Source organism: Meinhardsimonia xiamenensis, from assembly GCF_900102905.1.
GTDB classification, from domain to species: domain Bacteria; phylum Pseudomonadota; class Alphaproteobacteria; order Rhodobacterales; family Rhodobacteraceae; genus Meinhardsimonia; species Meinhardsimonia xiamenensis.
Genome location: NZ_FNFV01000007.1, coordinates 1 through 55237, shown reverse-complemented (window position 1 = coordinate 55237; position 55237 = coordinate 1). Strand labels below are relative to the sequence as shown.

The window sequence follows — 55237 nt, the reverse complement described above, 5'->3', positions numbered from 1 at the left end:
GATCCTCCGGCCCCATGCCGGGCAGCCGGCCGCGGGCGAGATCGGGGGCGATCGCGGCCTTCAGGCTCATGTCCACCGACAGGTCGGCAAAGCGGGTGAGTGCGTGCGTCACCTCCTCCAGCCGCCATGCCCCGCCGAGATCGGCGAGCGCCACCAGAAGCGCCACGCGCCGCTTGGCCTGCCTGAGTCCCGAGGGCAGCTCGCCGTCACCGAGCCCCGCCGCCTCGGCCATCACCGTCTCGAAGGCATCCTCGGGACTCTGCTCGAGCGCCGCCGCGGCCCAGTCGCGCTCCCGATGCAGAAGCGCGGCGAGATAGGGGCTGCACCCCGCGGTGCCGGCGACGAGTTCGGCAAGCTCCGGTACAAGTCCAGGAAACAGCGCCACCGCCTCGCGCCCGCGCTCGGGCTCGAAGGGGCGGGGCGCGCGGGTGAGGCGGGCGGCAAGGGGAGCGTGCGTCACCGTCGTCATGGCGCGAGACTGAAGAGCGCCGGCGGCAAGGTCAACGCCCCGCATCGCATCGGCGTCGCACTTCCGGCGCCGCGGGCTCAGCGGGGCGTCCGCTCCGCCCGCAGAAGATCGGCAAGCGCCAGCGCCATCACCTGCGCGGCTTCCACCATGTCCTCGACGCCCACCCACTCGTCAGGCTGGTGCGCGAGGTCGAGAATGCCGGGGCCATAGGCGATGCAGTTCTTCAGCCGGCCGATGCGGTCGATGTGCTTCTGGTCATAGGTGCCGGGCGAGACGACATATTCGGGCGCCCGGCCCAGCACCGTCTGCACCGCCCGCGCCACCCCCTGCACGACCGGCGCGTCCCGGTCGGTCATCGTCGGGATCACCTCGTGCAGGTCGCGCAGCTCGAAGGAAAAGCCCGGCCGCTCGCGCGCCAGCCGCTCCAGCATCGACAGCACCTCGTGCTTCACCTCCGAAAGGCTCTCCTCGATGAGGAAGCGCCGGTCGATGACGATCCGGCAGCGGTCGGCCACGCAGGGCGCGGGAAAGCCGGTGAACCCTTCCTCGGGCTCGGGCTCGCCGCCGTGGATGGAGTTGATGTTGAGGGTTGAGCGGCGCGCGCCCTCGGGCACCACCGGCATCGCGGTGTGGCGCGTCTCGAGAAGCGGGTAGAGCCATGTCTCGATCTCGTGCAGCACCGCGCCCATGTGCCTGATCGCGCTGTCGCCGAGAAAGGGCATTGAGCCGTGGGCGATGCGCCCCTTCGTCTCGATCTCGGCCCACCACACGCCGCGATGGCCAAGGCAGATGCGATCCTTGTTGAGCGGCTCGGGGATGATGACGTGTTGCACGCGTTCGGGGCTGAAATAGCCGCGCTCGGCGAGATGGGCGACGCCGCCATAGCCGCCCGATTCCTCATCGGCCGTGCCGGAGATCTCGATGGCGCCGGCGAAATCGGGGCAGACGGCCAGAAACGCCTCCGCTGCGACGATGGAAGCGGCGAGCCCGCCCTTCATGTCGGCCGCGCCGCGCCCGTAGAGGCGCCCGTCGATCACCTCGCCGCCGAAGGGATCCACGCTCCAGCCGTGGCCGACCTCGACGACATCGGTGTGGCTGTTGAAATGCACGCAGTCGCCCGGCCCCGCACCTTCGCGGCGCGCGACGATGTTCCAGCGCGGCCAGCGGTCGGAATCGCCCGGCGCGCCCTCCGCGCGGATGAATTCGCAGACAAAACCCGAAGGCTCGAGGCGGGCGGCGATGAATTCGCAGATGTCGCGGTAGTGCCGACCCGGCGGGTTCAGCGTGGGGATGGCGATGAGCGCGCGCGCAAGTTCGACAAGCGCCTCGCGCCGCGCCGCAACCTCGGCCATGAGCCGGGCCTCAAGCGCCTCGCTGTGCCGCGCCGTCTCCATCGCGCGCTCCCTCTTGCCTCCCGCACCGGAGTTGTGCCGGGCCGGCGAAGAGATGACAACCCCGCTCCGGAGGAGCGCCGCGAGGGACAGCGGCCGGGGGCATGGTGGGCGGTGACGGACTCGAACCGCCGACATCCTCGGTGTAAACGAGGCGCTCTACCAACTGAGCTAACCGCCCATGCCGCCGCTGCCATAGCCCGGCCTGCGGGCCGAAGGCAAGGGCGCGGGCGCAGAGTGCGCCGCGCACCCTTGGCCAATGGCGCCGCCCGCTCAGCCGCCGAGTACCCTCGGTAGCCAGAGCACGACCACCGGGAAGGCGACGAGCAGCGCGACGCGCACGAGTTCAGCAAGGAAGAAGGGCATCACCCCCTTGAACGTCTCGCTCATGGGCGTGTCGGTCGCCAGCGCCGAGATGACGAAGACGTTCATCCCCACCGGCGGCGTGATCAGCCCGAGCTCCACCACGATGAGCGCGAGGATGCCGAACCATATCTTCAGATCCTCGGTGCTCATGCCGAAGCCCGCGCCCTCGGCCGGCATGTAGAGCCCGCCGTTGAGATCGACGAGCACCGGCCAGAAGAACGGGATGACCAGAAGGATCATCGACAGGCTGTCCATGAAGCAGCCGAGAAAGATCAGCGCCAAGAGAAGGAGCAGCATCACCGTCATCGGTGCGACGCCCGACTCGATGATCCAAGCGGCAGTGGCCTGCGGCAGGCCGATGCGGCTCATGTAGATCTTCATCAACTCCGCTCCGAGCAGGATCAGATAGATCATGCCCGTGGTCGCCGCCGTCTCCTTGAGCGCACCGATGAAGCTCTTCCAGCCGATGTTGCCCGTGGCCACCCCGTAGATCGCCACCAGCGCCACACCCACCGCAGCCGCCGGCGTGGGGTTGTAGAAGCCGCCGTAGATGCCGCCCAGCACGATGCCGAAGATGGTCAGCACCGGCAAAAGCCCCAGCGTGGCGGAGATGAACTCCTCCCGCCCCACGCCGCCGTGGGAGGGGCCCGCCTCGGGGCGCACCCAGACATAGATCGCGATGGTGAGAATGAAGAGGATCACCGCGAGGATGCCCGGCAGCAGTGCCGCCGCGAACATGGTGACGATGTTGGCCTCGACGATGATGGCGTAGATGATCAGCACCACCGAGGGCGGGATGAGAATGCCCAGAACGCCGCCCGCGGCAAGCGAGCCCGTGGCGAGCGCGCCGGAATAATTGTAGCGCTTGAGCTCGGGCAGCGCCACGCGCCCCATGGTCGAGGCGGTGGCCAGAGACGAGCCGCAGACCGCGCCGAAGCCTGCGCAGCCGGCGATGGCGGCCATGGCGGTGCCGCCGCGCATCCAGCCAAGCCAGGCGTTCGCGCCCCGGAACAGCGAACGGCTCAGCCCGGCCTTGGAGGCGAGCGCCCCCATCAGCACGAACATCGGCACCACCGACAGATCGAAGATGGAGAACTGCCCCCAGGCGAGCGTCTTGAGCTGGTTGAACACCGGCGCCACGCCATTGACGATCGTGATGCCGATGCCGCCCACGAGGATCATGGCATAGGCGATGGGCATGCGGATGGCGATCAGCCCCACCAGCACCGCCAGTGACACGAGCCCCAAGGTCACCGAATCCATCATGCCGAGCCTCCCGAGAGTCGACGGCCAAAGGCGCCGCGGATGTCCTCGCTCAGGGTGATGAGCGATGCCACGGCAAGCAGCGCCAGCGAGATCAGGATCGGCACAAAGGCCCACCAGATCGGCAGCTGAACGATCGCCGTGGTGTAGTCATATTCCTTCTGGTCGAGCATGCCGGCATACATCCGCCAGAGCAGCAGAAGGCTGAACAGCAGCGCCACCACCGAGCCCAGCAGGCTGAAGAAGGAGACAAGCCGCGGGCTTGCATTGGCGGTGAAGATGTCGGCGGTGACATTGGCCCGGTGCAGCTGGCAGTAGGGCAGAAAGGCGAAGGCCGCCACCGCCACGCCGACCTCGGTCAGCTCGAAATCGCCTGGAAACGGCACCCAGACGACGCCGCCGATCACCGACAGCACGTTCATCACCACCACGGCAATGAGCAGCATCCCCCCGCCGATCGCCCAGAGGTCGATCAGACGGGCAGCCGCCCCGACGATGCCGGGGCGGCCCTTTTCCGTGCTTGCAGCGCTCATCAGGCGGCGGTGTTGGCCGAGACGAGTTCGCGCGCCTTGGCCACGAGGCCGGCACCGTCGATGCCCTTGCCCGTGACCTCATCGACCCAGCGCGCCACCACCGGCTGCATCGCGTCGCGGAAGGCCTGCGTCTCTTCCTCGGTCAGCACGATGTGCTCGTTGCCGGCATCGACGGCGACCTTGATGCCGAAGTCGTCGGAGGCGCGCCAGATGCGGCCCACCTCGGCCCACCAGTCGCGGTTCGAGGCGTCGCGGAAGGCCTGCTTGATGTCGTCGGGCAGGCTGTTCCAGCGACCCTTGTTCATCGACACCTGGAAGGTGGTGGTGCCGAAGCGCTCCTGCTTGTAGCCCTCGATCTGATACTTGGTCTGCTCGTGAATCTTGAGCGGCGGGATGATCTCCCAGGGGATGAAGGCGCCGTCCACCACGCCCTTCTGCAGCGCCGAGGGCAGCTCGGGCACGGGCATGGCCACCGGAACCGCGCCGAGCGACTCGATGATCCAGGCGCCGGTGCGGGTCGGAATGCGCATCTTCATGCCCTGCAGGTCCTCGGGGCGCCGCACGAGCTTGTCGCGCATGTGAATGCCCTGCCCCGCATGCACATGCAGGAACATCACCTCAAGGCCCTTGTATTCGTCCCGCAGCTCCTCCTCGAACATGTCGTGAAGGGCGAGGTTCGCCGCCACCGGGTCGTTGACATAGACGGTGGGCAGCTCCATCACCTCGGTGCGCGGGAACTGACCGGGGGTGTAGCCGTTGACCGTCCAGATGATGTCGACCACCCCGTCGCGGGCCTGCTGGACGAGCTCCGGCGGCCGGCCGCCGAGGGTCATTGCCGGGTAGATGTCGATCTTCACGCGGCCGCCGGAATTCTCCTCGACCTGCCGCGCCCAGGGTTCGAGCATCTTGGTCTGGGCCGGCGCCTTGGCGCCGAGAAGATGGTGCAGCCGGAACACATGCTCGGCCTGTCCGAAGGCGCGCGTCGCCCCCGAGATGACTGCGGGCATGGCCACCGCCCCGGCGATGAAGCTTCTGCGTTTCATGGGTATCCTCCCCTTTGGCTTCCGACCTCGTCCAGACCGGCGGGCCAAATCCTCTTTCCGGCCCTGAGAGCGCGCGATGGTCGGGCAGCGCGCGCAACCGGTCATTTACCCATCTTGCCTCACCCTGCAAGCATCTCTTTGATCTCTCGCGGTATCGGGCAGGCCTCGATGCCCGATCCGTCCGCCGCGCGCCGCACCAGAACGCGCTTCTCGAATCCCTCCACCGCCAGCTTCTCGCCCCGCATCAGCCGATGCTCCACCTCGAAGCTCGAGCGGCCAAGCCGCGCGATCCGCGTCTCGATCTCCACCGTCTCGCCGAAGCGCGAGGGGATGTGGAAGACGGCGCGCGTGTCCACCATCGGAAAGCCGACGACCCCGAAGCGCGCGATGAGCTCGGGCTTGGGCAGGCCGGCGGCGGCGAAGAGATGCGCCGTGGAGGCGTCGAACCACTCGAAATAGCGGGGATAGAAGACGATTCCCGCCGGGTCGCAGTGCCCCCACTCGATTTCGACGCGGCGCGTGTTACTGAACATGAACGGTCTCCGCTCTGAGCTTCGGGGGAGCGGCGCGGGCCTCACACTCACCGGCAAGAAAGGCGTCCAGCGCGCGATGTTCCTCATCGGCAAGGGCCGCGGCAATCGCCCCGCGCAGCCGCGCGGCATGCGCCTCGGGATCGGCATAGGCAAGCGCGGGGCGCACCACCTCGGTGAAGATGCGCTCATAGGCGCGGCACCCGCGCTCAAGCGTGTCGGAGTAGCCCTTTCTCAGCCGCGGCAGAGCCGCCAGCGCCTCGGCGAGGCCCGGTGCGGCCGGCAGCGTCGCGTGCATCGCATCGAGCCATTCCTCGATGGCCGATGTCTCGCGCGCGAACCGCAGCGAGCGCCGCCGCAGACGGCGCATGGCGGCAAGGCTGCGCAGCAGCCAGAAGCCGAGTACGCCGGAGGAGCGCAGCCTTACCCCGCGGCCCAGGAAAGGCAGGCCACGCCCCCGCTCCACCCGCGCCATGATCCGCCGGCCAAGCGCGGCGGGCAGCATGTCCGCAAGCTCCTCGGCGCGGGGGCGGAGATATTCGGTGACATGCAGGATGTCGCCCCGCCCCATGCGGGCCTCCTCGCGGATGCGGGCGAAGCGCTCGGGCCGCGTCTTGAGCTGGGCGACGCGGGGGATGTCCTCGTAGGCCATCCACAGCGCCAGCCGCCGCGCCGCCTCGGTGACGGCGTTGAGGTGGCGATGATCTCCCCCCGCGGCCGCCGCCGCGAGCCGCCCCACCCGCTCGAGATAGAGCGCGGCATAGGCGGCGTCCTGATACTCGACGAGCCGGGCATGGCCGAGCGCGGCGACCTCGCGCAAGGGCTCGGGCCAGTCCGCCGTGCCGGCGGGAGGCTCTGCCACAACGGGCGCGGAGGGCTCGGAGGCCCGCGCGGTCTCGCCCGCCTTGTCCTCGCCGGCGACGGCCGACCAGCCCGCGGCAAAGCCGCGCCGGTTCGCCTCCGCCGCCCGGCCGTCGCCAAGCACCGCCTCGCAGGCCTCGCGCGACAAGGGAAGAGCCCCGCTTGCCGCCAGCGCCCCGAACAGCGTGGCGCTGATGAAGGTGCCCTCGCGCTCGGCGATTGCGGCCAGATCGTGCAGATGTGCGGTGCGCGCCATCGCTTGCGCCGCCTCGGTGAGCCGGGCGCTGTCGAACCGCCCCTCGCCCAGCGCGGCCTTCTCGGCCGTGGTCAGCACCCGGTTGGTGGAGGCGATGAGCGTGGTCAGCCGGGGCGAGACGAAACCCGCTTCCATCGCCCGCCCCGCCTCGGAAAGCTCGGATGCCACAACAACATCGACCCGGCCCGCCATGGGCACCAGGCTCATCACCGCGCGGCTCTCGGGCGGGGCGATCTCGATGTAGTAGCTCGTCGAGCCCGTGCGCTGGGCCACGCCCGGCACCGAGGTGGCCTGCACGGTGAAGCCTTGCGCACGGGCGGCGGCGACGATCCAGTTCATCAGCACGCCGCCCCCCTCGCCGCCCATGGCGCAAATGAGCAGGCGCAAGGGCGTGTCCTCGGCCGCGCTCATGCCACCGCTCCGAGCGTGAAGAAGCGCCTCATGGCTGCACGCAGCCGCTCGAAGGGGCTTGGGTTCGTCACGATGTCCGCCTGCCAGAAGGAGGGGCAGAGCGTGGCGGCATGGGCGTTCTCGCCGCACAGCCCGCAGCCGAGGCAGCCGTTGGTGACATGGGCCACCGGGTCGGTCTTGAGCGGGTCGCTGGCGGTCTTCACCGTCAGCGTCGGGCAGCCCGAGAGGCGGATGCAGGAGTGATCGCCGGTGCAGGTGTCCTCGTCAACGCCGTAGCGGGTGCGCACGACCCGCTCACCTGCGGCAAGCGCCCTGGCGCGCAAGGGGCGCACGCGGCGCTGGCGCTCAAGCTGGCATTCGCCTTCGGCAACGATCACCTTGAGCCCCTTGAACGGCGCGCGGAACGCCTCGATCAGCGTCTTGCGCATCTCGTCCACCCGGTATGTGTGAACTGTGCGCAGCCATTGCACACCCACCCCCTTCAGCGCGTCCTCGATGGTGTGATCTTCGGCCGTGGCGCTCGCCGCGCCCGCGCGCGCCTTCTCCCGCCGGTCGGGGGAGGAGATCAGTTCCTGCGTGCCGGTGGCCGAGGTGTAGCCGTTCTTCATGATCAGAAGCACGCCGTCGCCGCCGTTCTTGAGCCGCGAAGTGACGCCGGAGAGAAGCCCGTTGTGCCAGAAGCCGCCGTCTCCCATCACCGCCAGCGGCGGCTTGGCCTGAAAGCTCGCCACCGCGGCGTTGGAGGCAAGGCTCATCCCGTAGCCGAGGATCGAGTTGCCGAAATGGAAGGGAGCGAAGGTGGCGAAGGCGTGACAGCCGATGTCGGCGGAATAATGCACCTCGCCGATTTCGCGCGTGGCCAGCTTCAGTGCCGCGAACACCGGCCGCTCGGGGCATCCGGTGCAGAAGGTGGGCGGGCGCGGCGGCAAGGGCGCCTGCAGGTGCCGCCGCGCCTCTTCCTTCAGCATGGCGATCTCGTCGGCATAGGCGCGGGCCGGCACGCGGTTGCCAAGCGCGGGCTTGTGGCGGGCGAGAAAGCCGGCCACCCCTTCCACCAGCACCTCGGCGCGGTATTCGCCCGCCATGGGCAGCACGTCCTTGCCCGAAAGCGCCACGTCGATGCCTGCGCGCCGCAGGATCGAGCCGATCTCGTGCTCGATGTATTCGGGCTGGCCCTCCTCCACCACCAGAAGCGCGCGCTTGCCCTCGGCGAAGGCGGCGATCTCCTCGGGCACCAGAGGATAGACGACGTTGAGGGTGAGAATCGGTATCTCCGAGACCCCCGCCGCATCGGCAAGCCCGAGTTCCATCAGCGCGCGGATGAGCGCATTGTGCACGCCCCCCTGCACGATGATGCCGATGTCGCTCTCCCGCCCCTCGTGCAGCTCGTTGAGCCCTTGCTCGCGGATGAAGCGGCGGGCGGCCGGCATGCGCTCGGAATACTTGCGCTTTTCCTGGGCAAAGGTGGCGGGCGGGTGCGCGAGATGGTCGTAGAGATGTGGCGCGGGCTTCTCGAGGATCTCGCGCATCGACACGCGCGGGGCGCGGTTGTCCTGGGCGGTGAAGCTGCCGACGAGATGGCAGGCGCGGATGCGCAGCTCCATCATCACCGGGGTGTTGGAAGCTTCCGAAAGCTCGAAGGCCTTGCGCGTGCAATGGGCGATGCAGGCAAGGTCGGGGCGCGGATCCATCAGCCAGAGCGCCGATTTCATGGCAAAGCCATGGGTGCGCTCCTGAATGACGCTCGCTCCCTCGCCATAATCCTCGCCCACAACGATGAGCGCGCCCCCCGTCACGCCGGGCGAGGCAAGGTTGGAGAGCGCATCGGCCGCGACATTGGTGCCGACAATCGACTTCCAGGTGACCGCACCGCGCACGGGATACATGATCGACGCGCCCAGGAGCGCCGCGGCCGAAGCCTCGTTGGTGCAGGGCTCGACGTGCACGCCGAGCCGCTCCATCAGGGGGCGGGCCTGCACCATCACGTCGAGCAGATGCGACACCGGCGCGCCCTGATAGCCGCCGACATAGGAGACGCCCGACTCAAGCAGCGCCTTGGTGACGGCAAGGATGCCCTCGCCATGAAAGGTCTCACCCGCGCCAAGCTCGAGACTCTCGATCTCCTTGGCGAATGAGCGCTCCATGCGCGGCCTCCCCCTGTCACTCCCGCATTGACAGATGCAGGACGGATGCACTTAAAGTCAAACTGATGTTATGAATGATGATCATTCATATTTGTGATGTCCCTATGGTCGCTTGATCTCAAGCTCCTCGAGCTTCTGGTGCGCATTCACGAGACCGGCTCAGTGTCGCTGGCCGGCGAGCAGCTCGGCCTGAGCCAGCCGGCGGCCTCGAATGCCCTTCGCCGCCTGCGCGAGGCGCTTGGCGACCCGCTCTTCATCCGCGGCCGCGAGGGGATGGTCGCCACCGCCTACACCGAACGCGTGGTGCCGGCGGTCAGGGCGCATCTCGCGGGGCTTGCCGCGGCGCTGGCGACAAGCTCGGAATTCCGCCCCGAGACGGCGCGGCGCAACTTCCGCCTGTCGCTTTCGGGGCTGGGCGAGCAGTCCTTCCTGCCGCCGCTGGCGCGCCGGATCTTCGCCGAGGCGCCGCATGTGCGGATCGAGAACGTCGCCCTGCCGATGGAGGCGCTCGCGGGCGCGCTTGCGCGTGGCGAGGCGGATGCGGCGATCGGCATCCTCGAGGCGCGCGAGCCGGGGCTGCGGCGGCTGCACCTCTTCGACGAGGTCTTCCGCGTGGTCGGCTGCCCGCGGCTCAGCGCCGAGGAAGCGGCCCGCGTGAGGCTCGAGGAAATCCGCCTCATTCTCGTTGCCCCGTCCGCCACCTATGCCGAGGATGTCGAGAGCAGCCTTGCCCGGCGCGGCCTTGCCGGCAATGTGGCGATCAGGCTGCGCCATTTCGGCGCCCTGCCCGAGCTTCTGGCCAGCGTCGATGCCTTCGCGGTGGTGCCGGGCCAGTTCGCCGCCCGGCTCGAGGCCGCGGGCCAGGCGCGCATGCTGCCCGTCGAACTGCCGCTCAGGCAAAGCGGTGTCGGGCTGATCTGGCATCGCCGCACCGACCACGACCCCGCCTGCATCTGGCTGCGCGCGCGCATCACCGAACTGTTCGAGGGAAGCCCCCACCCCTTGCCGGAGAGTGAAGCAGGGCAATAGGCCGACGGCTCATCGCGGGTGCCCTGGTGCCCGAGGCGAGACTCGAACTCGCACGCCTTGCGGCGGGGGATTTTGAATCCCCTGCGTCTACCATTCCGCCACTCGGGCCACCGTAGGCTGTCTAGCCCCTGCGAAGACGCCCCGCAAGCGGCCGCTGCATCCCGCAAAGGCGGTCTGGGCCGGAGAGTGTCGCAATTGTCCCGATTTCGGCACCAATCCTGACCGTTCCTGCCCAGATCGTTGCCCATGATGCGTCAGTGTCGAGGAGATTTCCGGCACACGGTGGAGGACGAGCCCATGACCATGCAGTTTCCCGCGCCCTTGCCCGTCGCGGAGAAGGTCGGACCGCACGCCATCGCCCCGGCAGCTGCGGGGGTGCTTCTCGCCGGCTTTTCCGCCGATGAAGCGGCTGACCTTCTTCTCGAGCTGGCGCTTGCGGGGCTTGCACCTCTTGCCCTGCCCGTTCACGAGGCGCTTTCGGAAATCCTCGAAAGTCCGGCAGAAAACTATCATTCCTTCGTGCTCGATGCCGCTGCGTTCGTCGACGATGAGGCGCTCGCCGACGCGCTGCGTCTGCTCAGCGTCAAGCCTGATCGCCTTGGCGTGGTTGTGGTCAACCATCCGGGCCCGCGGCGCCTCATGCTGGGCGATCGGCACCGGGACAGCCTTGAGCTGGTGCTCGGGCGCATCGCGAGGCCCGGCTGTAGACGGGCGCTGATCGCGCATTGTGCGAAGCGCGCCCGCACCTGCACCGACCCCTGCCCCATCACACTCGCTTGACGAATGGGCAAGGCCATGGCCTAAGGCCGCAGGATTTTCGGGCCGGCAGCATGCTTCGACGACTCTACGACTGGACGATCTCGCTCGCCGGCCACCGCCATGCGCTGGCGGCATTGGCGCTGGTGTCCTTCATCGAATCCTCGGTGTTTCCGATCCCGCCCGATGTGCTGATGATCCCGATGATCATCGCGACGCCGCACCGCGCCTTCCTGATCGCGGGCGTGGCGACGCTGGCCTCGGTCGCGGGCGGTCTGCTCGGCTATGTCATCGGCTGGGGGCTTTATGAGAGCGTCGGCCGGCCGGTGCTCGAATTCTATGGTCGCGAGGCGCAGTTCCAGAGCTTTGCCGCAACCTACAACGCATGGGGCGCCTGGGCGGTGCTGATCGCCGGTGTCACGCCCTTTCCCTACAAGGTCATCACCATTCTCTCCGGCACCACGGGGCTCAACCTCGGCATCTTCATGGTCGCCTCGGTCATCGCGCGGGGCCTGCGCTTCTTCGTCCTCGCAGCGCTCTTGTGGAAGTTCGGCCCGCCCATCCGCGACTTCATCGAGCGTCGGCTGGGGCTTGTCTTCACTGTCTTCATGGTGCTCCTTGTGGGCGGATTCGTCGTGGCGAGGTATCTGTGAAGACGCGCCAACTGCTCATCCTTCTGGCGGCCGGCGGCTCCGCGGCGCTGCTTCTCGCCGCGCTCGGCTCGCAGCATCTGGGCGGGCTTGCGCCCTGCAAACTGTGCATCTGGCAGCGCTGGCCGCATCTGGCGGCGGTGGTGCTGGGCGCCGTGGCGCTCAAGCTGCCGGGGCGCCTCTGGCCTGCCCTCGGCGCGCTCGCCGCGGCCACCACCGGCGCGATCGGCATCTATCACACCGGGGTCGAGCGCGGCTGGTGGCAGGGGCCTGACACCTGCACATCGGGCCCGGTCGGCGGGCTCTCGCCCGAGGAGCTCTTGAGCCGGATCGCCGCCGCGCCGCTGGTGCGCTGCGACGAAGTCGCCTGGGACTTCCTCGGCCTGTCGATGGCAAGCTGGAACGCGGTTATTTCCTTTTCGCTGGCCGCGCTCTGGATCGCCGCGGCCCGGCGCAGCTGAAGCTCTCAGGCGGGCACCGCCAGCCGCTCGATCTCGGCCGCGATCGCGCCCGCCGCGGCCTCGAGCCTTGTCTCGTCGAGCCTGCCCACGGTGATCTCGGCCAGAGCAGCGCCGCGCCCCTCGCGCGACTTGGCATAGCGCGGGTCGTAGTGACGCGCCATCAGCTCGGCAGCCAGCGCCTCGAAGCGCCCCTCGCGCGCCATCGCCTGCCAGGCGGCCACCTGCTCGCGCCCCTGCAGCGGAATGAGCAGCGCCAGCGTCTCGCACAACGCCTCGCGGTCGGCCAGAAGATCGGCGTAGGCGCGCACGAGATACGCCGCGCGCGCCTCGACCGGGGCAGAAACGGTCAGCCGGGGCGCCACCTTCATCGCCTTCCACACCGAGGGCGGGATCTGAAGATTGCCCACCTTGCTCGATTCGGCCTCGACCACCACTGGCCGGCCCGCATCGAGCGCATCGAAGGCATGCGCCAGCGCCCCTTCGAAAGCCTTCTGCGAGGGTTGCCCGCCTTCCCGCGCGCCCAGCACCGAGCCGCGGTGGCGCGCGAGCCCCTCGAGATCGACCACCTGCACCCCGCGCGCGGCAAGGCGGGCAAGGATCTCGGTCTTCGCTGTGCCGGTGTTGCCATCGAGAAGCACCAGCCGGTGCGCAAGCGGCGCCTCGTGCATGGCATGGGCCACCACACGCCGGTAGCTTCGGTAGCCGCCTGCCAGTGTCTCCACGCGCCAGCCGACATTGGCCAGAATGGTCGCAAACGCGCCCGAGCGCTGCCCCCCGCGCCAGCAATAGACGAGCGGCCGCCAGCCACCCGGCTTGTCGGCAAGCGGTCCTTCGAGATGCGCCGCGGCATTGCGCGCCACCAGCGCCGCGCCGATGCGCCGGGCCAGAAACGGCGACTGCTGGACATAGATCGTGCCCACCCGCGCCCGTTCCTCGTCATCGAGCACGGGCAGGCTTATCGCGCCGGGAAGATGATCCTCGGCGTATTCGGAGGGTGAGCGCACGTCGATCACCGTGTCAAAGCCGGTGTCGCGAAACGCTTCCAGCGTCGTCAGTTCGATGGCCATGGGCGCCTTCTAGAGCATCGCGCCGACGGGCGAAACGCCATTGGCACCGGTTGCGCATGCCGCCGGGATGCGGCTTCGGTCCCGCCGCGCCCACATGGCGCGGGCCAACGCCTCGGCCTCGCCGATCGCCCGCGCGCGTCCCATGGCCTTGAGCGTCACCGCCAGCGTGCCGATGACGGAGGCGGCGGCGTGCTCGTCGTCCTCCTCGCCGCGCCACAGCGCCGCAAGACGGCCCATGTCCATCTGCTCGTCGGCGGGAATGTGGCCCTCGTCGAGAAGCGCCGGCCATTCCTCGACGAAAGGCCCCTCCGCGCCGCGGGTCGTCCAGACCTGAAGCGGCTTGTTGGGGCGGCGCTCGATCTCGCCCCCTTCGCCCCGGAAGACGGCGGCCACGGGCTGGCCGAGAAGCCTGGCCGCGCCGGCATGGATATCCATGAAGCCGCGATGGAAGATCCCCTGCATCATCACCGGCGCGCCGAAGGGGTTCAGCATGCGCGTGAAGGAATGAACCGGTGAGCGCAGCCCGAGAATCGGCCTCAGTTCGATCAGCTGGCGCAGCACCGGGCTCAGCACTTCGAGAGGCACATAGGCAAAGCCCCGCGCCTCGATGTGGCGTGCGGCTTCCTCGAGGCTCGCCGCCGCGGGGATGCCCAGCGCGGCCAGCACCTCGCGGGTGTAAAGCCGCCCGGGCGTATGGCCTTCGGTGCCGTGCATGAACACCCGCACCCCCTCGCCCACCAGCGTCAGCACGCTGAGCAGGAACCACGGCAGCTGCCGGCGCTTGCCGGCATATGACGACCAGTCGACATCAACCGGCGGGATCGCGGGCGGCAGGCGAAAGGTGGCGCGGGTGGCGTCGACAAAACCGGCCATCTCCTCGGGCGCCTCCTCCTTAAGGCGCAGGAGCATCAGGAAGGCGCCGATCTGCTCGGGAAGAGCGCGGCCCTCGAGAATCATTTCCATCGCCTCGCGCGCCTCTTCACGGGTGAGATGGCGCTGTTTGGTCCTGCCCCGGCCGAGGATGGCAACGAAACGGGAAAACGGGTGCGGTATCGCATCGGGCATGGGCCGACTCTCCTTGCGCTTCAGTCGCTTGCGCAATCATCGCATCGTCAGAGGGAATTGGCAAAAGCCCCCGCCCGCTCCGGCTGGAAGCCGGGCGGCGGTTCGACGCGGCGCGTGGCCGCCGTGCAGGTGCAACCAGAAAGCGCGGAGCGGGGTTGAGGGTGGCGCTGCTTTCATTACCTTGCGACCGGTAACGCGTGCGCCTTGGCGCCAACGCCAACGGGGCGCGACGAATGACCGCCGCTGACGAGCCACCGAACCGGAGACGCACAGCCCATGGATTTCCTTCCCGTCTTTCTCGACATCCGCGGCCGGCGGGTGGTCGTGGACGGCCCCGGCACCGCCGCGGCCCGCCGCATCGAGCGCGCCCTTGACGCCGGCGCCGAGGTGCACGCGTTCGATCCGGAGCCCGAAGAGGAGGTCGAAGCCCTCGAGGGCCGCACGCGGCTGACCCTCCACCGCCGCCTGCCCGAGGAGGCCGACATCGAAGGCGCGGTTCTGGTCTATGGCGCCTCCGAAGACCCAGCGCGGGATGCGCGGCTGTGGGAGTGGACACGGGCCCGCGGGATCCTGTGCAACATCGCCGACGTCAACGAGATGTGCGACTTCATCACCCCCTCCATCGTCGACCGCTCGCCTGTGACCGTGGCGATCTCCACCGGCGGGGCCGCGCCGGTGATCGCCCGCATCCTGCGCGCCCGCCTCGAGGCCACACTGCCCGCCGCCTTCGGCCGGCTGGCCGAATTCGCCGGTGGCTTCCGCGAGCTCATCGCCGCGAAGATCCGCGACGGCCGCGCCCGGCGCCATTTCTGGGAACGGCTCATCGACGGGCCGGCGGGCGATGCGTTCCTGGCCGGCCGGGTCGACGAGGCGCGCGCGCGCGTGCTCGCCGATCTCGAGGCCGAGGCTGCCGGCGGCAGCGGCGTGGGCGAAGTCTATCTCGTCGGTGCAGGCCCCGGCGATCCCGACCTTCTCACCTTCCGCGCGCTGAGGCTCATGCAGCGCGCCGATGTGGTGCTTTACGACCGGCTGATCGGCGAGGGCATCCTCGGGCTCGTGCGCCGCGATGCCGAGCGCATCCATGTGGGCAAGGCGGCGAGGCGCCATACCATGCCGCAGGAGGAGATCTCCCGGCTCATGGTGCGGCTTGCCCGCGAGGGCAAGCGCGTTCTGCGGCTGAAGGGGGGCGACCCGTTCATCTTCGGCCGTGGCGGCGAGGAGATCGAGGTGCTGGCCGAGGAGGGCATCCCCTTTCAGGTGGTTCCCGGCATCACCGCCGCCTCGGGTTGCGCGACCTATGCCGGCATCCCGCTGACCCATCGCGATCACGCCCATTCGGTGAGCTTCGTGACCGCGCACGGCCGCGACGGGCTTCTTGACCTCGATTGGGAGCACCTGATCCGCCCCGACCAGACGCTTGCCATCTACATGGGGCTTTCGTCCCTGCCGGCGCTGGTGGAGGCATTTGCCCGCCGCGGAGTCGATCGCTCCATGCCGGTCGCGGTCATCGAGAAGGGCACGCGGCCGGGCCAGCGGATCGTCACCGGAACGCTCGGCGACATCGCCGGCAAGGTCGAGGCCGAGGGCTTGGGAAGCCCCGCGATGATCATCGTCGGCACCGTCGTCACCCTGCGCGACAAGCTCGACTGGGGCGGCGGCGTGGAGGGCGCGCATGCGATGGGGCTCGCAGCCGAGCGGGTGAAGGAGATCATCGCCCCGGCAGGCGGGAAGGCAGACGGCACGACCGGCACGAGATGAAAAGGCCCCGGCGCGCGTGCCGGGGCCTCCCGTTCCGATTGCCGGCGCGGCCTATTTCAGCGCCGCATCGGTGATCTCATGCGTCCAGGCGCCATCGCCCGGATGCCTGGTGATGACCGGATCGGAGCCGCCCGCGAGGAGCGTCGCCACCGTGCGCTCGAAATCGGCCGGGTCGAGCTCGCCGTTCGAGCCCGCGGTGAGCTTGGCGATCTCGCGCATCATCCGCTTCTGATGCTTCTCGGTCTGGGCGCCGGTCTCGTCATGCTCGAGCACGATCAGCGCGGCCTCGTCCATGTTCTCCTCGGCCCATTTCCAGCCCTTCATCGAGGCGCGCACGAAGCGCACGAGCTTGTCCTTGAATTCGGGGTCGGCGAGCCGGTCCTCGAGCACATAGAGCCCGTCCTCGAGCGTCGCCACGCCCTGATCCTCGTACTTGAAGGTGATGAGATCATCGGGGCTCACGCCCGCATCGATCACCTGCCAGTACTCGTTGTAGGTCATGGTCGAGATGCAGTCGGCCTGCCGCTGCAGGAGCGGATCGACGTTGAAGCCCTGCTTGAGCACCGTCACCCCCTCGGGCGAGCCGTCGGTCGGGATGCCTAGCTGGCTCATCCAGGCGAGGAAGGGATACTCGTTGCCGAAGAACCACACGCCCAGCGTCTTGCCGCGGAAGTCCTGCGGCGTCTTGATGCCGGAGTCCTTCCAGCAGGTCAGCATCATGCCCGAGCGCTTGAAGGGCTGGGCGATGTTGACAAGCGGCAGCCCCCGCTCGCGCGCGGCCAGCGCGGCCGGCATCCACTCCACCGTCACATCGGCGCCGCCGCCCGCGATCACCTGGGTGGGCGCGATGTCGGGCCCGCCCGGCTTGATGGTGACGTTGAGCCCCTCTTCCTCGTAGTAGCCGTTCTCGAGCGCCACATAGTAGCCCGCGAACTGGGCCTGCGTGACCCATTTGAGTTGCAGCGTCAGGTCATCGGCCGCCTGGGCGCCGCCCGCCGCCAGACCGAGCGCGAAGGCGCCCGCAATCAGTCTCTTCATGGTCTTTCTCCCCTGTTGGTTGTCGTTGTCGTCGTCATCTGCCCCCCCTCTGCGAGGGATGCCAGAAGGTCACCCAGCGCTCGGCCAGCGCCACCGCGCCGTAAAAGCTCGTGCCCGCCAGCGCCGCCACCGCGATCTCGGCCCAGACCATGTCGATCCCGAGCCGCCCGACCTCGGTGGAGATGCGAAAGCCCATGCCCTTGATCGGCGAGCCGAAGAACTCCGCCACGATCGCGCCGATGAGCGCAAGCGTGGTGGCGATCTTCAACCCGTTGAAGATGAAGGGCATGGCCGCGGGAAGGCGCAGCTTGACGAGCGCCTGCCAGTAGCTTGCGTTCCATGTCTTCATCAGGTCGCGGTGCATCCGGTCGGTGGCATCGAGCCCGGCGACGGTGTTCACCAGCGTCGGAAAGAACACCATCACCACCACCACCGCCGCCTTCGACTGCCAGTCGAAGCCGAACCACATCACCATGATCGGCGCGATGCCGACGATGGGCAGGGCGGCGACGAAATTGCCCACCGGCAGAAGCCCCGCCTTCAGGAAGGGCGAGCGGTCGATGAGCACCGCCACCGCCACCGCCGCGCCGCATCCGATCACCCAGCCGGTCAGCGCGCCCTTAACGAAGGTCTGCACGAAATCGATCCACAGAACGTCGAGCGAGGCGGCGAATTTCGCGGCAATCGCGGTGGGCGCGGGCAGGATCACGGGCGAGACCTCGAAGCCGCGCACCAGCCCCTCCCAGACGATCAGCATCGCAAGGCCGAAGATCAGCGGCGCGGCGACGCGGCCGGCGCGCCTCTCGGCCAGGGCCGAGGCGGCAATGCGCGTGTTCACCCACCACAGCGCCGCCCAGGCGGCGAGGCTTCCCAGAATCCAGATCATCGCGCCACCTGCCCCATCGCGCGGGCGGCAAGCGCCTGCACGATGCCCACCGCCACCACCAGCAGCGCCGCGAGGATGGCAGCGGCGAAGAGTGCGGTCCACATGATCATCGGCTCGCCGAACTGGCTGCCGATCAGCATCCGCGCGCCCAGCCCCTCGATGGCGCCCGTCGGCAGCTCTCCGACGATGGCGCCGACAAGGCTCGCCGCCACCGCCACCTTCATCGAGGCGAAGAAATAGGGCATGGAGGCCGGCAGCCGCAGCTTGACGAAGGTCTGCCAACGGCTGGCATTGTAGGTCTTCAGAAGATCAAGCTGCTCGCGCTCGGGGCTCCGGAGCCCCTTCACCATGCTCACCAGCACCGGGAAATAGCTGAGATAGGCGGAGATGATCGTCTTCGGCACCGTCCGCCCCTCGATGCCGACGGCATTCGAGAGCACGATGATCATCGGCGCGATCGCCACGATCGGCACCGTCTGGGAGATGATCGCCCAGGGCATCACCGACAGATCCATGGTGCGCGAATGCACGATGCCGATGGCCAGCGCCACGCCCAGGATCGCGCCGACGACAAAGCCGAGCATGGTCGCCTGCAAGGTCACCAGCCCGTGATAGACGAGGCTGCGCTTGGAGGTGATGCGCTTTTCCACCGTCAGCTCCCACAACTCGGCCAGCACCTGATGCGGCGGCGGCAGGAGGGGGCGGTCCTGGTTCATGGTCCCGCGCAGGATGTCCATGAACGAGGGCTCCCTGCCCGCCCGCGCCGCCTGATCGATCACCCAGGCCGAATTGAGCCAGACCGCCGCCACATACCAGATGACGACGATCGCGAGCGTGACCACGAGAACCGGCAGAACGCGCCTCACCGCACCGCCTCCTGCGCTCTTCTCATCATCCTGGGTGCAAATACCCCGGGGGTGCGGGGGCAGCGCCCCCGCCCAAGCCGATCCGCATGCTCACTCATCGTAGGCATGTCCCGCCCTCAGCCCCTCACGCACCCGGTGCGCCACCTCGAGAAATTCCGGCGTGTCGCGGATGTCGAGCGGCCGCTCCGCCGGCAACGGGCTTTCGATCACATCGGTGATCCGTCCGGGCCGCGGGCTCATCACCACGATCTTGGTCGACAGATACACAGCCTCGGGAATCGAATGGGTGACAAAGCCGATGGTCTTGCCTGTCCTTCGCCACAGGCTCAGAAGCTGCTCATTCAGATGGTCGCGCACGATCTCGTCGAGCGCGCCGAAGGGCTCGTCCATCAGCAGGATATCGGCGTCAAAGGCGAGCGCCCGCGCGATCGACGCGCGCTGCTGCATGCCGCCAGAGAGCTGCCAGGGATATTTGTTGCCAAAGCCCGAGAGCTCCACCAGCTCCAGCACTTTTCGAACACGTTCCTCGCGTTCGGCGGCCGGGTAGCCCATGATCTCGAGTGGAAGTTTCACATTTCCCGCAATCGTGCGCCACGGGTAGAGTCCGGCGGCCTGGAAGACGTAACCGTAGGCCCGCGCCCGCCGCGCCTCGTCGGGGCTCACGCCATTGACGGTGATCGTGCCGCCCGTCGGCTCCTCGAGCGCGGCGATCACCCGCAGGAAGGTGGTCTTGCCGCAGCCCGAAGGCCCGATGAAGGAAACGAACTCGCCCCGCCCGATGCTGAGGCTCACCCCCTTGAGCGCCTGCACCGGCCCGTCGGCCGTCTCAAACACAAGATCGAGATCGCGCGCCTCGATCACCGCCGCGCCGTCTGCGTCCATTCCCTCTCACACCCCGCTTGCCGGAATGCCGCTGCGCTCCACCTTGCGCGGCGCGGTCAGCTCCTTCCAGGTGGAAAGCGCCGCCGTCACCGGCATGTTGGGCTCGCGCGCGACGAACTGCCCGTGGCCTTCCTGGGTCCGCACCTCCCCGTCGTGGATCGCCACCTGCCCGCGCGTGAGCGTGAACCGTGGCAGACCCTTCACATGATGGCCCTCGAAGACATTGTAGTCGATGGCCGACTGCTGGGTCGCGGCCGAAATCGTCTTCTCCTTCTGCGGGTCCCACACCACGATGTCGGCATCCGACCCAACCATGATCGCCCCCTTGCGCGGATACATGTTCAGGATCTTGGCGATGTTGGTGGAGGTGACGGCGACGAATTCGTTCATGGTCAGCCGGCCGGTGTTGACGCCATGTGTCCACAGAAGCGGCATCCGGTCCTCGAGCCCGCCGGTACCGTTGGGGATCTTGGTGAAGTCGCCCACCCCATAGCGCTTCTGCTCGGTGGTGAAAGCGCAGTGATCGGTCGCCACCACGCTGAGCGAGCCAGACATCAGCCCCGCCCAGAGGCTGTCCTGATGGCGCTTGTTGCGGAAGGGCGGGCTCATCACCCGCCGCGCGGCATGATCCCAATCCTTGTCGAAATACTCCGACTCGTCGAGCACCAGATGCTGGATCAAGGGCTCGCCCCACACCCGCTTGCCAGCCGCGCGCGCGCGCCTGATCGCCTCATGCGCCTCTTCGCAGCTCACATGCACCACATAGAGCGGCACGCCAGCCATGTCGGCGATCATGATCGCGCGGTTGGTGGCCTCGCCCTCCACCTCGGGCGGGCGCGAATAGGCATGCGCCTCGGGCCCGGTGTTGCCCTCGGCCAGAAGCTTCTGCTGCAGGTCGGCGACGATGTCACCGTTCTCGGCATGAACGAGCGGGATCGCGCCAAGCTCGCGCAGCCGCTGGAAGGAGGCGAACATCTCGTCATCGTTCACCATCAGCGCGCCCTTGTAGGCCATGAAGTGCTTGAAGGTGTTGATGCCGTGCTCGCGCACCACCGTGGCCATCTCGTCGAAGACCTGCTCGCCCCACCAGGTCACCGCCATGTGGTAGGAGTAGTCGCAATTGGCGCGGGTGGACTTGTTGTGCCACATCGAGAGCGCGTCGAGGAGCCCCTGCCCGGGGCTGGGCAACGCGAAATCCACCACCATGGTGGTGCCGCCGGCAAGCGCGGCGCGCGTGCCCGATTCGAAATCGTCGCTCGAATAGGTGCCCATGAAGGGCATCTCCAGATGCGTGTGCGGATCGATCCCGCCCGGCATCACGTAGCAGCCGGTTGCATCGAGCTCCTCGTCTCCCTTGAGGTTCGGCCCGATCTCGCTGATCCGCCCATCCTCGATCCTCACATCCGCCTTGTAGGTCAGATCGGCGGTCACGATGGTGCCGTTTCTGATGACCGTGCTCATCTCGCCCTCCCTGCCGGATCATGGCCGGCCCTGATCTTCTTCGGTTTTCCAAATACCTCGGGGGTCCGGGGGCAGAGCCCCCGGCGCCCGACGCTACTCCACGATCTCCGCCGTCTCGACCACCGCGTGGAAGAGCACGTTCGCCCCCTTCTCGGCCCATTCGGGGTAGATCTCCTCGGCCTCGTTGTGAGAAAGGCCGTCCACGCAGGGGCACATCACCATCGCCGTGGGGGCGACGCGGTTGATCCAGCAGGCGTCGTGACCCGCGCCGGAGATGATGTCGCGGTGCGAATAGCCCAGCCGCTCGGCCGCGCGGCGCACCGCGGCGACGCAGCCCTCGTCGAACTTCACCGGATCGAAGCCGCCCACCTTCTCGAAGGCGACCTCGAGCCCCATCTCGTCGCAAATCTTCTTCGCCCCTTCGCGCAGGCGCCGCTCCATGTCCTCGATCACCTCGAGCTCGGGCGAGCGGAAATCCACCGTGAACACCGCCTTGCCGGGGATCACGTTGCGCGAGTTGGGATAGACGTCGATATGCCCGGCCGCGCCCACCGCATGGGGCTTGTGCGACCAGGCGATCTCGTCGACAAGCTCGAGGATGCGCGCCATGCCAAGGCCCGCGTTCCTGCGCATCGGCATCGGCGTGGAGCCGGTGTGCGCCTCCTTGCCGGTCACCGTCACCTCCGTCCAGCTCAGCCCCTGCCCGTGGGTGACAACGCCGATGTCCTTGCCTTCGGCCTCGAGGATGGGGCCCTGCTCGATGTGCAGCTCGAAGAAGGCCTTCATCGGGCGGCCCCCCACCGGCTCGTCACCCTTCCAGCCGATCCGCTCAAGCTCGTCGCCGAAGCGCTTGCCCTCGGCATCCACCCGGTCATAGGCCCACTCGAGGTCATGCACCCCGGCGAAGACGCCCGAGGCCAGCATCGCCGGGGCAAAGCGCGTGCCTTCCTCGTTGGTCCAGTTCACCACCACGATCGGATGGCGAGTGCGGATGCCGAGGTCGTTGAGCGTGCGGATGATCTCGAGCCCGCCCAGCACGCCCAGCACCCCGTCATACTTGCCGCCCGTCGGCTGGGTGTCGAGATGGCTGCCGACATAGACCGGCGGCAGATCGGGCTCGGTGCCCTCGCGGCGCGCGAACATGGTGCCCATCCGGTCGACGCCCATGGTGAGCCCCGCCTCCTCGCACCAGCGGGCAAAGAGCGCGCGGCCCTCGGCATCGGCATCGGTCAGCGTCTGGCGGTTGTTGCCGCCGGCCACGCCGGGGCCGATCTTCGCCATCTCCATGAGGCTGTCCCAAAGCCTCTCGCCGTTGATCTTCAGATTCTCGCCGGGCGCTGGCATTGCGTGACTCCCTGTCCTGCTCTCCGCGCGGTCATTCAATTGAATTTTGCCGCGCAGAATCTTGATTTGTTGGGGCAAACTCCCGCCGCCGCACAGCCGGCCCGAAAAGCGCGGCCGGGGCCTGCCAGACAGGAGTTTGACCAAATGGTCAGCAAAACGCTACCACGGCTTGAAGGCAGGTCAAGTCTCTGCATGAAATGCGCCCGAGGAGAGAGCAAATGAGCACAGCGCGCAGCCGAACCCGCATCCAGGCAAGAAATCGCGCCCGGATTCTGGAAGCCGCGCTCGATGTGTTCAGCGAGGCGGGCCTGCGCGGGGCCACGCTCGACCGCATCGCAAGCGCCGCAGGGCTGTCGAAGCCGAACCTGCTCTACTACTTTCGCTCCAAGGAGGAAATCCACCGCACGCTCATCAACGCGCTGCTCGACAGCTGGCTTGAGCCCCTGCGCGCGCTCAATCCCGAAGGCGAGCCGGTGGAGGAAATCCTTGCCTATGTGCTGCGCAAGCTCGAGATGGCCCGCACCATGCCGCGCGAGAGCCGGCTCTTTGCCAACGAAATCCTGCATGGCGCGCCGCATGTCGGCGACATCATCGAGGGGCCCCTGAAGGAACTCGTGGACGAGAAGGCCGCGCTCATCGCCCGCTGGGCCGAGGCCGGGCGCATCGCACAGGTCAACGGCCATCACCTGATCTTCTCGATCTGGGCCACCACCCAGCATTACGCCGATTTCGACGTGCAGGTGCGCGGGATTCTGGGCAGCAGGGATGACGCGCATTTCAGCGAGGCTGCCCGTTTTCTCACCCATCTCTACAGGCGCGCCCTCACCCCCGAGCCCTGTTAACGCGGGATTCAGCGAATCACCCCAGGCTGGCCAGCGTGGGGGCTCCGCCGTGGGAGCTTCGCTGATGATCGACACGAGCCACACTCCCGCCCAGCTCGCCGCGCTCGAGGCACCGCGGCCTGCGCGGCTCGCCCCGCCCGAGCGTCTGCCCCCGCCTGCCCCGAAGGAGGCTGCGCTGCGCGCGGGGCCGGAGCATCACCGGCCCGGAGCGCACAAGGCCCCCCACCCCGAGCAGACGGGCAGCGCGCCTGCGCCGGCGCCCAGGCCGCCGCTCGAACCGGGCATGCTGCTCGGCCCGCCGCCGGCGTTTCAGGCCAGCATCCTGGATTTCGAGAACGACCTGCGCGCAAAGCTCGCGCAGCTCGCCGCCAGCCGCGGGCGGGAAGAGACGCGCGTCATTCTGGGCGGCGAGAGCCTCGACGGGCGCGCCGGCACCGCGGCAAGCGAAGGCGCCGGCGAGGCGGCAAGCCGGGCGCGGCGGTCTGGCACGCCCCTCACCGCTCGGGACGATGCCGAGGCGGACCTGAGAAATGACTTTAACTATGATGCACAAATATCGGAAATCGAGCCAAACTTGTCTGAATCGCGAGAAACGCCGCCCGGCGCTGCGCCACCACCGGGCGGGAGCGTCTGACCTCCCGCCCGTGGACCGACCGGGGGACGACCGGAAACCGACCGGCCCCCTTATTCCGCGGCCTTGGCGGCGGGGTTGTTTGGGTGTGTCGTCCAGTTGGCGTAGTCCGCCTCCACCACCTTGCCGGTGCGCGGGTCCACCGTGCCGGGGGCGAGGCGCTCCATGGTGATGCAGCCCTCCACCGGGCAGACATCCACGCACAGGTTGCAGGCCACGCACTCCGCGTCGTTGACCTCGAAGACGCGGCCCTCCTTCATCCAGATGGCCTGATGCGAGGTGTCCTCGCAGGCGGCGTAGCAGCGCCCGCAGTGGATGCACTTCTCCTGATCGATCCGCGCCTTGGTAACGTAGTTGAGGTTGAGATACTGCCAGTCGGTGACGTTGGGCACCGCGCGGCCGACGATGTCGGAGACGGACGCGAAGCCCTTGGCATCCATCCATTCCGACAGCCCCGCGATCATCTCCTGCACGACCTTAAAGCCATAGGTCATCGCCGCGGTGCAGACCTGCACGTTATGCGCGCCAAGGGCGAGGAACTCGGCTGCGTCGCGCCATGTGGTCACCCCGCCGATGCCCGAGATCGGCAGGCCGCGCGTCTCGGGGTCGCGCGCGATCTCGGCCACCATGTTGAGCGCGATCGGCTTGACCGCCGGGCCGCAATAGCCGCCGTGCGTGCCCTTGCCGTCGATCTCGGGCTCAGGCGCGAAATTGTCGAGGTTGACGCCGGTGATGGAGTTGATGGTGTTGATGAGGCTGACGGCATCCGCGCCCCCGGCCTTGGCGGCGCGGGCGGGATAGCGGATGTCGGTGATGTTGGGCGTGAGCTTGACGATCACCGGCATCCGCGTGTTCGCCTTGCACCAGCGCGTGACCATCTCGATGTATTCGGGCACCTGCCCCACCGCCGAGCCCATGCCGCGCTCGCTCATCCCGTGGGGGCAGCCGAAGTTGAGCTCCACCCCGTCTGCGCCGGTCTCCTCCACCCGCCCGAGGATGTACTTCCAGCTTTCCTCGTCACAGGGCACCATCAGCGAGACGACGAGCGCGCGGTCGGGCCAGTCGCGCTTGACGGCCTTGATCTCCCGCAGGTTCACCTCGAGCGGGCGATCGGTGATGAGCTCGATGTTGTTGAGCCCGAGAAGCCGCCGGTCCGGCCCCCACACGGCGCCGTAGCGCGGCCCGTTGACGTTGACCACCGGCGGATCGATGCCCAGCGTCTTCCACACCACACCGCCCCAACCGGCTTCAAAGGCGCGGCGGACATTGTATTCCTTGTCGGTGGGCGGCGCGGAGGCCAGCCAGAACGGGTTGGGAGACTTGATTCCCACGAATTCCGTAGTGAGGTCAGCCATCTCTTCCTCCCTCAGCCCATGAGCCAGGCGTGAATGTCCTCGGCCGCGTCGCGCCCTTCGGCCACGGCCACCACGGTGAGATCCTCGCCCGGCGTGCAGTCGCCCCCGGCCCAGACCCCCTCGAGCGAGGTGCGCCCCGGCCCCGTCACCGCGATCTTGCCGCCCTCGAGCGCCAGCCCCTCGGGTGCGCCCTCTAGCCGCTGGCCGATCGCCTTGAAGAGCTGGTCGGCCTTCAGCCGGAACCGCTCGCCGGTGCCCTTGAGCCCCTCGGGCGTCTCGACGGTGTATTCGAACTCCACCTCGCGCACCGCGCCGTCGCCGTGCACGGCGACCGGCATCGCCTCGCAGATGATGCGCACGCCCTTGGCCGCGGCGAGGTTCTGCTCGTATTCCGAGGCGGGCATCTTCTCGCGGGCGCGGCGATAGACGATGGTCACGTTCTCCGCGCCGAGAAGCTTGGCCTGAACGGCGGCGTCGATGGCGGTCATGCCGCCACCGACGACCACCACATCGCGACCGACGGGCAGGGAGGAAAGGTCTTCCGCCTGTCGCAATTCGGCAATAAAATCAACTGCGTTTTCGACATTCTCAAGGTCTTCCCCCGGCGCGCGCAGGGCGTTGACGCCGGCAAGACCCATGCCGAGGAACACCGCGTCGAAGTCCCGCCGCAGCGTTGCCAGATCGAGGTCGCGGCCAAGCTCGCGGCCCGTCTCGACGGTGATGCCGCCGATCTTCATCAGCCACTCCACCTCGGCCTGGGCAAAGCCGCCGGTCGTCTTGTAGGCGGCGATGCCGAATTCGTTGAGGCCGCCGGGCTTGGGGCGCGCGTCATAGATGACGACGTCATGGCCATGCATCGCCAGGCGGTGCGCGCAGGCAAGCCCCGCCGGCCCCGCCCCGACCACCGCCACGCGCCTGCCGGTGGGCGCGGCGCGCGTGAAGGGGTGCACGCCCTTTGCCATCAGCCGGTCCGTCGCATAGCGCTGAAGCCGCCCGATCTCGACCGGGTCACCCTCGGCCTCCATGCGCACGCAGGCCTCCTCGCACAGCGTCTCGGTGGGGCAGACACGGGCGCACATGCCGCCGAGGATATTCTGGGCGAAGATGGCCTTCGCCGCCGCCTCCGGCATGCCGGTGGCGATCTCGCGGATGAAGAGCGGAATGTCGATTTCGGTGGGACAGGCCGCAACGCAAGGCGCGTCGTAACAGAAATAGCACCGGTCCGCCGCCACCCGCGCCTCGTGGTCGTCGAGCGGCGGGTGCAGGTCGGAGAAGTTCGCCTCGATCGCCTCGCGGGCCAGCCGCCCCGGCACCACCCCCGGCGTGTGCGGGCTGTTTGCCATCGCCGTCTCCCTGTCTGTTGTCGTCTGTGATCTTGTTGTTGCCTCGACTGTGCCACAGGACGAAATTTTATCAACTGGTAAATTTTGTCTCCGGGCCGAAACGGCGCCCTGCAGGCGCGCGCAGCGCTTTTCACCCCGGCGGGGCTTGAGTATAAGCGGGCAGGTTTGCAGGCCCCGCCCCGCGTGGGCCCCACAAGCAGGCGAGGACCGATGACGGACAACACCAGCGAGGCCGATGTCGCCTTCATCAAGGCGCTGGCCGAACTTCTGCGCGAGAACGATCTGAGCGAGCTCGAGGTGAGCCGCGAGACAGGCAAGGACAAGAAGCTTTCGGTGCGGGTCAGCCGCGGCGGTGCGATTGTCGCCCCGCCGGCCGCTGCGCAGGCCCCGGCGCCGGTGGCGCCTCCTGCCCCGGCGGCCGCGCCCGCCCCTGCGGCCGCACCGGCCGCGCCTGAGCCCGATGCGGCCATCACCGATCCTGCGGCGCATCCGGGCGCGGTGACCTCGCCGATGGTCGGGACTGTCTATCTGCAGCCCGAACCGGGGGCCGCGCCCTTCGTGAAGGTCGGTGACCGCGTCGAGGAGGGGCAGACGCTCCTGATCATCGAGGCGATGAAGACGATGAACCAGATTCCCTCGCCGCGCGCGGGCGTCGTCCGCCGCATCCTTGTGGAGGATGGCACTCCGGTGGAATTCGGCGCGCCGCTGATGATCATCGAGTAGGGCCGGCGCGATGTTCGACAAGATCCTCATCGCCAACCGCGGCGAGATCGCCCTGCGCGTGGTGCGCGCCTGCCGCGAGATGGGCATTGCCTCGGTCGCGGTGCACTCGACGGCGGATGCCGATGCGATGCATGTGCGCATGGCCGACGAGGCGGTGTGCATCGGCCCGCCCCCGGCGCAGCAAAGCTATCTGTCCTTCCCGGCCATCATCGCTGCCTGCGAGATCACCGGCGCGCAGGCGATCCACCCGGGCTACGGCTTTCTTTCCGAGAACGCCAAGTTCGTGGAGATCGTCGAAGACCACGGCATCACCTTCATCGGCCCCACCGCCGAGCACATCCGCATCATGGGCGACAAGATCACCGCCAAGGAGACGATGAAGGCGCTCGGCGTGCCCTGCGTGCCAGGCTCCGACGGCGAGGTGGAGGATTACGAGACGGCCCGCCGCATCGCCGATGAAATCGGCTATCCGGTGATCATCAAGGCCACCGCCGGCGGCGGCGGACGGGGCATGAAGCTTGCCCGCACCCCTGCCGAGCTCGAGACCGCCTTCCGCACCGCCCGCGCCGAGGCCAAGGCCGCCTTCGGCAATGATGCCGTCTACATGGAGAAATATCTCGGCCGGCCCCGCCACATCGAGGTGCAGGTCTTCGGCGACGGCAAGGGCAATGCGGTGCATCTGGGCGAGCGGGACTGTTCGCTCCAGCGCCGCCACCAGAAGGTGCTGGAAGAGGCGCCGGGCCCGGTGATCGACGCGGCCACGCGCGAGAAGATCGGGCGCATCTGCGCCGACGCGGTGGCGCGCATCAACTATGCCGGGGCGGGCACCATCGAGTTTCTCTGGGAGGACGGGGAGTTCTACTTCATCGAGATGAACACCCGCCTGCAGGTGGAGCATCCCGTCACCGAGGAGGTCTATGACGTCGATCTCGTGCGCGAGCAGATCCGGGTGGCAGCAGGCGAGCCGCTTTCCTTCACCCAGGAAGATCTGAAGCCGCGCGGCCACGCCATCGAGGTCAGGATCAACGCCGAGAAGCTGCCGGCCTTCGTGCCAAGCCCGGGACGAATCAGCCAGTATCACGCGCCGGGCGGACTTGGCGTGCGCATGGACTCGGCGATCTATGACGGCTACCGCATCCCGCCCTATTACGACAGCCTGATCGGCAAGCTGATCGTGCGCGGCCACAGCCGGGAGGAGGCGCTGGCGCGGCTCAGGCGCGCCCTCGGCGAGTTGATCGTGGACGGGATCGACACCACCATTCCCCTCTTCCGCATGCTCGTGGAGGAGGAGGCGGTGATCTCGGGCAACTACGACATCCACTGGCTCGAGAAATGGCTCGCCGAGCACATGGGCTGAGGTTGGCCGGCAAGGGACAGTCGCGCAGCGGCGCCGCCGTGAGGCAAGCGGGACGGGCGGCGCCCGGCCCGGCCGGGCGGGTCGGGCACTGCCCGGCCTCGCGGCCGGGCGATCGCGGAACGCCATGACCGCCGCTCAGGTTCTGACGCCCGAGCTGATGCTTTCGGCCTATGCCAGCGGCATCTTTCCCATGGCCGAGGATCGCGCGTCGGCCGAGCTGTTCTGGGTCGATCCGCGCCGGCGCGGCATCATCCCGCTCGATGGCTTTCACATCTCCCGCTCGCTCAGGCGCCGCATGCTCAAGGGCGGCTACGAGATCGCCGTCAATCGCGACTTCACCGCCACCGTCGCCGCCTGCGCCGACCGCCCCGAGACATGGATCAACGCCGAGCTCGAGAGCCTCTACGCCGCCCTGCACGCCCGCGGCTTTGCGCATTCGCTCGAGGTGTGGCAGGAGGGGCGGCTCGTGGGCGGCGTCTTCGGCATCGCTCTAGGCGGCGCCTTCTTCGGCGAGAGCATGTTCAGCCGCGTCACCGACGCCTCGAAGATCGCACTTGCCTATCTTGTCGACCGGCTGGGGCGGGCGGGCTTCACGCTCTTCGACACCCAGTTTCTTACCGAGCATCTCGCCTCGCTCGGCGGCATCGAGATTTCCCGGGCGGAGTATCGCCGTCGTCTCGCCGAGGCGCTGACCGTCGAGGCGGATTTCACCGCGCCCGAGCCCATCCCCGCGCCTCAGGAGGTGGTGCAGCGGATCACCCAGACGTCATAGCGGTGATGGTCCATGGCGTTGAGCGCCGGGCTCGAGGCGATCATCCAGCCAGAGAACACCGGCGCCTCCTGCCCCTCGACCCCAATGACCAGCCAGGCAAAGGCATCGCCCTCGGGGTTGTCCACCGGGTAGCGGCACTCGCCGAGCCGCAGCTCCAGCAGGCCCCAGCGCGCGATCTCGCCCGCGCGCAAGGTGATGTCACGCCGCTCGCCCGCGATCTTGTCAAGCGCGCGGACCACGGCGCCTTGCGCCATCTCCGCGGTCTCGGCGGTGACCTCGGTAATGACGCGCTCCGCGCCGAGCACGAGCGGGCTTTCCTCAAGCGGCTCGTAGCTCAGCGTGTCGGCAGGGTCGACCGGGCGATACTCGAGCGGGTTTTCCTCGATCGGCCCAATGACGATCGGCCCCGAACCGTTGAACTCCTGAGCGATCGAAACCGATGCGAGGCAGGCAAACGCCAGAAGGCTTGCAAGCGCTGACCGCCGCCGCAGGCCAGTCACTCTCCGCCCCCAGTCTCGCCGCCGCCGCTTGTGGCGAACTTGACGAAAAGATTGACGAGGCTGACCGCCGACTGGGTGTCGAGAATCTCGTCTCCGGGCTCATAGGTATCGGGCGACCCCCCCGGCAACAGCTCGACGAAGGCGCCCCCCAGAAGCCCCTCGGAGGAGATCAGCACCGCCGTGTCATCGGGCAGGCGCAGGGAGCTGTCGACGGTAAAGGTCGTCTCCGCGCGGAAGGTTTCCGGGTTGAGCCGCAGATCGATGACGCTGCCAACCTTGACGCCGGCCATGCGCACGTCGGTACCGACCGAGATTCCCTGCGCCGAGGTGAAGGAGGCGCGATAGGTCGCCGCTCCCGCCGGCGCGGGCCCATACCCGGTGCGCTGCGCGGCATAGAGCGTGAAGCCGAGCGCCAAGAAAAGAACCACGGCGCCCACCAGAATCTCGGCCGTGCGATTGTTCATGCGGCCCTCGCTCCACCCCTGCCGCCTGGTCGCCTACTCGGGGCGCCAGGCCTCATAATCAATGGGCTCCTTTGGCTCTGCGCGCAGGATTGACCCCGGCGGCAGATAGGCCAGCCGCGTTCCGGTGAGGTTCTCGTGATGGGGCTTCTCCCAAGGCTTGTGCTTGAGCGGCGCCTTGACCGGCGGCTCATCCCAGGTGTGGTGCAGCCAGCCGTGCCAGTCGGGCGAAATGCGACTCGCCTCCGCCTCGCCGTTGTAGATGACCCAGCGCCGCTTGCCGTCGCGCGATTCGTAAAAGCGGTTGCCCTGCTCGTCCTCGCCGACCTTCCGGCCCTTCAGCCACGTATAGACTGCCGTGTTCAGCGTCGCGCCGTTCCACCATGTCACCGCGCGCAGGAGCGTGTTGATGACGCCCATCACCTGCCTCCGTCCTCTGACGCCACGGATATGCCTGATCGCCGGGCCAAGGTCCAGTCGCCCGGACGCATGGGATGACGCAATCGCCCTCTTTCGCCCGGACACCGAATCCTCGGGGCTTGGGGGCCTCAGCCGGCGCTCGCCTCTTCCTTCTTCTGATCGGCGTAGATCAGAAGCGGCTGCGCATCGGAGGTAACGGCCTCTTCGTTGACGACCACCTCTTCGACACCCTCCATGCCCGGCAGTTCGAACATGGTGTCAAGCAGGATGTCCTCCATGATCGAGCGCAAGCCGCGCGCTCCGGTCTTGCGGGCGATGGCACGCCGCGCGATGGCGCGCAGAGCATCCTCGGTAAAGGTCAGCTTCACGCCCTCGAGTTCGAAGAGCCGCTGATACTGCTTGACCAGCGCATTCTTGGGCTCGGTCAGGATGCGCACCAGGGCATCCTCGTCGAGATCCTCGAGCGTCGCGATCACCGGCAGTCGGCCGACGAATTCGGGGATCAGCCCGAACTTGAGAAGATCCTCGGGCTCAAGATCCTTCAGGATGTCGCCCGTGTTGCGCGCATCGGGATCCTTCACTTCGGCGCCGAAGCCGATGGATGACCCCTTGCCGCGCTGGGCGATGATTTTCTCGAGACCCGCGAAGGCGCCGCCGCAGATGAACAGGATGTTGGTGGTGTCCACCTGCAGGAATTCCTGCTGCGGATGCTTGCGCCCGCCCTGCGGCGGCACGCTTGCCACCGTGCCTTCCATGATCTTCAGAAGCGCCTGCTGCACCCCCTCGCCCGAGACATCCCGGGTGATCGACGGGTTGTCGGACTTGCGGGAGATCTTGTCGACCTCGTCGATGTAGACGATGCCGCGCTGGGCGCGCTCGACGTTGTATTCGCTCGCCTGCAGGAGCTTGAGGATGATGTTCTCCACATCCTCCCCCACATAGCCCGCCTCGGTGAGCGTGGTGGCATCGGCCATCGTGAAGGGCACATCGAGGATGCGCGCCAGCGTCTGCGCCAGAAGCGTCTTGCCGCAGCCCGTCGGCCCGATCAGCAGGATGTTGGACTTCGCAAGTTCGATGTCGGACTTGTCCGAATTGGCGAGCCGCTTGTAGTGATTGTGCACCGCGACCGAGAGCACGCGCTTGGCGTGCTCCTGCCCGATGACATACTCGTCGAGCACCTTGCAGATCTCTTTCGGCGTCGGCACACCACCGGAGGATTTCAGGCCCGAGCCCTTCGTCTCCTCGCGGATGATGTCCATGCACAGCTCGACGCACTCGTCGCAGATGAACACGGTCGGGCCCGCGATCAGCTTGCGCACTTCGTGCTGACTCTTGCCGCAGAAAGAACAGTAAAGCGTGTTCTTGCTGTCGCCGGAATTCGTCGCCATCCCGCTCCTTCCGGGCCCGCCACTGCCGGACCCGTCATCTTCAGCGCCAGGCCGTATCCGGCCGGCATCCACTTATCTCAACGGCCCTTGCGGGCCCTCTTCTCCCCGCAGCAGAAGCGTAAGACATGGCCGGACGGGGCACAACACCTGATTGCCCGGGGCCAGTCGCGCAACATGCCCGCCGCGCCCCGGCGGCACTCAGCCCTTCTTGCCCTTTCCGGCGGTCTTGTCGCCCTTGTCGCGGCTGACCACGATCTCGTCGATCAGCCCCCAGTCACGCGCTTCCTCGGGAGACATGAACTTGTCGCGCTCGAGCGCATTTTCAACCGCCTCGAGATCCTGCCCGGTATGCTTCACGTAGATCTCGTTCAGCCGCCGCTTCAGCTTCAGCGTCTCTTCGGCGTGGATCATGATATCCGTCGCCTGCCCCTGATAGCCGCCGGAGGGCTGGTGCACCATGATCCGGCTGTTGGGAAGCGAGAAGCGCATTCCCTTCTCGCCCGCGGCAAGAAGCAGCGACCCCATCGAGGCGGCCTGCCCGACGACGAGCGTGGAGACCGCCGGGCGGATGTACTGCATGGTGTCGTAGATCGACAGCCCCGAAGTCACCACGCCGCCGGGGCTGTTGATGTACATGGAGATCTCCTTGGAGGGGTTTTCCGCCTCCAGATGCAGCAGCTGCGCCACGACGAGGGCCGCCATCCCGTCATGGATGGGACCGGTCACGAAGACGATCCGCTCCTTCAGAAGCCGCGAGAAGATGTCATAGGCACGCTCGCCCCGGCTGGTCTGTTCCACCACCATGGGCACGAGGGTGTTCATGTAGGTCTCGAAAGGATCGCGCATTCAGCCTGCCTCTGTCCGCCCTGTGTCAGGGTTATTGCCGGAAAACTGACAGAGTCTTAGTGTCGCGGGCGGGGCGCTGCAAGCCGCCACGGCCGGCAATTTGCTCCGCCAGCCCTCCGGCCGCGGGGAGACAGCCTCTCCCATCACCCTGGGCCAAATACCCGCGCCGCAGGCACGCCGCTGCCAAAGCGGCGTTCGGCGTCAGCCGTGGCGCGCCGCAACCGTCTTGAGAACCGAGAAGCCGTAAAGCGCCTCGAACCCCTTCTCGCGCCCGTGCCCCGAGCGGCCAACCCCGCCAAAGGGCAGCTCCACCCCGCCGCCCGCGCCGTAATTGTTGATGAACACCTGCCCCGCCCGGAGCCGCCGCGCAAGCCGCATCTGGCGCGCCCCCGACTCCGTCCAGACCGAGGCGACAAGGCCGTAGGGCGTGCCATTGGCAATAGCCACCGCCTCCTCCTCGTCGTCGAAGGGGATCACCACCTGCACGGGGCCGAAGATCTCCTCCTGCGCCAGCACATGGTCAGGCGCGACGCCCGCGAAGAGATGCGGCGCCACGTAATGCCCGCCCGCGGGCGCATTGCCGACGATCTCGCCGCGCGCCGCCAACTCGAGGTCGCCGCCGCGCGCGAGATACCCCTCCACGATCGCCTTCTGCCGGGCGGAGATGAGCGGGCCGAGATCGAGGTCGGCCCGCGCCGGCCCCACCCGCAAGGCCCGGTAGCGCGCGCTCATGCGTTCGAGAAGCTCGTCGTGGCGCGCACGCTCGACCAGAATCCGCGAAGAGGCCGAGCAGGTCTGCCCCGCATTCTGGATCCCGGCATTGACGAGAAAGGGCAGCGCCGCGTCGAGATCGGCGTCAGCAAAGACCAGCTGCGGCGACTTGCCGCCGAGCTCGAGCGTCACCGGCACGACGTTTTGCGCCGCCGCCGCCTGCACCTTCGCACCGACCGCCACCGATCCGGTGAAGGAGATGTGGTTGACACCGGGATGGGCGGCGAGCGCCGCGCCCGCCTCCTCGCCAAGCCCCGGCACAACGTTGAGCGCGCCCGCCGGCAACCCCGCCTCCTCTGCAAGCCGGGCGAAGGCGAGCGCAGTCAGGCAGGCCTCCTCGGCAGGCTTCAGCACGCAGGCGTTGCCCATCGCAAGCGCGCCCCCCACCGAACGGCCGATGATCTGCATCGGGTAGTTCCACGGCACGATATGCCCCGTCACCCCATGCGGCTCGCGCAAGGTGTAGACGGTGTAGCCCTCGAGATAGGGAATGGTCTCGCCCATCACCTTGTCGGCCGCGCCGCCGTAGAACTCGAGGTAGCGGGCAAGCGCGCGCGCATCGGCCCGCGCCTGGGTGAGCGGCTTGCCCACATCGGCCGACTCGAGCGCCGCCAGCGTCTCGATCCGCTCCTCGACGAGGCGCGCGAGCCGCGCGAGGATGCGCCCCCGCTCGGCCGCCGTCATCCGCCCCCAGTCACCGCCAAGCGCCTCCTGCGCGGCGGAAACGGCGGCGTCGACCTCCTCCGCGCCGCCGCGCGCGATCTCGGCAAGCGGGGCGCCCGTCGAGGGGTCTTCGAGTGTCAGCGTCCGGTCGGCGCGCAGCCATCTGCCCCCGATCAGCATCTCGGCGGGGTCGAACCAGAGCTCCTCAAGCGCCATGACGGGTCTCCTCTGCAAGCCAGTCCTCGGGGATGCGCGGCGTCGCGGCGAGAAGCTGGCGGGTGTAGCCGTGGCGCGGCGCTGCAAAGACGGCCTCGGTCGGCCCCTCCTCCACGATCCGCCCCGCGCGCATCACCAGCACACGGTCGGTGATCGCGCGCACCACCGCAAGATCATGGCTGATGAACAGGTAGCTCAGCCCAAAGCGGCCCTGCAGATCGGCCAGAAGTTCGAGGATCTGCGCCCGGATCGAGACATCAAGCGCGCTCACCGCCTCATCGAGGATGACGAGCCTCGGGCGGATCACGATCGCCCGCGCAATGGCGATGCGCTGACGCTGCCCGCCCGAGAACTCGTGCGGAAATTTCTCCATGTCGGCGGGCTTCAGCCCCACCGCCTGCAACGCTTCGGCCACGCGATCGCGCCAGTCGGGCGGGCGACCGACGAGATGGAAGGGCTCGGCCACCAGCCGCGCCACCCGGTGGCGGGGGTTGAAGGAGCCGAAGGGATCCTGAAACACCACCTGCATCTTCGCCCTGAGCGCGCCCGGCACGCCGCGCGCGGCATCCACCGGCGCGCCCTCAAGCCGGATGGCGCCGACCTGCAACGGCTCAAGCCCGAGGATGGCGCGGGCGAGCGTCGATTTCCCGCAGCCTGACTCGCCCACGAGGCCCACGCTCTCGCCCCGCCCCACGGCAAGGCTCACCCCATCGACGGCGCGGAAATGCCCCCGCGCCCCGAAGACCGCCCCGCGGCCCAGAGGATAGTCGCGCACCGCGCCTTCCACCTCGAGCACAGGTGGCGCCCCGGCGCTGCGCAGCGCTGCGCGCTTCGGCACATGGGACGAGGCAGCGAGGAGCGCGCGGGTGTAGGGGTGCCGGCGGGTGCGAAAGAGCGTCTCGGTCGGCCCCCGCTCGACGATCCGACCCTCGCGCATCACCGCCACCTCGTCAGCCATGCCGGCGACCACGGCAAGGTCATGGGTGATGAGCATGAGCCCCATCCCCTCCTCGCGCACAAGGCTTTCGAGAAGCGCGAGGATCTGCGCCTGGGTGGTGACATCGAGCGCGGTGGTCGGCTCGTCGGCAATGAGGATCGCGGGGCGCAGGGCAATGGCCATGGCGATGCAGACGCGCTGGCGCTGGCCGCCCGAAAGCTCGAAGGGGTAGCGCCCAAGGTCGAAACGGTCGGCGGCGAGCCCCACCCGGTCGAGCTTCTCGCGGGCGATGCGCATGGCCTCGCCGCGCGGGGCCGCGCCATGGACGACGAGCGTCTCGGCCACCTGCTCGCCGATCGTGCGCAACGGGTTCAGCGCCGTCATCGGCTCCTGGAAGATCATCGCCACGCGCGCGCCGCGCACCGCGCACATCTGCCGCTCGTCGAGCGCCGTCAGCTCCGTGCCGCCGAGGCTCACGCGGCCCCGAAGCCGGGCGCCCTGCGGCAGAAGCCGCATCACCGACAGCGCCGTCATCGACTTGCCCGAGCCCGACTCGCCGACAAGGCCGAACACCTTGCCCGGCGCCACATCGAGGCTCACCCCGTGCAGGATGGGCGTGCCCGCGATCTCGAGCGACAGGTCACGGATGCTCAGCATCGGCCCCTCACCGCGCGCGCCTCAGCCGCGGGTCGGTCCAGTCCCTGAGCCCGTCACCGAGAAGGTTCAGCCCCAGCACCATCAGCACGATGGCAAGGCCGGGGAAGATGGCGATGTGGGGGGAAAGGCTCACCATCGTCTGGCTTTCGGCCAGCATCCGCCCCCAGCTCGGCGTGGGCGGCTGGGCGCCGAGGCCGACATAGCTGAGCCCCGCCTCTGCGAGGATGCCAAGCGAGAACTGGATCGTGCCCTGCACGATCAGAAGGTTGAGGATGTTCGGCAGGATGTGCTCGAGCGAGATGCGCAGCCGCCCCTTGCCGGCCACGCGCGCGGCGAGGATGTAGTCGAGCGTCCAAAGGCTCAGCGCGCCGCCGCGCGCCACGCGGGCGAAGACGGGGGTGTTGAAGATGCCGATGGCAAGGATGGCATTGAAGGCGGATGGCCCGGCGATGGCGGTGATGAGAATGGCGATCACCAGCGAAGGGAAGGCGAAGATGAGGTCATTGCCGCGCATGACGATCTCGTCGATGAGCCCGCCCCGGTTGGCCGCCGCGAGAAGCCCGAGCGGCACGCCGAGCCCCATGCCTATGCCCACCGCGACGATCGCCACGGCAATCGAGGTGCGTGCGCCCACCATCAGCATCGACAGGATGTCGCGCCCGAAGTGATCGGTGCCCAGCGGATGGGCAAGCGAGGGCGGCGCCATGCGCCGGGCGATCGCAAGCCCCTCCACCCCGTAGGGCGTCCAGACAAAGGAGACGAGCGCGGCAAGCACGAAGACGGCCGAGAGCGCCGCGCCGAGCGTCATCTGAACCGGAAGGCGCCTCATCGCCGGAGCCTCGGGTCGATGGCGGCATAGGCGAGATCGACGAGGAAGGTGACGAGGATCACCGCGAAGACGAGAAGCATCACCGTCGATTCCACCACGATCAGATCGCGCTGGGTGATGGCCTGAAAGATGAGCCGGCCGAGGCCCGGCAGGAAGAACACGTTCTCGATGATGATGGCACCGGCCAGCAGGAAGGAGAACTGCAGCCCCAGAATCGTCATCACCGGGATGAGTGCGTTGCGAAAGGCATGGGCGCGAATGGCCTGCGCCTCGGTCAGACCCTTGGCGCGGGCGGTGCGGATGTAGTCCTGCCCCAGCGTCTCGATGAGCGCCGAGCGCATCACCCGCGCAAGGATCGAGGCCTGCGGCAGCGCGAGCGCGACCGCCGGCAGCGTCAGCGCCTTGAGCCCGGCCCAGAGCCCCGCCTCCCAGCCGGGAAAGCCTCCCGCCGAGAACCAGCGCAAGGTGACGGCGAAAAGCGCGACAAGCAGCATCGCGAACCAGAAATTCGGCACCGCGATGCCAAGCTGCGTCACGCCCATGATGGCGTAATCGGCCGGCCTCCCGCGCCGCGCCGCCGCGATGAGCCCGACCGGGATCGCGATCGCCGTGGAGAGCGCCAGCGCATAAAGCGTAAGCGGCAGCGAGACCTGAAGGCGCGCGGAGATCAGTTCGGCCACCGGCACGCGGTAGGTGTACGAAACCCCGAAATCGCCCGTGAGCATGCCCCCGATCCAGGCGAGGTAGCGCAGGGACCTCGGCAGATCGAGCCCGAGCTCGGCGCGCAGCGCGGCCACCGTGTCAGGCTGGGCGTTGAGGCCGAGCATGAAGGCGGCGGTGTCGCCCGGGATCACCTCGATCACGGCGAAGATCACCAGACTCGCCACGGCGAGGCTGACCAGAAGCGAGACAAGGCGCGAGGCGAGATAGCGAGCCATGGCGCGAGCCTAAGAGAGCGGCACGGTGCTTTCCAGAGGGCGGAGCCTCCCCGGTTCTCAGCGGCTCTTGAACAGCGTGCCGAAGATGCCGCGGATGATCCGCCGGCCGGTGGTGCCCTTGAGCTCCTTGAGGAGCGCGTCGGCGAGCGCCCCTCCGATGCCCTCCGGTTCATCGCGCCGCGAAGCCTTCCTGCGCGCGCTGCCGCCATAGCGGCGCGCCGCGGTGAACTCGCGCTCCTCTTCCGCCTCGGCTGCCTCGGCGGCGCGCGCCGCTTCCTCGGCCCGCGCCCGCAGCCGCTCATAGGCGCTCACCCGGTCGATGGCGGTGTCGTACTTGCCTGCGAGCGGCGAGGTGGCGATGGCTGCCCGGCGCGCCGCCTCGTCGCAGGGCCCGAGCCGCGACGATGGCGGGCGGATCAAGGTGCGCTCGGCCATGCCCGGCACGCCCTTCTTCTCGAGAAAGGAGGTCACCGCCTCGCCCACCCCCACCTCGCGAATCGCCTCCTCGATCGAGAAGCGCGGATTGTCGCGGTAGGTCTCGGCGGCAAGCCTTAGCGCCTTGCGGTCGCGCGCGGTGAAGGCGCGCAGCGCGTGCTGCACCCGGTTGCCGAGCTGGCCGAGAATGTCCTCGGGCACGTCAGCGGGGTTTTGCGTAACGAAATAGACGCCGACGCCCTTCGAGCGGATCAGCCGCGCCACCGTCTCGACCTTGTCGATCAGCCCCTTGGGCGCATCGTCGAAAAGAAGATGCGCCTCGTCGAAGAAGAAGATGAGCTTGGGCCGGTCGGGGTCGCCCACCTCGGGCAGCTCCTCGAAGAGCTCCGAGAGAAGCCAAAGAAGGAAGGTCGCGTAGAGCCGCGGCGAGGCCATCAGCCGGTCCGCGGCGAGAATGTTGATCCGCCCCCGCCCCGTCTCGTCGCGCAGGAAGAGATCGCCAAGCTCCAGCGCCGGCTCGCCGAAGAAGCGCGCCCCGCCCTGATTCTCGAGAATGAGCAGCTGGCGCTGGATCGCGCCCACCGAGGCCGGCGAGACATGGCCGTAACGCAGGCCAAGTTCGGGCGAGTTCTCCCCGACCCAGACCAGAAGCGCCTGCAGATCCTTCAGGTCGAGCAGCGGCAGGCCCTGTTCGTCGGCCACGCGAAAGGCGATGTTGAGCACCCCCTCCTGCGCCTCGCTCAGCTCCAGAAGCCGCGAGAGCAGGAGCGGGCCCATCTCCGCCACCGTGGTGCGCACCGGGTGGCCCTTCTCGCCATGGAGATCCCAGAAGGTGACGGGAAAGGCCTCGTAGCGGTAGCGCTCGGCAAAACCGATGGTGGCGGCGCGCTTCATGAAGGCGTCGTGCAGCTTGAATTCGGGCGAACCCGCCTGCACAAGCCCGGAGAGATCGCCCTTCACATCCGACAGGAACACCGGCACCCCTGCCGCCGAGAAACCTTCGGCCAGAATCTGCAGCGTCACCGTCTTTCCCGTACCCGTCGCCCCCGCAATGAGGCCATGGCGATTGGCGTAGCGATAAAGAAGATACTGCGGCACGGCATAACCCTCGCCGCCTCCGCCGACAAAGACCCCCTCGACGCCTTCTTCCATGCCTGTTCCCGTCCATCGCCGTTGCGTGCGCGGGCAGCATACATCCTTAACCCTTCTCTGCCAGTGTCAGATGCATCGCGGCGGTCATGGCGTCATCCGTCGCGGCGACTTCCTCCCTGTCGACTGGCCGCGCCCGCAGGCGCGGCCTTTTTTCTCGCCGCGCCGCGGCAGTCATCTCTCGCGGCTGCGGCAGCAAAACCTGTTGACCGACAAGGGGAAAGCGCCTAGCCTCCCCGCACAACGACGAGGTCGGCCAGTCCGGCAGGGAGAGACGAAGCGGAAAGGGCCCACGGGCCCTTTTCGATTGTGCGCACGGTCTCCCTTGTTCGCTGGCCGCATCGCCGCTCGGCGTTCCCGGCGCATTTTGGCCGGAATTGTCCCGGCGAGGGAGATCGGCGCTGACATTGCCGCAAGCGCGTGCTAACCGCACGTTGGTAATTCCAGCATCACCCGGGGGTGACATGATCCTATCTTCACGCCTGCCATGGCTTGCCACAGCGCTCGCACTGGCCCTCGCCCTGCCCACCGCGGCACAGGAGAGCGGCGCCGACGCCGCGTCCGATACCGCTTCAACCGGCGAGAGCGGCAGCCCGGCCGACCCGTTGGCGCTCAACCTCGGCGAGGATCCGGCCACCGCGGCCGGCACGATCTACGTCGCCGAAACCCATGGCGACTGGGAAATCCGCTGCGTGCGCACCAGGTCGGGCGCAGAGACGCCGGACGACCCGTGTCAGCTGTATCAGCTTTTGCGGGACGATGCGGGCAATTCGGTGGCCGAGATCAACCTCTTCCCCCTGCCCCAGCCGCAAGGGCCTGCCGTGGCCGGCGCCACGGTGGTGACACCTCTCGAAACCCTGCTGACCCAGCAGCTCTCGCTCAGCGTGGACGGTGGCACGCCGCGGCGTTACCCCTTCAGCTGGTGCTCGCGCATCGGCTGCATCGCACGCATCGGCTTCACCGAGGCCGAGATCGACCAGTTCCGCAAGGGCGCTTCTGCGACGGTGTCGATCTTTGCCGTTGCCGCACCCGGGCGGCCGGTTGAGCTGAAGATGTCGCTCAAGGGCTTCACCGCCGGCTACAAGGCGTTGCAGGACCGGCTCGCGGCCCAGGCCGCCGCCGGGGCAGCAGCAACCGAAGGCGGCAACTGATCCGAGAAGCTCTGGGGGCGCGGCGCGCTCGGTCTGCGCCGCGCCTCAGACCTTTCTCAGCGCCAGAACCGCGTTGAGCCCGCCGAAGGCGAAGGCATTCGAGAGGCACACCTCCACCTTCGCCTCGCGCGCCTCGTTCGGCACGACATCGAGCGCGCATTCGGGATCAGGCTCCTCATAGCCGATCGTCGGGGCGATGATCCCGTCCCGCAGCGCCATGATGCAGGCCAGAAGCTCCACCGCCCCGGTCCCGCCGATCAGATGGCCGTGCATGGACTTGGTGGAGGAGATCATAAGCCGATCGGCGTGATGACCGAAGACGTCGGCGACGGCGGCGCATTCGGTCTTGTCGTTCGCCGCCGTGCCGGTGCCGTGCGCGTTGATGTAGCCCACCTCTTCGGGATCGACGCGCGCATCGGCCATCGCCCCGGCGATCGCCCGTGCCGCGCCCTGTTTTGACGGCATGACGATATCAGCCGCATCGGAAGTCATGGCAAAGCCGATGACCTCCGCCAGGATGTCCGCGCCTCGCGCACGGGCATGCTCGTATTCCTCGAAGACGAACACCGCGGCGCCCTCCCCCTGCACCATGCCGCTGCGGTTGGCCGAGAACGGCCGGCAGGCATCCCGCGACATCACCCGCAGGCCTTCCCACGCCTTGACGCCGCCGAAGCAGAGCATCGCCTCCGAGCCGCCGGTGATCATCACGTCAGCCATGCCGTAACGGATCAGCTGGAACGCTTGCCCCATGGCGTGGTTGGAGGAGGCGCAGGCGGTGGCCACCGTGAATGACGGACCCTTGATGTTGTAGGTCATCGACACGTGGCTCGTGGCGGCATTGTTCATGAGCTTGGGCACCACGAAGGGATGAACGCGGTTCTTTCCCTCCTCGTAGACGGCTCGATAGTTTTCGTCCTGGGTATTCAGACCGCCGCCCGAGGTGCCCAGCACGACACCCGAACGCGCCGCCAGCTGCCCCTCGAATGTCAGCCCCGCCTGTGCCAGCGCCTCGCGCGCCGAAATCAGCGCAAACTGCGTGAAACGGTCATAAAGGGCGATCTGCTGACGATTGAATTCGGCCTCGGGGTCATACCCCTTCACCTGCCCGCCGACGCGGATCGACAGCCGCTCCACATCGCGCATCTCGAGCGGCCCGATTCCGCAGCGCCCCTCGCGCATGGCCTCGAGCGTGTCGGGAACATTGTGACCAAGCGGGTTGATCGTACCCGCGCCGGTGATGACGACCCGCCTCATCCCTTCTGGTCTTTCACCAGCTTCTCGACCGCGGCGATGATTGCTCCCACCGAAGAGATGTCGAATTCGCTCGACGCCGGGTCATTGGCGTTGAAGGGCACCTGAATGTCGAAGGCTTCCTCGATGGCGAAGATCGACTCCACGAGCCCCAGGCTGTCAATCCCCAGATCTTCCAGCGTCAGCTCCGGCGTCACGTCGCCCACCTCCAGCACCGCCTGCTCGGCGATGATCGCCAGAACCCTGTCTCGAACAGTCTCGGTCATGGACACCCCGTCCCCTTGCTCGGCGCTGATTTAGTGACTTTGGCACGCGATGGAAACAGGTTTCGCGATGTCACTGCCCGAGCAAAGGCGGTTCTGCCGCCGCAAGAGCGCCGCGCGCCCTCCGCAGCTCAGCTGCCCGGCCGGGGCACGCGCACGCCTTGCGCCTCGAGCGCCGCAAAGACCTTCGCATCACGACCATAGACATCGTCGCGGAAGATCAGTTTCCCCCGCGCCGACGTGTAGGCGGTGCGGTAGACGATATGCACCGGCACCGGCTGCTCGAGATCCACCCGCGTGAGCCGCCCGCTCTCCAGCCGCTCATGGAAATAGCGCACGGGGTCGCTGACCTGTCGCGCGAGCAGCGCATAGGCGAACTCGAACGGCTTGTGCAGACGGATGCACCCATGGCTGAAATCGCGCCGGTCGCGCTCGAACAGCGACTTCGCGGGCGTGTCGTGCAGATAGATGTTGTGCGGATTGGGGAACATGAACTTCACCAGCCCCAGCGCATTGCCATCACCGGGCGGCTGGCGCAGATCGTACGGGAAATTCGACGGCGAGTACCGCGCGTAGTCCACCGCCGCGCGGCTCACCACATTCCCGCGGCTGTCGATCAGCTGCAAATGACGCGCCGCCGCTCCGCCGGAGGCGATGATCGAGGGCAGGTACTCCTTCACGGCGATCGAGCGCGGCACGTTCCAGTTCGGATTGATCTCCATGTATTCCATGACGTCGGAGAATTCGGGCGTGCGCCGGTCAGACGTGTTCTTGCCCACCACCGACCGGGTCTCGAAAGTCACCTTGCCGTTGTCGATGATGCGCACGACGAAATCCGGGATGTTCACCCAGATATGCCGCGCGCCGCGATCGACGTTGAGCCAGCGCTCCCGCTCCATGGCGACGTAGACGGATCGCAGGCGGTCCTCGATGTCCCTGTTGATCTCCCTGATGGTTGCGCCCCCGGCGATCCCGTCGGCGGGAAGTCCATGATCCAGCTGAAAGGCCTGCACCGCCTGCTGCAGCTTCCCGTCATAGACCGCCGAAAGCGACCTCTCCATGTAGCCCATCGCGACGAGCCTGTCGCGCAGGGCGACCACGGCCGCGCCTTGGTCACCCGGCCGCAGCGAGGAGGCCGGTACCCTCGGTCCCCAGCCACCCCGGGCGAGCTGTGCCTCGAGTTCGCGCTTCGCGCGCATCAGCCGCGCGTATTCGGGCGACCGCGGCGCAAGGCTGCGCAGAAGCGGGGCGGGATCATCCGCCGCAGCCACGCGCTCGAGAAGCGCGCGCCTGTCCAGCTCCGGCGGCTTTCGCTCGATGCCCGGGTCGATCGCGCTCGGCGTGAGAAGCCCCGAGTGCACGGCCTTGGCGTAGTCGAGGAATATCCGCGACAACGCCACTTCCGCGCGGCCCATCTCCCGCTGGGTCGCGATACGATCAAGCCCGGCGCGGCGCAGCGCCTGCTCGAAGCGCGCCCGCGGCAGCGCATGGTCTTCGGCGCGCGCAATCGCCGACAGGAGCGCCTCGAGCCGCCGGCGATCATCCTCGTCGCCGCCGGTCCAGATCGGGCGGTATCCGTTGGCCCGGTAGAAGGCGGCAATCTCGCGATCCTGTGCGGCGGTCTCGGCGACGGCGATCATGAATGGCGTGAGACGCGCGGCAAGCTCAGCGGACACCCCGGCCGAGGCCGCCGCCGCAGAGGGAAGCGAAAGGCCCGTCGCGGCCGTCGCCAAGGTGGCCAGTGCGCCCAGTGCACCGCTCCGAATCGCTGCCCAGGCCCCAAGCGCCCTCCTTGCCGTCATGCCAATACCTCCGCGTTCAAATCCGTTCGTGAAGCGCCGTCACGCGATGATGTTACCCTAACCTCTCCCGCCGCGCGAAGGTTTCACGGAATTGTCACCACCAGATGCTGTAGCAATGCGGCAACACCACCGCCACATCCGCCCGCCGCCAGCACCACGCGGAACGAAACGGAATCGTCACGAAATCTTGGCAGAATTTTGCCGATCTCGGTAAGCCGGCGACTCATGTGCCGCCGCCCCCTTGGTCGGGCAGGCGCGATGTGCCATACATTCCAGGCGTCTGGGGGACGAGGCGAAGAGCGCCGCCGGAAACGACGGTTGGCGTGGCAGGAACGGGACAGAGACAGAACGATGGCGAATCCGCGCTTTGCGAGCATGTCTCGACGCGCCCTGCTCGGCGCTTTCGCGGCAACGGCCGTGACCGCCGCGCCAACTTTCTCGAAGGCAGCCGGATTTCTGCGTGGCGCCGGAGATATCCGGCGACTGCGCATGTACTCAGGGCGCACGGGCGAGTCGATCGACACGATCTACTGGATCGACGGGGAGTACATCCCCGAGGTGCTGACCGAGGTCAATTACTTCATGCGCGACTGGCGCGAGGACAAGACGCACACCATGGATGTGCGCACGCTCGACATCCTCGCCGCAGCCCACCGGCTGCTCGACGTGAGCGAACCCTACCTGCTGCTTTCGGGCTACAGGACACCGAAGACAAACGCCATGCTGCGCCAAAGATCGCGTGGCGTCGCAAAGAACTCCCGACATTTGCGCGGCGAGGCCGCCGATGTGCGCCTTGCGTCGCGTTCGGTCCATCAGCTTTTCCGCGCCGCCGCCGCCTGTCAGGCCGGGGGCGTGGGCAAGTATTCACGTTCGAACTTCGTGCACATGGATTGCGGTCCCGTCCGCAGCTGGGGTTCCTGACAGGCACCCTTCGCCGATCGTCGTGCACCGCGCGGCATCCCTCCCCCCCGCAACCACCGCCGCTCCGCCACGCAGCGGCTGACGTCGCACGCCATCCGTCAAGCGTTTCTCTCGGAAACCCTGCGAAGGGGCCGTCTCGAACGCGCCCGGCCAAGCGGGAAGGCGGCGCCGATCCGTCCCCACGACCGGCGCCGCCTTCCTGACCGCCCGACCCGCCGCTGGCTCCGCGCGGCGACCGGGTGGGGACGCCGCTGGAGGCAACGGCAGCCCGCACGGCGCTGTGCGCCCCGGTCATCGGCCGCCTGCGCGGCACCTGCAGCTTCCCTCTGCCGCAGGCCGCTGTCACCGCTCAGGCGACGGTTCCGTGAGTGGGGGCCTCGCAACCGCGGTCGAAGTGAACATGCCTTGCACCGAAGATGCCGCAAACCCGTGTGTCCCCCTGATTTTCCCCTGCGAAAGGCAAGGGTTTTTCCCGGGATGCGCCGGGCGCCATTGCCGGGCGCCGATCAGCCGGCCCGGGACGAGTCATCGCCGGAGAGCTGCGCCAGGGTCGCCAGCCTCGCCAGATCGGCCGCCGAACGGGCGCCGGTCTTCTTCAGGATGTTGCCGCGATGATATTCCACGGTCTTCAGTGAGACCCCCAGACGAGCGGCCATCTCCTTGCTCGACAGCCCCTGCGCCACCAGCGCAAGCACCTGCCGCTCGCGCGCGGTCAGGCCGGCCAGACGCCGCCGCGCGTCGCGCGCTTCCCGGTGTTCCGCACTGGCCGGGTGCCGCCGGCGATCCGCGCCGTAAGCGAATACCGCCAGACCCGCGAGAATCGCGGCGAGAACCAGCGCCGCGCCAACGATCCATGCCCACAGAGCGAAAGGCCCGCCCGCGTCCCGCGCCGCCTGCGCCGCGCGAAACTCCGCGAGGAGACGGCGTGCCGGCTGATAGGCCTGTGCCGCGGTCCAGCCCATGCCGGTTGACTCCAGTGGCATGTCGAGACTGGCGCGCAGGAATGTCCCGGCTTCATGTCGCCCCATCCAGGGCGTCACCGCGAGCGGCCATTCGGGGTAGAGCCGCGTCGTCGTCGCGAAAGGAAAACCTTCCACACTGCGCGGCTGCAGCACGCGCAGCGCCCCGGCCTCGATCCGCCCTTCCGCAACCATGCTCTCCAGCAGGCCGGCGCGCACGATTCCGGCATCCACCTCACCGGCGAGTACCGCGTCGATGATGGCATCGAGCGGGAAGCCGGTGAAGACCAGCTCGCCGAGGTCCGCGAAAGGATCGATCTGCTGCGCGGTCATCTCCTCCCAGGCCAGCATGAAGCCGCCGAAGGCGTCTGCACTTACCGCCGCCACGCGGCGGCCGCGCAGATCGCGCAGATACTCGAGCCCCGAGTCGGCCCGCACCACCACCGCCGAGCCGAGATGTACCAGCCCGTCCGGCACCCCCGGCGCCAGCACGACGCGGGTGGCGATGGCGGCAAGATCGAACCGCTCCTCGAGCGCGGCAAAATGACCGGGGTTGGTGGCCACCACGTCCACCCGCCGCTGCAGAAGCGCCGTTTCCATCCCCTGCAGGGTGAGAGGCAGAATCTCGACGCTCACGCCCGGAAGCGCCGCCTCCCAGGCCTCGGCGACCGGCCCCCAGCGCTCGCGCGTGATCTCGGCCCCGCGGTAGGCGAGCACCCCGACATGCAGCCGCCCGCCGGTGTCGTCCATGGCCGACAACGGCGGCGCTGGCGCGCACAGCGCCAGCAGGAGCGTCGCAAGACGCAGGAAAACCGGCGACATGGGGCGACCAGACCACCCCCGATGCCCCTCGGTCAAGCTTGCGCGCCTTCGTCGCGGTCCGTCCCTCGCCCGCGGAACCCGGTCGCAACCACATATTTCTCGGAACTGTCGGCCCGGCTCGCCGGCGGCTTGACATTGGCCACCTTGGCGAAAGCCCGCTTGAGGCGGGTCTGAAGTTCGCCTTCGGCGCCACCGGCGAGCACCTTGGCCACGAAGGTGCCGCCCGGCTCCAGAACGTCGAAGGCCAGCTCCGCCGCCGCCTCGCACAGCGCCACGATCCGCAGATGGTCGGTCTGCCTGTGGCCGGAACTCGCCGCTGCCATGTCGGACATCACCACATCGGCCGTCCCGCCAAGCCACGCCTTGACCCTCTCGTCGGCGCCCTCCGAGAGAAAGTCGAGCTGATGGATTTCCGCGCCGGGAACCGGCTCGACCTCCTGCAAATCTATACCGATGACGCGGCCAACGGGTTTGCCCTTGCGCTCGCCCAGCGCATTGACCCGCGCCACCGCCACCTGCAACCAGCCTCCGGGCGCGCAGCCGAGATCCACCACCCGCGCTCCGGGACGCAGGAAGTCGAAACGGTCGTCAAGCTCGATGAGCTTGTAGGCCGCTCGCCCGCGATAGCCTTCCGCCTTCGCCCGGCGCACATAGGGGTCGTTGAGTTGCCGCTCCAGCCAGCGGGTCGAGCTGAGCTTGCGGCCGCGCGCCGTCTTCACGCGCACCTTCAGGTCGCGCAAGCCCCGCCCCGAGCTGCTTCTCGAACCCTTCTTCGGCATCCCTACCCCATCACGGGCACCCGGCCCTCACGCTTGTCGCGCCCGTCATATCGGCCCGGGCGCATGCCGGCGCAAGGGGGCGGCGTCAACCCTCCAGCACGCCGTCGGCCGACATCTGGGCGTAAAGCAACCCCTCGCGCAGGCCGCGATCGGCCACCGAAAGCCAGTCGGTGGGCCAGACCCGCATCAGCGCCTGCAGGATCGCCGAACCCGACATGATCAGAGCCTGCCGGTCGCGCCCGATGCGCGGATCGGCCCTCCGCCCGGCAGGGCCGAGGCGCAGATAGTTGCGGATCACCCGGTCAATCTGTGCCGAGGTCATGCGCAGACCGTCCACCTTGTTGCGGTCATAGCGGCGCAGGCCCAGATGGCTGGCCGCCACCGTTGTCACGGTTCCCGACGTACCGATGATCTGGAATCCTTCGCGCCTCTGCTCCGAGGCATAGGGTGCAAACCCGGTGAGCTTCTCCTCGAAATAGCAGCTCATCAGCGCAAACCGCCCCGCGTCATCGGCGACATCGGCGAACTGATCGCGCAGCGTCGCCACGCCGAGGGGAACAGAGATCCAGTCCACCACCTCCGCCCGCGGGAAGGGACCCGCCGCCGGGGCGTTGAAGCCCGTGTGCAGGCGCATGATGGCGCGCTTGCGTTCCTGCGGCGGCACCTTGGAGAGATCGATCCAGACCAGCTCGGTGGAGCCGCCGCCGATGTCGACCACAAGCAGCTGCTCGGTGCGCGAGGACACCAGCGAGGCACAGGATATGACCGCCAGACGCGCCTCTTCCTCCGGCTCGATGATCTCGAGATGCAGCCCGGTTTCTCGCCGGACATGCTCGATGAAGCTTCGGGCATTGCGCGCGCGGCGACACGCCTCCGTCGCCACCAGCCGCATGCGCCGCACGCCATGGCGCTCCAGCTTGCGCCGACAGATCGACAGCGCCTGCACCGTGCGCGCCATCGAGGCGCGCGACAGACGCCCGGTGCGCTCGAGACCCGCACCGAGATGCACGGTCTTCGAGAAACTGTCGACGACATGGAACTGATTGCCCTTCGGCTGGGCAATCAGCATCCGGCAACTGTTGGTGCCCAGATCCAGCGCCGCATAGAGCTCGGCTGGACTGGGTTTCGGCGGCGCGGGCGATTCGACAGGAACCGGGAACGCGCCCGCGCCTGCGGGACGCCTGGGCGCCATCGTGACCGCCCTCCACAACGAGTTGCATGACAAGTTAGTGACAGCCCCGGCTTCGCGCAAGCGCCCCGCGCGCGCAGTGTGTGGTGTGCGCGGTCCCGCCACTCCATCAGTCCCGCCGCTCCATTATCGGCAGAGCTCAAGATGATGATGAGCGATCCGCATCGCCCGGACACCCCGGCAGGGCTGGCACAGCCACGCCATTCCGGCTAGTTACGTCGTGACCGGGCGCGCATGGGTCGAAAACGGCGCGGGATGGCGTGCCGGGCGCGGCTAAAAGCGTGCACGTCTGGGGAGGCGAAACACATGGCCGAAGTAACCATCGTCTACTGGCGCGACATCCCCGCCCAGGTGATCGTGGGCCGGGGCCGTCGCGGAGCCAAGGTGGTTCTGCCAGAGCGTTTCGAACAGGCGATCGACCGCGCGGCGATGCGCGCCGGCGCGCGCGATACCGATGCCTATCTCGCCGAATGGCGCAAGGTCGTCATCGGCGAGGCCGCGGAGGCGCCGGAGGAAGTGGCGCGGCAGCATGCCGAGCGTCTCGCCGCGGAATATGACGATGACCGGCTCAAGGCTCTGGTCATGAATGCCGGATGGGAATGAACACATTCAGGATCTGGGAGGTGGCGATGGCTTTGTTGAGGTTCCGCAAGCGGGAAGATGAGGCGCCCTCCGGCCCCGGCGCGGCGGCACTTGAGGCCTTCATGGAGGGCTACTCCATCGAGGTGATGCCACGCACCGCAGCGAAGGTGGAGGATTTCCGGGCGCTCCTGCCTGCCGGCACCCGCGTCTACATCGCCCATATCGAGGGCACGCCCATCGAGGACATGGTAGCCACCGCCGCGCGGCTCCATCGTGAGGGCTTCACGGTGATGCCGCATTTCCCCGCCCGCATCATCCCCGACGAGGCCACGCTTGCCGACTGGATCGCCCGCTACCAGGGCGAGGCCGATGTGCGCGAGGCGCTGGTGCTCGCGGGCGGCGTGGCAAGGCCGGTGGGCGCGTTCCATTCCTCCATGCAGCTTCTGGAAACCGGTCTTTTCGACCGCGCCGGCTTCCGGCGCCTGCATGTCGCCGGTCACCCCGAGGGCAACCGCGACATCGACCCCGACGGCTCCGACCGCAACGTGATGGAAGCGCTGCGCTGGAAGGCCGCCTTCGCCGAGCGTACCGATGCGCAGATGGCCATCGTCACCCAGTTCGTCTTCGAGGCGAAGCCGGTGATCGACTGGGTGAACCGCCTCAAGGCCGAGGGCATCGGCCTGCCCGTTCACATCGGCATCGCCGGGCCTGCGAAGCTGCAGACGCTGATCAAGTACGCCATCGCCTGCGGCGTCGGCCCCTCACTCAAGGTCCTGCAGAAGCGGGCGATGGACGTGACCAAGCTCGTCATGCCCTATGAGCCGACCGAGATGGTTGCCGAGCTCGCCGCCCACAAGGCCGACCACCCCGACTTCGGCATCGAACGGGTGCACATCTTCCCGCTCGGCGGCATCAAGGCCTCGGCCGAATGGGCGCAGAAGGTCGGCGGCGAAGCCGCCCGCCCTGCCGCCGAATCCGCCTGAAACACATCCTGACCCGACCGGAGAGCCAATGACCCGTACCGTTCTGGAATCTAAGTCGAAGACCGTGGTGATCGGCTTCGACGAGCCCTTTTGCGTGATCGGCGAGCGCATCAACCCCACCGGCCGCAAGAAGCTCGCCGCCGAGCTCGAGGCGGGCGACTTCTCCACCGTCGAGAAGGACGCGCTCGAGCAGGTGGCCTGCGGGGCGATGGTGCTCGATGTGAATGCGGGCGTCGTCTACAACTCCAACCCCGACCCCAACGAAACCGAGCCGCCCTTGATGCGGAAGATGATCAAGCTCGTCCAGGAGCTGGTCGACGTGCCGTTGTGCATCGACTCCTCCGTCCCCGGCGCGCTCGAGGCGGGGCTCGAGGTGGCCGAGGGCCGGCCGCTTCTCAACTCCGTCACCGGCGAGGAGGAGCGGCTCGAGGCGATCCTGCCGCTGGTGAAGAAATACAACGTGCCAGTGGTGGCCATCTCCAACGACGACACCGGCATTTCCGAAGATCCCGACGTGCGCTTTGCTGTGGCCAAGAAGATCGTCGAGCGCGCCGCCGATTACGGCATCCCCGCCCATGACATCGTCGTCGACCCGCTGGTGATGCCGGTGGGTGCCATGGCCTCGGCCGGCCAGCAGGTCTTCGCGCTCGTGCGGCGGCTGCGCGAGGAGCTTGGCGTCAACACCACCTGCGGCGCGTCGAACATCTCCTTCGGCCTGCCCCACCGCCACGGCATCAACGCCGCCTTCCTGCCCATGGCCATCGCCGCGGGCATGACCAGCGCGATCATGAACCCGGTGCGGCTTCAGGAGATGGAGGCGGTGCGCGCCGCCAACCTCCTGATGAACCATGACCCCAACGGCGCGGAGTGGATCCGCTTCGGCCGCATTCTCGATGCCGTGGCCGAAGGCCAGAGCTTTGCCGAGGCCTCGAAGGCCGCGGCCGAGGGGGGCCGGGCCGGGCGCGGCGGGCGCGAGGGGCGTCGGCGGCGCCGGGCCTGAGGCAAGCCCTTCCGAAAAGGCGGCCGATGCGAAACCGCATCGGCCGCTGCCTGCCTGCATCGGGCTCCCGATCACATCTCGGGGCGGATCGCATCAGTGGTGAAGATATAGTCGTCACCCCCCGCGCCGGCATGGCAGGCGATGCATCCGGCATCCATGCCCTTCGCCACACGCCCGGCCAGAGCGATGCCCTTGGGGTTCCTGTCAAGCGAGCCGTCGGGCAGGTACTTGGCCCAGAACCAGTCCTGATTGTCGGGATCATACCCCTTCTCGCGGCGGAACATCACCGTGATCGCGCCAAGATGCTTCCCAGGCTCGGCCAGAACCTGCTCCGCCTCGACCCCCGCCGGCCCGTAGTTGCGCTTGACCACCAGCGTTCCCGTGTGCCCGTCCACGGTGGCCCTGGTATAGAAGGTCTCCAGCATCATGCCGTGCGGATCGGTGCCCTCGTAGGGGAAGGCCTGGATCATGTTCTCGCCCACCAGCCCGCGCGCCTCCATCGCGGCCCAGAGCTCGGCGGCATAGCCGGTGTCCTCATCACCGCCAAACGGCATCATCTCCTGCGCCGTCGCCGCTCCCGCCGTCAGCATCGCCGTGAGGCCAAGGCTCAGCGCCACAGTCCGTGTCAGCATCTTCCACTCTCCCTTTGCCGAGTCATCGGTTTTCGTGAGCGCCGTGCGCCCGGCCGCATGGTAGGTCGGCGGCACGCTCACGCGTTCTCACCTCTGGGTGAGAGCACCGTCACATCGCCGTGACCGGCTGTGACTGGACCTGCGCCCGCAGCCGGCTCATGCTCGCGCCATGCGTCTGCGCTGGCTCGTCCCCGTTCTGGCAAGTCCCGCTCTTGCGCTTGCGGGACAGGGGAAGATCTGCGTCACCAACGGCACCGCCGGCCACCTGCTCTTCGCCGCCGAGATCGCGCCCGCGCCCCGACGCCTCGCCTGGCTTGCCCCGGGCGAGACCCTCTGCGCGGGCCCCGGCACGGCCGCGCGCGGGATCGTCTCCGTATACGCCTCCGAGCGTGCACTTGAGGGCTGCTCGCGCGTCACCGCGGCGGGCCACACCCGGATCCTGCGCACCTTCGCCGAGTTCGACAATTGCCGCTGGTCGGACCAGGGTTGACGGCCGAGGCGCCGCGCCCCTGCCCCCATCACCCTGGTGCAAATACCCCACCGGCGCGCGGCACGCGCGCCACCGCGCCGCCGATGCCGCAGCGCCACCGCGAGGGGTCGCCCCTGCCGCTTTTCCCCGCGCCGCTTGCGGCCTAGCTTGTCGCACGATTCGCCAGAAGGTGTGCCATGGCCCAGGATCCGCTCGTCATCTTCATGCCCTCCGGCAAGCGCGGCCGCGTCCCGCGCGGCACCACCGTGCTCTCCGCCGCCCGGCGACTGGGGGTGGATCTCGACAGCGTCTGCGGCGGGCGCGGCATCTGCTCGAAGTGCCAGGTCGAGCCGGCGGTCGGCGCCTTCCCAAAGCATGGGGTGACGGTCACCGAAGACGCGCTTTCCGAGTGGAATGCCGTCGAGGAACGCTATCGCCAGAAGCGCGGCCTCAAACCGGGCCGCCGGCTTGGTTGCCAGGCGCGGATCCTGGGCGATGTGGTGATCGACGTGCCACCCGAGTCGCAGGTTCACCGGCAGGTGGTGCGCAAGGCCGCCACCGCCCGCGCGATCACCATGGACCCGGCCACGCGCCTTCTTTACGTCGAGGTGGCCGAACCCGACATGCACGCGCCTTCGGGCGACTTCGAGCGGCTCAAGGAGGCGCTCGCCGCCCAGTGGCAGGTTGACCCTTCCACCATCCGCCCCGGCCCCGGCGTGCTCGCCCGCCTGCAGGAGGCGCTTCGCAAGGGCGACTGGGCGGTCACCGTGGCCCTGCACCGCGGCCATGCCGACGAGCTCGAGCGCATTCTCGAGATCTGGCCGGGTTACCACGAGGGCCCGCTCTACGGACTCGCCATCGACGTGGGCTCGACCACCATCGCCGCGCATCTGACCAACCTCCGCGACGGGCAGGTGGTGGAATCGGCCGGGGTCATGAACCCGCAGATCCGCTTCGGCGAGGACCTCATGAGCCGGGTGAGCTACGCAATGATGAACCCAGGCGGTGCGGCCGAGATGACCGCCGCCGTGCGCGAGGCGATCGACCGGCTCGCCCGCGAACTCGCCGAGGCCGCGCGTGTCGAGCGCAGGGAAATTCTCGAGGCGGTCTTTGTGTGCAACCCGGTGATGCACCACCTGCTTCTCGGCATCGACCCGGTCGAGCTCGGCCAGGCGCCCTTTGCGCTGGCTACTTCGGGTTCGGTCACGCTCGAGGCGCGTGACCTCGATCTTGCCTCACTCACCCCCGGCGCGCGGATCTATGTGCTGCCCTGCATTGCCGGCCATGTCGGCGCCGACGCCGCCGCGGTGGCGTTGTCCGAAGAGCCGTGGAACTCCGACGACATGGTGCTCATCGTCGATGTCGGCACCAATGCCGAGATCATCCTCGGCAATCACCAGCGCGTGCTCGCCTGTTCCTCGCCCACCGGCCCCGCATTCGAGGGCGCGCAGATCTCGTCGGGCCAGCGCGCCGCGCCGGGCGCCATCGAGCGCGTCGAGATCGACCCCGAGACCAAGGAGCCGCGCTTCCGCGTCATCGGCTGCGACAAATGGTCGGACGAGGAAGGCTTCGCCGAAGCGGTCGCGGCGACCGGCATCACCGGCATCTGCGGCTCAGGCATCATCGAGGCGGTGGCCGAGATGCGCATGGCCGGCATCGTCGACGCCTCGGGCCTCATTGGCCCGCCCGAAGCGACCGGCACGCCGCGCTGCGTGCCCGAAGGGCGCACCTATGCCTATGTCCTGCATGACGGCACCGGTGATGGCGGCCCGCTCATCGCCGTCACCCAGGGCGACATCCGCGCCATCCAGCTTGCGAAGTCGGCGCTCTATGCCGGTGCGCGGCTTCTGATGGACGAGATGGGCGTGGACCGGGTGGACCGGATCGTGCTCGCAGGCGCCTTCGGCGCGCATATCTCGCCCAAGCACGCCATGGTGCTTGGCATGATCCCCGACTGCCCGCTCGAGCGCGTCACCTCGGCGGGCAATGCGGCGGGCACGGGCGCGCGGATCGCGCTCTGCAACCGCGCCGCGCGGGCCGAGATCGAGGCGCGCGTGCGCGACATCGCCAAGATCGAAACCGCCGTTGAGCCGCGCTTTCAGGAGCATTTCGTCGCCGCCAACGCCATCCCCCATGCGACCGACCCGTTCCCCGAGCTACGCCGCGTCGTCACCCTGCCCGAGCCGGCCTTCAATGCCCACGCGCAGGAGGCTGGCGGCGCAAGACGGCGCCGGCGCCCCCCGCGCTAAGGCCTGATCGGCGGGGAGCGGTCGCGAGGCCGGGGAAAACCGGCTAGGTCGTGAACCCATAAACGGGATTCCGTTTTTGGCGGTGTGATGATTCACTTCCGGAAACGGAGGTGAGCATGACGGGCAGACACGATGTGAGCGATGCGGAGTGGGCGGTGATCGCGCCGCTGTTGCCGAACAAGCCGCGAGGGGTGGCGCGGGTTGATGACCGGCGGGTGATCTCGGGCATCTTCTACATCCTGAGAACCGGTGCGCCGTGGCGCGACCTGCCGGAGCGCTACGGGCCGCGGACAACGGTTTACAATCGCTACAACAGGTGGGCGAAGGCGGGGGTCTGGCTTCGCATCTTCGAGGCCCTGGCGGAGAAATCCCCAAGTTCCCTGCACCTGATCGACAGCTCGATCGTGCGCGCCCACCAGCAC

Annotated in this window: 54 protein-coding genes and 2 tRNA genes (1 of these 56 cut by a window edge); 18 read left to right on the top strand and 38 right to left on the bottom strand. The window is 68.2% G+C overall.

The window, feature by feature from the left end:
* The 9 genes from BLQ14_RS13330 to BLQ14_RS13290 all read right to left on the bottom strand — a co-directional run.
* Positions 1–469, bottom strand: the beginning of a protein-coding gene (locus BLQ14_RS13330) for a [protein-PII] uridylyltransferase family protein (RefSeq protein WP_092501123.1). 2357 nt of this gene lie to the left of the window's left edge; only the first 469 of its 2826 coding nucleotides appear in the window; its start codon is at positions 467–469; its stop codon lies beyond the left edge, outside the window.
* Between the two features lie 77 nt (positions 470–546).
* Complete coding sequence (locus BLQ14_RS13325; RefSeq protein WP_092501066.1) at positions 547–1863, bottom strand: acetylornithine deacetylase/succinyl-diaminopimelate desuccinylase family protein; 1317 nt, start codon at positions 1861–1863, stop codon at positions 547–549.
* Positions 1864–1965: 102 nt separating this feature from the next.
* Positions 1966–2041: transfer RNA gene (locus BLQ14_RS13320), tRNA-Val, on the bottom strand.
* Between the two features lie 92 nt (positions 2042–2133).
* Complete coding sequence (locus BLQ14_RS13315) at positions 2134–3492, bottom strand: TRAP transporter large permease (RefSeq protein ID WP_092501065.1); 1359 nt, start codon at positions 3490–3492, stop codon at positions 2134–2136.
* The gene (locus BLQ14_RS13310; RefSeq protein ID WP_092501064.1) at positions 3489–4022 is read right to left on the bottom strand and encodes a TRAP transporter small permease; all 534 of its coding nucleotides are present in this window, start codon (positions 4020–4022) and stop codon (positions 3489–3491) included. The genes BLQ14_RS13315 and BLQ14_RS13310 overlap by 4 nt, the downstream gene beginning before the upstream one ends.
* Positions 4022–5065 (bottom strand): TRAP transporter substrate-binding protein, encoded by a 1044-nt coding sequence (locus tag BLQ14_RS13305; RefSeq protein ID WP_092501063.1) that lies wholly within the window; start codon positions 5063–5065, stop codon positions 4022–4024. Before BLQ14_RS13305 ends, BLQ14_RS13310 begins: the two co-directional genes overlap by 1 nt.
* 119 nt (positions 5066–5184) lie before the next feature.
* Positions 5185–5598: an acyl-CoA thioesterase gene (locus BLQ14_RS13300; RefSeq protein WP_092501062.1), complete on the bottom strand. Its 414-nt coding sequence runs from the start codon at positions 5596–5598 to the stop codon at positions 5185–5187.
* On the bottom strand, positions 5588–7123 hold the full coding sequence (locus tag BLQ14_RS13295; RefSeq protein ID WP_092501061.1) for an indolepyruvate oxidoreductase subunit beta family protein: 1536 nt from the start codon (positions 7121–7123) through the stop codon (positions 5588–5590). The genes BLQ14_RS13300 and BLQ14_RS13295 overlap by 11 nt, the downstream gene beginning before the upstream one ends.
* Positions 7120–9267 carry a thiamine pyrophosphate-dependent enzyme gene (locus BLQ14_RS13290; protein WP_092501060.1) on the bottom strand — a complete coding sequence of 716 codons (2148 nt, stop codon included), beginning with the start codon at positions 9265–9267 and terminating at the stop codon, positions 7120–7122. The genes BLQ14_RS13295 and BLQ14_RS13290 overlap by 4 nt, the downstream gene beginning before the upstream one ends.
* 96 nt (positions 9268–9363) lie before the next feature.
* On the opposite strand from BLQ14_RS13290, the gene BLQ14_RS13285 reads away from it, so the two are divergent.
* Positions 9364–10296, top strand: coding sequence for a LysR family transcriptional regulator (locus BLQ14_RS13285; protein ID WP_092501059.1), 933 nt, complete (start codon positions 9364–9366; stop codon positions 10294–10296).
* A 24-nt stretch (positions 10297–10320) separates the two neighbouring features.
* Here the strand turns inward: BLQ14_RS13285 and BLQ14_RS13280 are convergent.
* Positions 10321–10404, bottom strand: a tRNA-Leu gene (locus tag BLQ14_RS13280).
* A gap of 174 nt (positions 10405–10578) precedes the next feature.
* Between BLQ14_RS13280 and BLQ14_RS13275 the strand changes: the two genes are divergently transcribed.
* Genes BLQ14_RS13275 through BLQ14_RS13265 form a run of 3 tightly spaced genes read left to right on the top strand, consistent with a single transcriptional unit; the run spans position 10579 to position 12163 of the window.
* A complete protein-coding gene (locus tag BLQ14_RS13275) occupies positions 10579–11076 on the top strand; it encodes a hypothetical protein (RefSeq protein ID WP_092501058.1) in 498 nt (165 codons plus the stop codon).
* Positions 11077–11126: 50 nt separating this feature from the next.
* Complete coding sequence (locus tag BLQ14_RS13270) at positions 11127–11705, top strand: YqaA family protein (protein WP_092501057.1); 579 nt, start codon at positions 11127–11129, stop codon at positions 11703–11705.
* Positions 11702–12163, top strand: a complete 462-nt coding sequence (locus BLQ14_RS13265; RefSeq protein WP_092501056.1) for a disulfide bond formation protein B — start codon at positions 11702–11704, stop codon at positions 12161–12163. Before BLQ14_RS13270 ends, BLQ14_RS13265 begins: the two co-directional genes overlap by 4 nt.
* A 5-nt stretch (positions 12164–12168) precedes the next feature.
* Here BLQ14_RS13265 and mnmH read toward each other — a convergent pair whose 3' ends face one another.
* Together mnmH and BLQ14_RS13255 are read right to left on the bottom strand one after the other, a co-directional pair.
* Entirely contained in the window at positions 12169–13230 is a 1062-nt protein-coding gene (gene mnmH, locus BLQ14_RS13260) for a tRNA 2-selenouridine(34) synthase MnmH (protein ID WP_092501055.1), read from the bottom strand.
* Positions 13231–13239: 9 nt separating this feature from the next.
* Positions 13240–14295: a glycosyl transferase family protein gene (locus BLQ14_RS13255; RefSeq protein ID WP_092501054.1), complete on the bottom strand. Its 1056-nt coding sequence runs from the start codon at positions 14293–14295 to the stop codon at positions 13240–13242.
* 276 nt (positions 14296–14571) lie between these two features.
* Here BLQ14_RS13255 and cysG point away from each other — a divergent pair, with 276 nt between their 5' ends.
* Positions 14572–16053: a siroheme synthase CysG gene (gene cysG / locus BLQ14_RS13250; RefSeq protein ID WP_092501053.1), complete on the top strand. Its 1482-nt coding sequence runs from the start codon at positions 14572–14574 to the stop codon at positions 16051–16053.
* A 51-nt stretch (positions 16054–16104) separates the two neighbouring features.
* Here cysG and BLQ14_RS13245 read toward each other — a convergent pair whose 3' ends face one another.
* From BLQ14_RS13245 to BLQ14_RS13220, 6 genes are all read right to left on the bottom strand, one after another.
* Positions 16105–17091 carry an ABC transporter substrate-binding protein gene (locus BLQ14_RS13245; protein ID WP_092501052.1) on the bottom strand — a complete coding sequence of 329 codons (987 nt, stop codon included), beginning with the start codon at positions 17089–17091 and terminating at the stop codon, positions 16105–16107.
* A 34-nt stretch (positions 17092–17125) separates the two neighbouring features.
* On the bottom strand, positions 17126–17977 hold the full coding sequence (locus BLQ14_RS13240) for an ABC transporter permease (RefSeq protein WP_092501051.1): 852 nt from the start codon (positions 17975–17977) through the stop codon (positions 17126–17128).
* A complete protein-coding gene (locus tag BLQ14_RS13235) occupies positions 17974–18843 on the bottom strand; it encodes an ABC transporter permease (protein ID WP_092501050.1) in 870 nt (289 codons plus the stop codon). The genes BLQ14_RS13240 and BLQ14_RS13235 overlap by 4 nt, the downstream gene beginning before the upstream one ends.
* A 90-nt stretch (positions 18844–18933) precedes the next feature.
* On the bottom strand, positions 18934–19725 hold the full coding sequence (locus tag BLQ14_RS13230; RefSeq protein ID WP_092501049.1) for an ABC transporter ATP-binding protein: 792 nt from the start codon (positions 19723–19725) through the stop codon (positions 18934–18936).
* A gap of 6 nt (positions 19726–19731) precedes the next feature.
* The gene (gene hydA, locus BLQ14_RS13225; protein ID WP_092501048.1) at positions 19732–21186 is read right to left on the bottom strand and encodes a dihydropyrimidinase; all 1455 of its coding nucleotides are present in this window, start codon (positions 21184–21186) and stop codon (positions 19732–19734) included.
* A 93-nt stretch (positions 21187–21279) separates the two neighbouring features.
* Positions 21280–22530 (bottom strand): Zn-dependent hydrolase, encoded by a 1251-nt coding sequence (locus tag BLQ14_RS13220; protein ID WP_092501047.1) that lies wholly within the window; start codon positions 22528–22530, stop codon positions 21280–21282.
* Between the two features lie 218 nt (positions 22531–22748).
* On the opposite strand from BLQ14_RS13220, the gene BLQ14_RS13215 reads away from it, so the two are divergent.
* Together BLQ14_RS13215 and BLQ14_RS15315 are read left to right on the top strand one after the other, a co-directional pair.
* The gene (locus BLQ14_RS13215; protein WP_092501046.1) at positions 22749–23372 is read left to right on the top strand and encodes a TetR family transcriptional regulator C-terminal domain-containing protein; all 624 of its coding nucleotides are present in this window, start codon (positions 22749–22751) and stop codon (positions 23370–23372) included.
* Between the two features lie 283 nt (positions 23373–23655).
* A complete protein-coding gene (locus tag BLQ14_RS15315) occupies positions 23656–24006 on the top strand; it encodes a hypothetical protein (RefSeq protein ID WP_143004499.1) in 351 nt (116 codons plus the stop codon).
* Between the two features lie 50 nt (positions 24007–24056).
* Here BLQ14_RS15315 and preA read toward each other — a convergent pair whose 3' ends face one another.
* Positions 24057–25358 carry an NAD-dependent dihydropyrimidine dehydrogenase subunit PreA gene (gene preA, locus BLQ14_RS13205; protein ID WP_092501044.1) on the bottom strand — a complete coding sequence of 434 codons (1302 nt, stop codon included), beginning with the start codon at positions 25356–25358 and terminating at the stop codon, positions 24057–24059.
* Positions 25359–25369: 11 nt separating this feature from the next.
* Complete coding sequence (locus tag BLQ14_RS13200; RefSeq protein ID WP_092501043.1) at positions 25370–26701, bottom strand: NAD(P)-dependent oxidoreductase; 1332 nt, start codon at positions 26699–26701, stop codon at positions 25370–25372.
* A 210-nt stretch (positions 26702–26911) separates the two neighbouring features.
* On the opposite strand from BLQ14_RS13200, the gene accB reads away from it, so the two are divergent.
* The 3 genes from accB (at position 26912) to aat (ending at position 29553) form a co-directional block, all read left to right on the top strand.
* On the top strand, positions 26912–27424 hold the full coding sequence (gene accB / locus BLQ14_RS13195; RefSeq protein ID WP_092501042.1) for an acetyl-CoA carboxylase biotin carboxyl carrier protein: 513 nt from the start codon (positions 26912–26914) through the stop codon (positions 27422–27424).
* A gap of 10 nt (positions 27425–27434) precedes the next feature.
* The gene (gene accC, locus BLQ14_RS13190) at positions 27435–28781 is read left to right on the top strand and encodes an acetyl-CoA carboxylase biotin carboxylase subunit (RefSeq protein WP_092501041.1); all 1347 of its coding nucleotides are present in this window, start codon (positions 27435–27437) and stop codon (positions 28779–28781) included.
* A gap of 124 nt (positions 28782–28905) precedes the next feature.
* Positions 28906–29553 (top strand): leucyl/phenylalanyl-tRNA--protein transferase, encoded by a 648-nt coding sequence (aat, locus tag BLQ14_RS13185; RefSeq protein ID WP_092501040.1) that lies wholly within the window; start codon positions 28906–28908, stop codon positions 29551–29553.
* Here the strand turns inward: aat and BLQ14_RS15555 are convergent.
* The 10 genes from BLQ14_RS15555 to BLQ14_RS13135 all read right to left on the bottom strand — a co-directional run bounded on the left by BLQ14_RS15555 (position 29517) and on the right by BLQ14_RS13135 (position 39766).
* On the bottom strand, positions 29517–30053 hold the full coding sequence (locus tag BLQ14_RS15555; RefSeq protein ID WP_245657113.1) for a DUF2155 domain-containing protein: 537 nt from the start codon (positions 30051–30053) through the stop codon (positions 29517–29519). The genes aat and BLQ14_RS15555 overlap by 37 nt on opposite strands.
* On the bottom strand, positions 30050–30517 hold the full coding sequence (gene mlaD, locus BLQ14_RS13175) for an outer membrane lipid asymmetry maintenance protein MlaD (protein ID WP_092501039.1): 468 nt from the start codon (positions 30515–30517) through the stop codon (positions 30050–30052). Before mlaD ends, BLQ14_RS15555 begins: the two co-directional genes overlap by 4 nt.
* A gap of 33 nt (positions 30518–30550) precedes the next feature.
* Entirely contained in the window at positions 30551–30934 is a 384-nt protein-coding gene (locus tag BLQ14_RS13170) for an NADH:ubiquinone oxidoreductase subunit NDUFA12 (RefSeq protein WP_092501038.1), read from the bottom strand.
* A gap of 128 nt (positions 30935–31062) precedes the next feature.
* Positions 31063–32322: an ATP-dependent Clp protease ATP-binding subunit ClpX gene (gene clpX, locus BLQ14_RS13165; protein WP_092501037.1), complete on the bottom strand. Its 1260-nt coding sequence runs from the start codon at positions 32320–32322 to the stop codon at positions 31063–31065.
* A 198-nt stretch (positions 32323–32520) separates the two neighbouring features.
* Positions 32521–33168 carry an ATP-dependent Clp protease proteolytic subunit gene (locus BLQ14_RS13160; protein WP_092501036.1) on the bottom strand — a complete coding sequence of 216 codons (648 nt, stop codon included), beginning with the start codon at positions 33166–33168 and terminating at the stop codon, positions 32521–32523.
* Positions 33169–33369: 201 nt separating this feature from the next.
* The gene (locus BLQ14_RS13155) at positions 33370–34818 is read right to left on the bottom strand and encodes an aldehyde dehydrogenase family protein (protein ID WP_092501035.1); all 1449 of its coding nucleotides are present in this window, start codon (positions 34816–34818) and stop codon (positions 33370–33372) included.
* A complete protein-coding gene (locus tag BLQ14_RS13150; RefSeq protein WP_092501034.1) occupies positions 34808–36412 on the bottom strand; it encodes an ABC transporter ATP-binding protein in 1605 nt (534 codons plus the stop codon). Before BLQ14_RS13150 ends, BLQ14_RS13155 begins: the two co-directional genes overlap by 11 nt.
* A gap of 7 nt (positions 36413–36419) precedes the next feature.
* On the bottom strand, positions 36420–37241 hold the full coding sequence (locus BLQ14_RS13145) for an ABC transporter permease (protein ID WP_092501033.1): 822 nt from the start codon (positions 37239–37241) through the stop codon (positions 36420–36422).
* Positions 37238–38179, bottom strand: a complete 942-nt coding sequence (locus tag BLQ14_RS13140) for an ABC transporter permease (protein ID WP_092501032.1) — start codon at positions 38177–38179, stop codon at positions 37238–37240. Before BLQ14_RS13140 ends, BLQ14_RS13145 begins: the two co-directional genes overlap by 4 nt.
* A gap of 57 nt (positions 38180–38236) precedes the next feature.
* Positions 38237–39766: a helicase HerA-like domain-containing protein gene (locus BLQ14_RS13135; RefSeq protein ID WP_092501031.1), complete on the bottom strand. Its 1530-nt coding sequence runs from the start codon at positions 39764–39766 to the stop codon at positions 38237–38239.
* Positions 39767–40227: 461 nt separating this feature from the next.
* On the opposite strand from BLQ14_RS13135, the gene BLQ14_RS13130 reads away from it, so the two are divergent.
* The gene (locus BLQ14_RS13130; protein ID WP_092501030.1) at positions 40228–40914 is read left to right on the top strand and encodes an invasion associated locus B family protein; all 687 of its coding nucleotides are present in this window, start codon (positions 40228–40230) and stop codon (positions 40912–40914) included.
* 45 nt (positions 40915–40959) lie between these two features.
* On the opposite strand, the gene BLQ14_RS13125 is transcribed toward BLQ14_RS13130, so the two are convergent.
* The 4 genes from BLQ14_RS13125 to BLQ14_RS15455 all read right to left on the bottom strand — a co-directional run bounded on the left by BLQ14_RS13125 (position 40960) and on the right by BLQ14_RS15455 (position 44457).
* Positions 40960–42168: a beta-ketoacyl-[acyl-carrier-protein] synthase family protein gene (locus BLQ14_RS13125; RefSeq protein ID WP_092501029.1), complete on the bottom strand. Its 1209-nt coding sequence runs from the start codon at positions 42166–42168 to the stop codon at positions 40960–40962.
* Positions 42165–42431, bottom strand: a complete 267-nt coding sequence (locus BLQ14_RS13120; protein WP_092501028.1) for an acyl carrier protein — start codon at positions 42429–42431, stop codon at positions 42165–42167. The genes BLQ14_RS13125 and BLQ14_RS13120 overlap by 4 nt, the downstream gene beginning before the upstream one ends.
* 128 nt (positions 42432–42559) lie before the next feature.
* Positions 42560–44230: a L,D-transpeptidase family protein gene (locus BLQ14_RS13115; protein WP_092501027.1), complete on the bottom strand. Its 1671-nt coding sequence runs from the start codon at positions 44228–44230 to the stop codon at positions 42560–42562.
* Positions 44231–44313: 83 nt separating this feature from the next.
* A complete protein-coding gene (locus tag BLQ14_RS15455; RefSeq protein WP_170068466.1) occupies positions 44314–44457 on the bottom strand; it encodes a hypothetical protein in 144 nt (47 codons plus the stop codon).
* A gap of 124 nt (positions 44458–44581) precedes the next feature.
* Here BLQ14_RS15455 and mepK point away from each other — a divergent pair, with 124 nt between their 5' ends.
* Complete coding sequence (gene mepK, locus BLQ14_RS13110; protein ID WP_245657112.1) at positions 44582–45151, top strand: peptidoglycan L,D-endopeptidase MepK; 570 nt, start codon at positions 44582–44584, stop codon at positions 45149–45151.
* Positions 45152–45657: 506 nt separating this feature from the next.
* On the opposite strand, the gene BLQ14_RS13105 is transcribed toward mepK, so the two are convergent.
* The 3 genes from BLQ14_RS13105 to BLQ14_RS13095 form a co-directional block, all read right to left on the bottom strand.
* Complete coding sequence (locus BLQ14_RS13105; protein WP_092501026.1) at positions 45658–46932, bottom strand: PhnD/SsuA/transferrin family substrate-binding protein; 1275 nt, start codon at positions 46930–46932, stop codon at positions 45658–45660.
* 32 nt (positions 46933–46964) lie between these two features.
* On the bottom strand, positions 46965–47711 hold the full coding sequence (locus BLQ14_RS13100) for an RlmE family RNA methyltransferase (RefSeq protein WP_092501025.1): 747 nt from the start codon (positions 47709–47711) through the stop codon (positions 46965–46967).
* Positions 47712–47796: 85 nt separating this feature from the next.
* The gene (locus tag BLQ14_RS13095; protein ID WP_092501024.1) at positions 47797–48903 is read right to left on the bottom strand and encodes a Ppx/GppA phosphatase family protein; all 1107 of its coding nucleotides are present in this window, start codon (positions 48901–48903) and stop codon (positions 47797–47799) included.
* Positions 48904–49206: 303 nt separating this feature from the next.
* Here BLQ14_RS13095 and BLQ14_RS13090 point away from each other — a divergent pair, with 303 nt between their 5' ends.
* The 3 genes from BLQ14_RS13090 to BLQ14_RS13080 are packed head-to-tail and all read left to right on the top strand — an operon-like array spanning position 49207 to position 51465.
* Positions 49207–49503, top strand: a complete 297-nt coding sequence (locus tag BLQ14_RS13090; protein ID WP_092501023.1) for a virulence factor — start codon at positions 49207–49209, stop codon at positions 49501–49503.
* Positions 49504–49529: 26 nt separating this feature from the next.
* The gene (locus BLQ14_RS13085; protein ID WP_092501120.1) at positions 49530–50465 is read left to right on the top strand and encodes a methylenetetrahydrofolate reductase; all 936 of its coding nucleotides are present in this window, start codon (positions 49530–49532) and stop codon (positions 50463–50465) included.
* Between the two features lie 28 nt (positions 50466–50493).
* Entirely contained in the window at positions 50494–51465 is a 972-nt protein-coding gene (locus BLQ14_RS13080) for a methyltetrahydrofolate cobalamin methyltransferase (protein WP_092501022.1), read from the top strand.
* Positions 51466–51536: 71 nt separating this feature from the next.
* Here the strand turns inward: BLQ14_RS13080 and BLQ14_RS13075 are convergent, their stop codons facing one another.
* On the bottom strand, positions 51537–52097 hold the full coding sequence (locus tag BLQ14_RS13075) for a cytochrome P460 family protein (protein ID WP_092501119.1): 561 nt from the start codon (positions 52095–52097) through the stop codon (positions 51537–51539).
* A 169-nt stretch (positions 52098–52266) separates the two neighbouring features.
* On the opposite strand from BLQ14_RS13075, the gene BLQ14_RS13070 reads away from it, so the two are divergent.
* The 3 genes from BLQ14_RS13070 to BLQ14_RS13060 all read left to right on the top strand — a co-directional run.
* On the top strand, positions 52267–52587 hold the full coding sequence (locus BLQ14_RS13070; RefSeq protein WP_092501021.1) for a hypothetical protein: 321 nt from the start codon (positions 52267–52269) through the stop codon (positions 52585–52587).
* 176 nt (positions 52588–52763) lie between these two features.
* Complete coding sequence (locus BLQ14_RS13065) at positions 52764–54815, top strand: ASKHA domain-containing protein (RefSeq protein ID WP_092501020.1); 2052 nt, start codon at positions 52764–52766, stop codon at positions 54813–54815.
* Between the two features lie 116 nt (positions 54816–54931).
* Positions 54932–55237, top strand: a 306-nt coding sequence (locus BLQ14_RS13060) for an IS5 family transposase (RefSeq protein WP_143004498.1), incomplete at its 3' end; no start/stop codon positions are given.

Excerpts from the sequence above, each read along its gene's own strand:
- BLQ14_RS13200 (WP_092501043.1), bottom strand. The coding sequence starts at position 26,701 with ATGGCAAACAGCCCGCACACGCCGGGGGTGGTGCCGGGGCGGCTGGCC.
- BLQ14_RS13305 (WP_092501063.1), bottom strand. The coding sequence starts at position 5,065 with ATGAAACGCAGAAGCTTCATCGCCGGGGCGGTGGCCATGCCCGCAGTC.
- BLQ14_RS13220 (WP_092501047.1), bottom strand. The coding sequence starts at position 22,530 with ATGCCAGCGCCCGGCGAGAATCTGAAGATCAACGGCGAGAGGCTTTGG.
- BLQ14_RS13215 (WP_092501046.1), top strand. The coding sequence starts at position 22,749 with ATGAGCACAGCGCGCAGCCGAACCCGCATCCAGGCAAGAAATCGCGCC.
- BLQ14_RS13135 (WP_092501031.1), bottom strand. The coding sequence starts at position 39,766 with ATGGAAGAAGGCGTCGAGGGGGTCTTTGTCGGCGGAGGCGGCGAGGGT.
- BLQ14_RS13240 (WP_092501051.1), bottom strand. The coding sequence starts at position 17,977 with ATGATCTGGATTCTGGGAAGCCTCGCCGCCTGGGCGGCGCTGTGGTGG.
- BLQ14_RS15455 (WP_170068466.1), bottom strand. The coding sequence starts at position 44,457 with ATGAGTCGCCGGCTTACCGAGATCGGCAAAATTCTGCCAAGATTTCGT.
- BLQ14_RS13085 (WP_092501120.1), top strand. The coding sequence starts at position 49,530 with ATGGCTTTGTTGAGGTTCCGCAAGCGGGAAGATGAGGCGCCCTCCGGC.
- mnmH (WP_092501055.1), bottom strand. The coding sequence starts at position 13,230 with ATGGCCATCGAACTGACGACGCTGGAAGCGTTTCGCGACACCGGCTTT.
- BLQ14_RS13115 (WP_092501027.1), bottom strand. The coding sequence starts at position 44,230 with ATGACGGCAAGGAGGGCGCTTGGGGCCTGGGCAGCGATTCGGAGCGGT.
- BLQ14_RS13245 (WP_092501052.1), bottom strand. The coding sequence starts at position 17,091 with ATGAAGAGACTGATTGCGGGCGCCTTCGCGCTCGGTCTGGCGGCGGGC.
- BLQ14_RS13290 (WP_092501060.1), bottom strand. The coding sequence starts at position 9,267 with ATGGAGCGCTCATTCGCCAAGGAGATCGAGAGTCTCGAGCTTGGCGCG.
- BLQ14_RS13230 (WP_092501049.1), bottom strand. The coding sequence starts at position 19,725 with ATGGACGCAGACGGCGCGGCGGTGATCGAGGCGCGCGATCTCGATCTT.
- aat (WP_092501040.1), top strand. The coding sequence starts at position 28,906 with ATGACCGCCGCTCAGGTTCTGACGCCCGAGCTGATGCTTTCGGCCTAT.
- BLQ14_RS13130 (WP_092501030.1), top strand. The coding sequence starts at position 40,228 with ATGATCCTATCTTCACGCCTGCCATGGCTTGCCACAGCGCTCGCACTG.
- BLQ14_RS13075 (WP_092501119.1), bottom strand. The coding sequence starts at position 52,097 with ATGCTGACACGGACTGTGGCGCTGAGCCTTGGCCTCACGGCGATGCTG.
- hydA (WP_092501048.1), bottom strand. The coding sequence starts at position 21,186 with ATGAGCACGGTCATCAGAAACGGCACCATCGTGACCGCCGATCTGACC.
- cysG (WP_092501053.1), top strand. The coding sequence starts at position 14,572 with ATGGATTTCCTTCCCGTCTTTCTCGACATCCGCGGCCGGCGGGTGGTC.
- preA (WP_092501044.1), bottom strand. The coding sequence starts at position 25,358 with ATGGCTGACCTCACTACGGAATTCGTGGGAATCAAGTCTCCCAACCCG.
- BLQ14_RS13125 (WP_092501029.1), bottom strand. The coding sequence starts at position 42,168 with ATGAGGCGGGTCGTCATCACCGGCGCGGGTACGATCAACCCGCTTGGT.
- BLQ14_RS13090 (WP_092501023.1), top strand. The coding sequence starts at position 49,207 with ATGGCCGAAGTAACCATCGTCTACTGGCGCGACATCCCCGCCCAGGTG.
- BLQ14_RS13300 (WP_092501062.1), bottom strand. The coding sequence starts at position 5,598 with ATGTTCAGTAACACGCGCCGCGTCGAAATCGAGTGGGGGCACTGCGAC.
- BLQ14_RS15315 (WP_143004499.1), top strand. The coding sequence starts at position 23,656 with ATGCTGCTCGGCCCGCCGCCGGCGTTTCAGGCCAGCATCCTGGATTTC.
- clpX (WP_092501037.1), bottom strand. The coding sequence starts at position 32,322 with ATGGCGACGAATTCCGGCGACAGCAAGAACACGCTTTACTGTTCTTTC.
- BLQ14_RS13270 (WP_092501057.1), top strand. The coding sequence starts at position 11,127 with ATGCTTCGACGACTCTACGACTGGACGATCTCGCTCGCCGGCCACCGC.
- BLQ14_RS13065 (WP_092501020.1), top strand. The coding sequence starts at position 52,764 with ATGGCCCAGGATCCGCTCGTCATCTTCATGCCCTCCGGCAAGCGCGGC.
- BLQ14_RS13160 (WP_092501036.1), bottom strand. The coding sequence starts at position 33,168 with ATGCGCGATCCTTTCGAGACCTACATGAACACCCTCGTGCCCATGGTG.
- BLQ14_RS13070 (WP_092501021.1), top strand. The coding sequence starts at position 52,267 with ATGCGTCTGCGCTGGCTCGTCCCCGTTCTGGCAAGTCCCGCTCTTGCG.
- mepK (WP_245657112.1), top strand. The coding sequence starts at position 44,582 with ATGGCGAATCCGCGCTTTGCGAGCATGTCTCGACGCGCCCTGCTCGGC.
- BLQ14_RS13295 (WP_092501061.1), bottom strand. The coding sequence starts at position 7,123 with ATGAGCGCGGCCGAGGACACGCCCTTGCGCCTGCTCATTTGCGCCATG.
- accB (WP_092501042.1), top strand. The coding sequence starts at position 26,912 with ATGACGGACAACACCAGCGAGGCCGATGTCGCCTTCATCAAGGCGCTG.
- BLQ14_RS13285 (WP_092501059.1), top strand. The coding sequence starts at position 9,364 with ATGTCCCTATGGTCGCTTGATCTCAAGCTCCTCGAGCTTCTGGTGCGC.
- BLQ14_RS13325 (WP_092501066.1), bottom strand. The coding sequence starts at position 1,863 with ATGGAGACGGCGCGGCACAGCGAGGCGCTTGAGGCCCGGCTCATGGCC.
- BLQ14_RS13155 (WP_092501035.1), bottom strand. The coding sequence starts at position 34,818 with ATGGCGCTTGAGGAGCTCTGGTTCGACCCCGCCGAGATGCTGATCGGG.
- mlaD (WP_092501039.1), bottom strand. The coding sequence starts at position 30,517 with ATGAACAATCGCACGGCCGAGATTCTGGTGGGCGCCGTGGTTCTTTTC.
- BLQ14_RS13105 (WP_092501026.1), bottom strand. The coding sequence starts at position 46,932 with ATGTCGCCGGTTTTCCTGCGTCTTGCGACGCTCCTGCTGGCGCTGTGC.
- BLQ14_RS13310 (WP_092501064.1), bottom strand. The coding sequence starts at position 4,022 with ATGAGCGCTGCAAGCACGGAAAAGGGCCGCCCCGGCATCGTCGGGGCG.
- BLQ14_RS13315 (WP_092501065.1), bottom strand. The coding sequence starts at position 3,492 with ATGATGGATTCGGTGACCTTGGGGCTCGTGTCACTGGCGGTGCTGGTG.
- BLQ14_RS13080 (WP_092501022.1), top strand. The coding sequence starts at position 50,494 with ATGACCCGTACCGTTCTGGAATCTAAGTCGAAGACCGTGGTGATCGGC.
- BLQ14_RS13120 (WP_092501028.1), bottom strand. The coding sequence starts at position 42,431 with ATGACCGAGACTGTTCGAGACAGGGTTCTGGCGATCATCGCCGAGCAG.
- BLQ14_RS13170 (WP_092501038.1), bottom strand. The coding sequence starts at position 30,934 with ATGGGCGTCATCAACACGCTCCTGCGCGCGGTGACATGGTGGAACGGC.
- BLQ14_RS13150 (WP_092501034.1), bottom strand. The coding sequence starts at position 36,412 with ATGCTGAGCATCCGTGACCTGTCGCTCGAGATCGCGGGCACGCCCATC.
- BLQ14_RS13140 (WP_092501032.1), bottom strand. The coding sequence starts at position 38,179 with ATGGCTCGCTATCTCGCCTCGCGCCTTGTCTCGCTTCTGGTCAGCCTC.
- BLQ14_RS13255 (WP_092501054.1), bottom strand. The coding sequence starts at position 14,295 with ATGCCCGATGCGATACCGCACCCGTTTTCCCGTTTCGTTGCCATCCTC.
- BLQ14_RS13095 (WP_092501024.1), bottom strand. The coding sequence starts at position 48,903 with ATGGCGCCCAGGCGTCCCGCAGGCGCGGGCGCGTTCCCGGTTCCTGTC.
- BLQ14_RS13145 (WP_092501033.1), bottom strand. The coding sequence starts at position 37,241 with ATGAGGCGCCTTCCGGTTCAGATGACGCTCGGCGCGGCGCTCTCGGCC.
- BLQ14_RS13100 (WP_092501025.1), bottom strand. The coding sequence starts at position 47,711 with ATGCCGAAGAAGGGTTCGAGAAGCAGCTCGGGGCGGGGCTTGCGCGAC.
- accC (WP_092501041.1), top strand. The coding sequence starts at position 27,435 with ATGTTCGACAAGATCCTCATCGCCAACCGCGGCGAGATCGCCCTGCGC.